Origin of the sequence: Neobacillus mesonae (assembly GCF_023715155.1) — a bacterium.
Lineage (GTDB): Bacteria > Bacillota > Bacilli > Bacillales > Cytobacillaceae > Neobacillus > Neobacillus mesonae_A.
The window spans coordinates 1-57,671 of record NZ_JAMBNQ010000006.1 but is presented as its reverse complement, the minus strand read 5'-3'; the positions used below and the strand labels follow the sequence as shown (position 1 = coordinate 57,671).

Genomic DNA, 57,671 nt, shown 5'->3' with positions numbered 1-57,671 from the left:
TTGTTTTACAATGGTCATTTTTTTAAAGAGGAAATATCCGAGGACGAAAGTACCTATGATGAAACCAACGGAAATCCCCACACTTTTGAATGCTGAACCAACTGTAAAGACGCTGCCTTGGCTGGCAATAGCTGTTGCAAATCCTAAAGCAACCCATAAAAGAATATCATGGACCCCGGCACAGGCAACAACAATTTTGGCGAACCTGGTATGCATGATTCCAAGGTCATTAAAAATTTTCGAAATAACAGGAATAGAAGTAATCGCAATGGAAACGGCAATCACTATTTTCATGGCCAAAGGATTATTGGCTGTTCCTAAATAAGGGGTGATATTGAATAAATCAGCTGCAAACCAGCCAACAATGAAAGCAGGGATGGTTGCCCCAATCACCAGCCCGGAAGTTAATTTAAGATCATCTTTATTAAAACGAGTTTGAAACTTCAGTCCAGATGTAAACATCAACATCAGTAACCCAAATTGATAAAGCAGACCAAATAATTTGTCCTCCATAGGAAAACCAAGAAACAACCAATTAAATGCATCCGGAAAGAAATGACCCAATAGGGTTGGTCCAAGTACTAAACCGGCTGCGACCTCTCCAATCACACGAGGTATGAAAATCTTTTCGGCCAGAAATCCTAATAAATGAGCTGTTGCGAGAAGGAAGCCCATTGCTAATAAAAAATGACTAATTTCGGCACCAGTTAAACTAAATACAGTGTTTTTCACTTCCTTTTTTATTTTTCCTTCTAATTAATTTGGCAGTACTGTTCAAATATGGATTTGCCCCTGTTTTGGATAATCTGGATCTTTCCGGTGGATTGATATTTATAATAATTGAAAACCTCTAATTGGTAATCTGCCCCAATTGGTATCTGGAAAGTGTGGTTAAATTCACTGTCAGAATAATTCCCATAAAAAATAACGCTGTCAAAATAGGTGATGGAAGTCCCAAACTTATTGGTTTTGACAATGGAATACTTAACTGGCCAAGAATGATTATGTGTGATCTGGTGTCCATTTATTGTAATGGAGGGCTGATCAACTGAAAATTTACTGCTTAAATAAAAGGGGTTTTCAATCCCCAGGCCCCAGGTTATATACTTATCACTCCTTTGACTCTCTTTGTTTTTTCCTCGCTTTGGAATCCAAGTTTTAAATTTTGCTAACTGTTGGAAAAATGGTTCTAGAAAACTGAAAAATCCCGCCGCGGTCATCATCCTCTCCCCTTAACCAAATTGTATTGATACTGTATTATTTGCGAGTGAGGACAAATTCGTAACGGTATATACCCAGCTTGTCAGTTTTTTTGGACAAATTAATCAATATTTTTTAGTAGTGAATGAATAAGACTGTTACACACAGCAAAATATAATAAAAAATAAAGGAGGGTGATTTTTGTGAGGAAAATTCTATTGTTTGCTGCTCTACTAATCCCATTTGCTTTTGCAGGTTTTCAGAATACATATGTTAAGGCCTCCCACTTACTAGAAGCCGAAAATAATCGCATTTCTGAAAAAGAAGCAAAAGAAATCGCATTGAAAAAGGTAAATGGGGAAGTCGTCAAGGTAACATTGGAAAAAGATGATGGCAGAGAATATTACGAGGTCATTGTTAAGAGCTCAGATATTCATTATGAAGTAGAAATTGATGCTAACACCGGCCAAGTGGTTGAGGTAGAAAAGGAAGGTTCGCGTAACGGGAATCATGAAGACGATCATGATGACGATGATGGTCATGAAGATGATGACGATGATCATTTAGACGATTAATACATTTCCTAAAGTTGCATGTCTTTGTTGATATGCAACTTTCCATATTATCCCGTTAACGGGCAGTAAGCCCCCGCTTCAAAGCTGGTTTTAGCGTAAGCAGAGGTTTAGCCTGAACCAATCGGGGTAGTACTAACTCTTTATCGGTGCGCCAGCATCGATATCAAGTCAGTAAAACGGGACTAACAATCAGTGAAGGATAAACCCCCGCTGATTAAGGTTTCACTTTATCTGAAGGAGAAAATGGATGAGAAAGAAATTTCTAGTGGTCGTCCTATTTTTCTTATCATATTCGCTGATGCCCTTTCAATCATTTGCAGAATCCAATAATAAAAAAATGAATGAGAAAGAAAAGATGGAATTAGACTATGAGAATTCCAATCCAAAACAACCCGAATATGAAATTGACATGGATTCAATTGATAAGCTGGGACCATTCAATCAAAATGATAAAATAATTGATTCCGATTTGAATTGTACAAAAGATATTCCCTATACATTAGCGCAAAAGCAGCGGCTGGATCAAATTTATCATCGTATTTATATGGATTATCTAGCCTTAATTGAAACCTATGCATGGGCAGGGGCATTAACTCAGGACCAAAAACTGCTGCGCTATAAAATGTTAAGGAATTATGTTTTAACCTTTCCAAAAAGAAATTATAAATGGTGCAGTGAATATGAAGAAGATGAATGGGAGGAAGAATGGTTTAACAGTGATAATGACTAATGATGAAATGAAACGCTGTGCTAGGGCGGCAGCGTTTTTTTCGTGTTGAACCAAAACAAATTTTTTGATTGAGTAAATAAATTGAAATCATTATAATGGGTAATGCTGTTATTTTATTGTAAAGGAAAAGGAGAAAAAATAGATGGTTGGTGAAACAAAAAAAAATTCGGTTATTGCTGCCCTTATGATTGCCACGTTTCTGACGGCAATTGAAGGTACAATTGTCAGTACAGCAATGCCAAAGATTGTGGAGGATTTAGGCGGCAGTCAGCTGTATACATGGGTTATTTCTGTTTATTTATTAACAACAGTAATCAGTACGCCGATTTTTGGAAAATTAGCAGATTTATACGGCAGAAAGATTATGTTTACGATTGGGGTCGTGATCTTTCTATTTGGATCAACTCTTTCCGGGCTTTCCCAAACAATGGGACAGCTTGTGGTATTCCGGCTGATTCAAGGAATAGGAGCAGGTGCATTAACGACGATTCCATTTACAATCATAGGAGACGCCTTTTCATTTGAACAGCGGGCGAAAGTTCAGGGGTTGATGAGCAGTGTTTGGGGGATTTCAGGTATTATTGGACCTCTTGCCGGAGGATTTATTGTTGATTCAATCTCCTGGCATTGGATTTTTTTCATGAACCTTCCGTTTGGTATTGCTTCTCTTATTCTGTTATGGGTTTCCCTGCATGAACAATTCGAAAAGAAAAAGCAAACCATCGATTACGCTGGTATTGTTACGTTTGCAATCAGCATGACGGCATTTTTGTATGCATTAACTGTGTTTAAAGAAGAAAAACATGTAACTGCCAGTATTTTATCCTTATTTATTATTGCTATAGTTGGAATAGGACTCTTTATTAGGATTGAGCTGAAGGGGAAAGAGCCAATGCTTCCACTCTCTTTATTCACCAATCGACTCCTTTTAATTTCTAATCTGGCTGGATTTTTATTGGGATTTATACTAGTAGCAGTAACGTTTTATATCCCATTATGGGTCCAAGGAGTCACCAATTTAAATGCAACTTATTCAGGTATTGCAATGCTGCCAATGTCTATCACTTGGCCTTTTGGAGCAGTTTTCTCAGGTAAATGGCTGGCGAAAACATCGATTGGAAAAGTGGTCTTTACAGGGATCTCCATTTTATTAATTGGATGTATAGGTTTAATTTTCTTCCATACTCATACAACGGTTCCATGGATGATGTTCGTTAACGCTGTGATTGGATTTGGTTTTGGAATCGCGATGACAACCTTTACAGTTGCTGTTCAATCTGCTGTTGATTGGACATTAAGAGGGGCAGCAATGGGTTCTAATAACCTAATGCGAAACCTTGGGCAAGCCATCGGAATCGCTGTGTCGGGTTTATGGTTAAGCGATGAATTAAGCGGACCCGCTTTAGAAACGAGTTTGCATACAGTATTTATTTTATTATCTGTCTTAGCCCTATGTTCTTGTGCGATAGCCGGATTTCTTTTTAGCAAAAATGGACGAGAACTTTCGCTGCAATAATGAAGATAAAGGCTGACCCAAATGGTTGTTCAAAACGACTTTTCGAGTTCGGCCCTTTTCTTTTTAAAAAAATATTGGATATTATTGGATAAAATTAGTTCTCCCTGTTTTTTTCTCCACTTTTTGTTGTTTTTCATTGGATGCTGCCCATTTTTTAAATTGTGGGCAACGCAAATAAGACCCCATTCCGCGGTTGTCCGGTAGTGGTATAATTCATATACATAAGAAAATCTTCCTTTCAGGTGTTATGGTGTGTGGTAATTTCATTATGCCAAATGGAATGATTTTTTTATTTTTTTTGCACAAACCTTACTATTTCCTCTTTGTTGATTGGAGTGGAAGGCGCGCAGACTCCTCGTAAATGCTAACGCATTTCCTTTGAGCGTGGGAGGATTCAAAGATGTCAATTCAGTGTCCTGCGGGAGTACGGGGCAGGGGAGACCCCACAGGAGCGTATGCGACGAGGAGGCTCGCCGGCACGCCCGCGGAAAGCGAAGCGTCTGGAACGGAAATCAACAGACTAGATTCAGAACAGTAAAAATAAAAGGAGGGCTGCCCCTAAAATTTTGACTTTTGGGACAACCTCTATGATTTTACCCCAATCAAAATACAGCTTACCCCTAGAAAAATCCAAAGTATTTTGCCGATGGATATATTACCGACCATTCCAAGTACACCAATCGTTGTGGTTAAGATTAAAATAACCGGCCCGACGAGCGCAAGCGAACTATTTACCATCAACGCTTTTTCCACTGAATTAAATTTTATCATTAAGATTGCAGCAAGAATTTCGATGCTTCCAGACAAAACCTTCAATAACGCCATACCCAAAACCGCTATTTCAACAAAGATAAACATAGGTTCCTCCTATACATCTGCAGTTCATAAACAGTATATGCTGCAGCATTTAGGAGAAGGACAAGTTTTTAAAAAAAGAAATAATAAAAGCTCCAATCCGGTGCTGCACCTATTGGAGCCTTTATATACTACTGCTGCGAATCTTCCTCTTCTTCATTTAATTTTATCTTTTTGCAGCCGACATACAAACAGGAATAAATATCAAGGCCTGGTTTCGCTTTTGCCACTCCTTTTATGTAGGGGGTAACTAAATCACGGAAATCAGCTCCAACTTCTTCTTCCTCTAATATTCCATATACATATAATTTCTTTTCAGCAAACAAAAAGGCTATATTCCCGACGCCTTTGTTTTTAGCATCAATGATGTTTAAAACTTGATATTCCGGAGTTATTATCTCGGGTGAAAAGAATATTGGCAAATGGATCAACTCCTTTTTCATTATTGGGCAGCTGTTTCTCTCATAACCGCATTCCTAAGTAAATTGCAGTTTTTCAAATAAACTATCGTTATCTTTTTCGGGTTTCTTTTTCGCCACTTTAATTAATACCAGGCAAAGAAGCCCGCAAAACAATGTCAGGCCTGCTGTTATTAAAAACATACCTGGACGGGACCAATCCATTAATTTACTGAATATCGGGGGACCGATGGCAACCCCTAGAAAGCGGACTGACCCATATAAGGATGTTACAAAACCCCTTCTGTCCGTTGGAACAGATCCTGTAATGAAACTGTTGATGCATGGAAGAACAAGTCCAGTCCCTATGCTGCTGATCACAAGAACAGAAAAAAATGGAATTAACTTTGTAAAGAAAATTAAACTGGCAAAGGAAGCGGTCATTAATAGAAGACCTAAGACAATTAATGCTTTCATAAGCCCCATTTTTTTCCCGATTTTACTTCCAGTTATATAAGAAGTAGTGGTCATAAACAATAAGGGGACAGCTAGGATAGCTCCCTTCAATAAACCATCAATTTGATGGTCTCTTTCAAGAATATCCGAGATATAAAATAAAATGCCGAATAATGTAAAAAGGCATACAGCACCCGTTAAATAGGCTGCAAACAACCATCGTCCCTCTGTTTTAAATACTGATACAAGACCTTTCACATATTCTCCGACTGGCGGCGGTTCCTTTTCCGACTTCTTTTCTTTTATGAAAAAAATCGTTAATAAAATAGATATGGCGCAAAAAATGGGAAAGGCAAAGAAGGTTGCATACCAAAATAGAAGGGCTAGAAGTGAACCAATAATCGGACTGATTACTTTCCCGAAACCGTTGGATGCTTCCACTAATCCCAATACCTTACTTTGTTCCCCTCCCTTGAATAAATCCCCCGTCAAGGCCATAGCGATTGGTGCTGTTCCTGCAGCACCAATTCCCTGCATGATTCTTCCGGCCATGATCCACATATAAGAATTGCCAAACCAGGCCGCCACAGCACCTGCTAGAAAACCGCCGCAGCCATATAGAATAAGTGCAGGGATAATGACGGCCTTCCGTGAAAAACGGTCAGATAAATAACCTAATACGGGAATTGAAATGGCTGCCGCAATTGAAAAAACAGAAATAACCAAGCTGACTTTAAATTGTGAAATGTCAAGTTCTGCTTTCATTTCTGGAAGAACTGGGATTAACATTGAATTGCCCAGGACCAAAATAAGCGGGATGGAACTAATGGCAAGGATAGCTAAGCCTTTATTTTTTTGTTTCGGCAATGTATGTACACCCCTCTAACTGTAAGAATAAGCGCTATTAGTTTTTGGATTACCTTTGCAGTTTATTCAAGGCAAAATACCAATTTTAAGGAAAATGCCTAGTACTTACACACTTACCCACATTTTGAATATCCTATCCTAGAAAAAAAGGAGGAGGCGGAGGGTCTTAATGAATTTTTTAACCTTACCAAAAAGGACAACAGGAAAAAGAACTTATGGATTAACTTCAATAATTGATCTAGGAACTCCAATGGGCGAATTAATAAATAATCTATCTGATTATAGTCATATTATTGATTTTGCAAAAATTGGTATCGGCTCCGCATATGTCACGCCAAATATTAAGAAGAAAGTAGAGCTTTACCAAAAATTTGATATAAAACCCTATTGTGGCGGCACTTTATTTGAAAAATGTTATTATCAAAATAAATTACCGGAGTATAAGGAATATTTACAGGAACTGGGGATTGAATGGATTGAAGTTTCAAACGGAACAATAGATATTCCCTTAAAGGAACGCCTTCATCTCATTTCTTTCTTTAAAGAACATTTTAACGTAATCGCTGAGGTTGGTTCAAAAGATGCCGATAAGATTATGCCTGTTTCAAGCTGGAAAGAGGAAATTAATCTCTTATTAGAAGCAGGATGTGAATATGTCATTACGGAAGGAAGAGATTCAGGGACTTCAGGCATTTATGAAAAAGGCGGCAGTGTGAAGTCTGATTTAATTCATGAACTATTAAAGGATATAGATCCAAATAAAATTATTTTTGAAGCGCCTTCTCCAAAACATCAAATGTATTTTATTAAAGAAGTTGGCCCTAATGTAAATTTAGGGAATGTGAAGCTTCAAGATGTGCTGATCCTCGAGGCTCAGCGCTGTGGACTTCGAAGTGAAACATTTTATTTGGAGGAACTTGAATGCAGATTACCTTGATTAGACATCTTCCCACTGAATGGAATAAAAAACAAAAACTTCAGGGGAGAAGGGATATCCTGATTTCAGATGTCTCTTCCAGTTCGAGGAGTCAAATTGAAGAAAACTTACATGTTTTAAAGGCACTTTCACCATTTGATGTGATTCTAGCCAGTACTTTAAAACGGACCCAGCAAACAGCTCATCAATATCAGTTTGAACCTAAAATTGAAAGTCTGCTGGATGAATTGGATTTTGGACCATTTGAGGGTCATTCGAAAGAATTGCTTTTTAAAATGTATGGTGATACATGGCTGGAAAACCCTTCGTCTTTAGTATTAGGTGAAAGTATCCAGCATTTAGAAGATAGGATTATTTCGTTTATTCAAAAGTATCAAGGATGTTCCAATGTATTAGTGTTTGGCCATGGCTCGTGGATCAGGGGTCTGATTTCGATTTCCCGCTATGGTCATATAAACAATATGAATAAAGTTAGTGTTGCAAATAATGAATGTGTGACCTTAACGGTGAAAAATGCATTGGAGTGTTAAAAGTTTGCTTCATAAGAGTCTAGGCATGCAGCTAAAAGGAAGATCCATCAAATGGGTCTTCCTATTTCAGCGTCTTCGCCAATTAGCAGATAAGAATAGCAGCTGTCGGAATTTTAATTGATAGATTATGTCGATAATATTAGTTGAGAAGAATTGACAAATTACGGCGTAAATAACAATTTTATAATTAATAACTAATGCCGTAAATGAAAAAATGAACAAGTTGATTGCCATCATCACTTTTCCAGGGCTCCATTTTTTATATGTAGCGATCATTAGTGCCGGAATAACCATCCCGCCGCTCGATGCACCAGCGCGAATCAATAAACCCACTCCAATCCCATAGAACAGAGCTCCTGCTGCCAGATCAATTAAAATATGAACATGAAAATGCGGCACGTGGTCTGTTATAAATGAGACGATTGTTGAGGTAACAGCAACCGAAAGAATTGTGCGAAAAGTCCAAGTATAGCCAAAATATTTTAAAGCGAATAGCAAAAAGACAATATTAGAAAGCCAAAGTGAAAATCCAAGCGACAAGCCGAACCAATGATTTACCAAAATGGCGAGACCTGCCGCCCCTCCGGAGGGAATGGAGTGTGGAAATAAAAACAAGGACATACCGAGTCCTTGAAGTGAAGCTCCAAATAGTAAACAACAATAGGTAACGAAAAGTCTAATCATAAGGACGATAAAATCGAATCATAAGTATTAGATAATTGATTTTCACACATAATTCCTCCTAAAGGACCTGCCTTCTTGTCCATTTTATGAATCGACTGAATAAAATATGAAGGAAAGGTTAAGGACGGGACAACGCAAATTTTTTTAAAAGGTTTATTTTAATAAAAATCGTTAAAAATATGGGAAATTAAAGTAAATATATGATTGAAATAAAAATTATTTACGATTAAAATTATATTAGGATAAAAGAAATAAAGCTTTTATCTAAAAAGGAATGAATAATATGGAAACGAATGTGAAACAGCAGGAAGTAAGCAGTTATATTGGTAAACTTCTCCGGGATAATTTCGGAAAGGGGCCGGAATCTGTTTATGTTTCAATCAATAATTCCATTATTACCATGTATTTAAGAAATTTTATTACCCCGATGGAAAATGTTTTGATGGCTAGGGATGAGGAAAAAACGGTTATGCAGACGAGAGATATGTTGATGCAGAGCCTGATTCCTGAAATTAAAGCATATGTTAAGATTGTTACAGGTTTAGATATTAAAGAATTTTATTATGACTGGAATTTGCATAATAAGTCAGGGATTTTTACAGGGATTTGTTCTGAATTATTTAAAGATGAGGATTTGCATGATTTTACTTATCCTGGAAAAGAACGAATACATAAAGAAATTTCAGATGTCAGTCTTCATGCGCAAAAAGTGCCTGATGAAATTGTATCGATTTTATTAAATCCAAGGACATTAATCGTGATTAGAAATGGGATTCTTGTGAGTATTGAAAAGGAACTGATCCGTTTAGGATATCGTGAAACATTAAAAATAGCCAAAAGGAATTTGGAAAAAACATTACTCCATAATAATCATAATTTTGAATCCATTCTTAATACAAAAGTCTTAGATATTTTTATCGACTGGGATTTACAATTAGATAGGAGTTCCATTGTTTTTATATTAAAACCAATTGGATAAATGGTGGGAATGAACTAGACAAATATTGAGCTAGACATGAGCCAAATTAGGGATAGATTTATTTGTCTATTTCTAATTTGGCTTTTTTAATAATATGAAAGGAACTTATATAGAGAGATGAGTAGTTCTATATCAAATATTAAAAGAGAAAAACGGCAAATGCTCGAAAACTATATTAGGGATAATTTATCAAAATATAAGCCTATTTTGACTTGTGATTCTGATGCCATCTTTGTAATGGACTTAGACGGCTTTTTTATCCCATTAAACCCATCATGTGAGAGTATATTTGGTTATGAAAGAGACCAATTCTTAAAAATGACTTATATGAAGGTTGTATCGCTGGATTATTTAGAGCGGACATTATCCTTTTTTTATAAAGCATTAGAGGGGCAGCTGCAAAACTTTGACTGCCAAATCATTCATAAAAATGGTGAAATCCTTGATGTGAACATAACAAACTATCCCATTATTATCGATGACGAAATTGCTGGTGTTTATGGAGTAGCGAAAAATATTACAGCAATTAAAAAGAAAAGAAGACGATTAATGGAAGAAATTCGCCAGCGGGAAGAGACCTACAGGGAAATTGTTGAGCATTCACCTGATGCTGTCATTATTGCAGGAAAGAAGAGCATTCTCTTTGCAAATGATACAGCTGTATATTTGTTCGGTGCAAGGGAAAAAGATGATATTATTGGGAAAAATGCGCTGGATTTTCTTCATCCGGCTTATTTAGAAATCGTTCAGAAACGGATTCAAATCGTTCAAAATGGTCAGCCGGTTGATTTTATAGAACAAAAGCTGATCCGCCTAGACGGCCAAATGGTTGATGTGGAAGTAAAATCGATTCCAACCATCTATCAAAATATTCCAGCCAGGCACATCATCATCAGGGACATCACCGAGAAAAAAAGAACCCAGAAACTGCTGTTAGAATCCGAAAAGTTAACGGTGGCAGGTCAGCTTGCAGCAGGAATTGCTCATGAAATCAGGAATCCATTAACAGCAATCAAAGGTTTTCTTCAGTTAATGGAGGTAAATAATGCTAGTGATCATTCCTACATTGATATCATTAACTCCGAAATGAATCGAATTGAGCTCATATTAAGTGAATTATTGATTCTTGCAAAGCCTCAGGAATTTAAATTTGAGAAAAACTGTTTAAAGACCATTCTAGAGCATGTAAAAGCCTTAATTGATACACAAGCTAATTTAAATAATACGAAGGTTATCATCCATTACTCCACTGAGATTCAAGAAATACGCTGTGATGAGAACCAATTAAAGCAGGTCTTTATTAATTTTTTGAAAAACTCAATCGAGGCCATGCCGAATGGCGGAGAAATTAAGATTGTGGTGAAACAACATAATGACGACCATATTCAAATTTCGTTCATCGACCAAGGATGCGGCATACCTTCTGAAAATTTAGAACGGATTGGCCAGCCATTTTTCTCAACAAAAGAGAGCGGAACCGGCTTAGGCTTAATGATCAGCAAACAGATTATCGAGAATCATAAAGGAAAATTCGAAATTTCCAGTGATACGACTGGAACAACCATAAACGTGACTTTACCTCTATAATCAGCGGGCAGGGTTTACTGCCCGTTTTTTTTTGGCAGTGCTAACGATAAATGGATTTTATGTAAGTATTTTGATTGAAACGGATGGCACGAAGACTCTTCGTAAACGCTATTCCATTTCCTTCGTTCGCAGCAGGATTCCTGAATGTGATTCCCTGTTCTGCTGGAGTTATGAGGCAGGGGGTGACCCCTCATGAGCCAAAACGCCATGGAAGCTCAAGCTCCCCCGAATCCTTATGCCTGAGTGAGTGCGAATAAACTCCTGGTTTTAACACAGCATTTACAAAAATTTGAGAAATATAAATCTATCAAATATGATAAAATACTCTTCAGAACAGAACAATATATGGAGAGAGGGGATAACCAAATGGAAAAACTAACTCATATTTCAAATGATTTGAAGGAATGGATCGTCAATACCCTCAAAACAGGCGCTAATCCTGAGATGATCGCCAATGCCATGATTAAAAAAGGCTTTGATCCGATATTTGCATACAAAGTCTTACTGAAACTTGTCAATAATCAACCCGTTCAAACCTCAGGCGGCAATATGCCCCTATACAAATACGAAACCCCGGAGATTGGGAAAAAAGGGACGATTCTATCTACTTCAGACCGGGATATTAAAGTTTTAATGAGAATTGAAAAGCCTTTCACACTGTACTTAGAAAATGTACTCAGTGAACAGGAATGTGATGAATTAATTGAGCTTTCCAAAAATCGTCTAAAGCCATCTCGAGTAGTAGATAATGTTACAGGAGAAATAAAAGCTGCACCTGGACGAACGAGTTCGGGCATGTATTTTCGTCTGGAAGAGACCCCTCTGATTGGCCGGATTGAACGAAGAATCGAAGAATTGACAAATATTCCAATTGAAAACGGGGAGGGGCTTCAAGTCCTTCATTACAAAGAGGGCGAGGAATATAAACCCCATTTTGATTATTTTCCTGAGAGTAAAATTCAAGAGAGCACCGGCGGACAAAGGATTGCGACTGTCTTAATTTATTTGAATGACGTGCCTGCTGGCGGTGAAACTATTTTTCCAAAGGCAGGAGTATCAGTCACTCCCAAAAAAGGATCAGCTGTTTACTTTCATTATGGCAACAGTGAGGGACAGGTGGATCGTTTATCGCTCCACAGCAGTATTCCGGTTGCGGAGGGGGAAAAGTGGGTATCAACAAAATGGCTGCGTCAAAGTGAAATCTTGGATCGTACTTAAGTGATAGATTGACAAAAGTAGGATTTTGTGATAATACAATAATTGTTAGCACTCTTATTTGGAGAGTGCTAATTGTTTGCTTTGAACCCTTTCTAACGATTATAATGACTATGTCAAAAATGGAAGGAGAGATCATGATGGAAACAAAGCAGTTTAAAGCGGAATCCAAACGTCTGTTAGACATGATGATTAATTCTATTTATACTCATCATGAAATATTTTTAAGAGAGCTGCTATCAAATGCCAGCGATGCGATTGATAAAATCTACTATAAAGCATTGACAGATGATTCCTTAACATTTGATAAAGACAGTTACTACATAAAAGTGGCAGCAGATAAAGAAAACAGAACGTTAAAGATTACGGATACCGGGATTGGAATGACCAAAGAGGAACTTGAAAATAATCTTGGTACCATTGCTAAAAGCGGCTCTTTAGCATTTAAAAGCGAAAATGAGATAAAAGACGGCTATGATATTATCGGTCAATTTGGTGTGGGCTTTTATTCCGCCTTTATGGTGGCTGATACCGTAACCGTAATCAGTAAAGCATTAGGCAGTGAGGAAGCCTTCAAGTGGGAATCGAAAGGTGCCGAAGGATACACGATTACCCCTTGTGAAAAGGATTCTGTCGGGACGGAAATCATTTTAAAAATCAAAGAGAATACCGAAGAGGAAAACTATGACGAATATCTTGAGGAGTACCGCCTAAAATCAATCATTAAAAAGTACTCTGATTTCATCCGCTACCCAATTAAAATGGATGTAACCTCCAGAAAATTAAAAGAGGGAAGCGAGGATGAATATGAAGATGTTGTGGAAGAACAAGTAATCAACAGTATGGTGCCGATTTGGCGGAAAAATAAGAAAGAGTTGACGCAGGAAGATTACGATAATTTTTATGCCGAAAAGCGTTATGGCTTTGATAAGCCGCTTAAATCCATTCATATTAGTGTGGATGGGGCGGTTAGATATAATGCCATCCTTTATATTCCGGAAAAAATCCCATTCGACTATTATTCACCTGAATACGAGAAAGGGTTAGAGCTTTATTCCAGCGGTGTTCTAATCATGAATAAATGTGCTGACCTGCTTCCTGACTATTTCAGTTTTGTAAAAGGTATGGTAGATTCTGAAGATCTATCGCTGAATATTTCAAGGGAAATGCTGCAGCATGACCGTCAATTAAAATTAATAGCCAAAAATATTACTAAAAAGATTAAAAGTGAACTGCAAAGCTTGTTGAAAAATGAACGAGAAAAATATGTGGAATTCTTTAATTCTTTTGGCAGACAATTAAAATTTGGGGTATACAGTGATTATGGCACACATAAAGAAGAGCTGCAGGACCTATTAATGTTCTATTCTTCTAAAGAAAAGAAACTTGTAACACTTGATGAATATGTATCAAGAATGCCTGAAGATCAAAAGTATATTTATTATGCTGTAGGTGAATCAAATGAAAGAATTGAAAAGCTTCCGCAAACAGAACTGGTATCGGATAAAGGCTATGAAATTCTATACTTCACCGACGACATTGATGAATTTGCCATTAAAATGATTATGAACTATAAAGAGAAGGAATTTAAATCCGTCTCCAGCGGTGATTTAGGCATTGAAGGAGAAGAGGCGGAAAAGGAAACCGCCGCAGAGGAAGAAGAAAATAAAGAGTTGTTTGAAGCAATGAAAACGGCCCTTGGCGATAAGGTGAAGGCTGTTCGAGTTTCCAAACGATTAAAATCCCACCCTGTATGTTTAACGACAGATGGTGATGTTTCCATTGAAATGGAGAAAGTTCTAAGTGCCATGCCTAATAACCAAAACATTAAAGCCGATAAAGTACTTGAAATAAATGTAAATCATGAAGTATTCCAATCACTCAAGGATGCTTTCACAAATAACAAGGAAAAACTAAATTTATATACAAGCCTGCTTTACAATCAAGCATTGTTGATTGAAGGTCTTCCAATCGAAGATCCTGTAGAATTTACGAACGATATTTGTAAAGTAATGGTTTAATTATTTTTATAATGGAAAATCAGCCGAAAATATTCAAGTTAATCAATGTAAACTTGAATATTTTCGGCTTTTTTTAATTTGAGCCTTTTCGGAAATGAATCACCTTGGAGGGAAATTTCGTATTGCATATTTGAATAAGCAATTAAATGAAAAGATTTTTCTATCGGGTTTAAATGTTCAAGAAAATGGAGATTTATATTGAAGTTGGATAAATATAACAAAAGCATTAGAAGGAGGCATAGTGATGTTATTAGTACCCCGTGAGATAGACAAGCTTATGATTGTGGTAGCGGCTGATCTTGCAAAAAGAAGAAAAGAAAGAGGACTGAAATTAAATTATCCAGAGGCAGTTGCCCTGATCACGTATGAGGTGCTTGAAGGTGCACGGGATGGAAAAACCGTGGCGGAATTAATGGAATATGGTGCTTCCATCTTAACTCGTGACGATGTAATGGAAGGAATCGCTGATATCATCGATGATGTTCAAGTGGAAGCCACCTTCCCAGATGGTACAAAACTAGTTACTGTGCATGATCCAATTCGTTAAATGATTCAGGAGGGATAACAATGGAATGGGAACCAGGCCAATTGTTTTTAAAAGAAGAACCCATTATTTGTAATGAGGGAAGAGATGTATTGAAAGTGAAGGTAACGAACACGGGAGACCGTCCAGTTCAGGTTGGATCCCACTATCATTTCTACGAAGTAAATGAATCTTTGCAGCTTAATCGAGAAGAGGCCTTTGGAAAAAGGTTAAATATTCCGGCAGGTGCTGCTGTACGATTTGAGCCAGGAGATGAAAAAGAAGTTGAATTGGTTCCATATGCTGGAGAACGCAAGGTTTATGGCTTTAATAATAAAACGGACGGCTCGATCGAAGGAGGACATGGCAAATGAGTTTTGAAATGCCGAGAAAGCAGTATGCCCAAATGTACGGCCCAACTACGGGAGATTCCATCCGGCTGGCAGATACAGACTTGATTATTCAAATCGAAAAAGACTATACCACTTATGGTGAGGAAGTAGTGTTTGGCGGCGGTAAAGTTATTCGGGATGGAATGGGGCAAAATCCGCTCGTCACTCGCGGTGAGGGAATCCCTGATGTGGTAATTACCAATGCTGTTATTTTAGACTATAAAGGCATTTATAAAGCAGATATTGCCATTCGTGACGGAAAAATTTCCGGAATTGGTAAAGCGGGAAATCCATTATTAATGAATGGAGTAGATATCATTATCGGTGCTTCCACTGAAATTATTGCTGGTGAGGGGATGATTGTCACAGCCGGCGGACTCGACACACATGTGCATTTTATCAATCCAGCACAAGTCGAAGTGGCCTTAACGGCAGGTCTTACTACGTTAATTGGCGGCGGTACAGGACCGACTGCGGGTTCAAGAGCAACAACCGTTACTCCGGGTGAATGGAATATTCACCGAATGCTTGAAGCAATAGAAGGGCTGCCAATCAATATTGGATTAACCGGAAAAGGACAGGCAGCAGAAAAAGAACCGTTAGCTGAACAAGTTAGAGCCGGTGCTATCGGCCTTAAAGTTCATGAAGACTGGGGAGCTACACCTTCAGCTATCGATCATGCATTAAGTGTAGCGGATGAATATGATGTGCAGGTGGCCCTTCATGCCGATACCTTAAATGAAGCGGGTTTCGTTGAAAATACGATGGCGGCAATTAAAGACAGGGTTATTCATATGTACCATACAGAAGGTGCCGGCGGCGGTCATGCACCTGACTTAATAAAATCGGCAAGCTATATGAATGTACTGCCATCTTCAACCAATCCAACGCTGCCTTATACCATTAATACAGTTGATGAACATTTAGATATGCTGATGGTTTGCCACCATTTGAATCCATCTGTACCGGAGGATATTGCTTTTGCCGATTCACGGATTAGAAAGGAAACCATTGCAGCAGAAGATGTCCTTCAGGATATGGGAATCTTTAGTATGACAAGTTCTGATGCACAGGCGATGGGCCGGATTGGTGAGGTAATCTTACGGACTTGGCAGGTAGCCGACAAGATGAAAAAAGAAAGAGGCTCGCTTAAAGGAGACAGCAAGCTATCCGATAATAATCGTGCAAAGCGATACATTGCAAAATATACGATTAATCCTGCGATCACTCATGGAATATCCGATTATGTTGGTTCCATTGAGGTTGGGAAAATTGCTGACCTTGTCATCTGGAATCCAGCATTTTTCGGGGTGAAACCAGAGTTAGTTCTAAAGAGCGGTTTTATTGTCTATGGAATGATGGGGGATGCAAATGCTTCTATTCCCACACCTCAGCCGGTTGTGAACCGTCCGATGTATGCAGCAGTTGGTAAAGCGCTGCAAAAAAACTCCATCACCTTCATTTCTCAGGCTGCATATGAAGGAAAAGTTCATGAAAAACTTGGATTAGAAAAAATCATTCTTCCGGTAAAAGGAATCAGGAAATTAACCAAGAAAGACATGAAACTGAACTCAGAAACTCCAGAACTGACGGTTGATCCGCAAACATATGAAGTGAGGGTCAACGGTGAATTGATCACGAGTTCCCCTGCAAAAGAATTGCCGATGGCGCAGAGATATTTTCTATTTTGAGGTGAATAAGGCTTGTTAATCGAAAGAATTGAAACGAATATTGAGGATTTGGAAAAAGAGGAAATTATAAGGCGTCATATTGAAAAAGTCTATCTTGAAAGTGATCATCTGGTAAAAAGGATTCAGCGCGTTACCACCGACCATGGACGGGAAATCGGTATTCGTTTAAAAGATCCACGTGATCTTGCTGCCGGTGATGTACTTTTTATGGATGAAAAAAATATGATTGTGATTGATGTGATTGCTGATGATTTATTGGTCATCACCCCAAAAAGTATCAATGAAATGGGAACGATTGCTCATCAGTTAGGAAACAGGCACCTTCCAGCACAATTTGAAGATGATGTGATGATGGTTCAATATGATTACCTCGTGGAGGAACTGCTTCAAGAACTGAATATTCCGTACAAACGAGAAAACCGTAAAGTAAAGCAGGCATTCCGCCATATCGGTCACAGCCATGGATGAGAAAATTTTAGCATTATTTCAGTTATGTGATTCAAATTTTCCAACAGGTGCCTTCAGCCATTCATATGGACTTGAAAGTTATATACAGGAGAACAAAGTACATAACACTGAAACCTTTACCCAATGGCTTAAGGTATATATTCATGAACAGCTGATCTATTCAGATGGCCTGGCTGTTCTTCTTACATACCAAGCATTAGAAAGAGAAGATTTTCAAAAAGTATGGAAGCTTGACCGGCTTCTGACGGTACAAAACCTGCCTCGTGAAACGAGAGAAGGATGCATGAGAATGGGAGAACGGATGCTGGAGCTTGTTCAGGCTTTATATGATATCCCCATTCTTACCGCCTATAGGAAAAGGATTGAAAACAAACAATCATTCGGTCACCCGGCCATTGTTTTTACGATGGTCGCCCATGATCTGAACGTCTCAAATTCAGACGCTATTTTATTTTACTTGTACTCTGTTGTTTCCAGTATGGTCCAAAATGCGGTGCGCGGCATTCCATTGGGACAAACGGCAGGACAAAAAGTAATTCGTGCCATTCAGCCCGTATTGGTTAAGGCTGCTGAATTGATTCAACAGTTAAATGAAGAGGATTTTGGTATTGTCTCTCCCGGCATTGAGCTTTCACAAATGAGACATGAACGTGTTAATATAAGAATTTTTATGTCGTAGTCTTTGTAAAAAATATTGCTGATTTCCGTTAGGTTGACTAAAACGGAAATCAGCACGCAAGTTGAATAAAAACTATATTTAAAAAGAAGGGACGTGTTTTTCTTATGGAACCAATTAGAATTGGAGTAGGCGGGCCTGTAGGAGCAGGAAAAACAATGTTAGTTGAAAAACTGACACGACGTTTGAATAACGAAGTCAGCATGGCGGTTGTGACAAACGATATTTATACAAAAGAAGATGCGAAATTTTTAATGCAAAATGGTGTCCTTCCTGCTGATCGAATTGTTGGGGTAGAAACGGGAGGCTGTCCGCATACGGCTATCCGTGAAGATGCTTCGATGAACTTTGCAGCCATCAATGAATTAAGGGAAAAGCACCCAGATGTCGAGCTGATTTTTGTAGAAAGCGGCGGTGACAACTTAGCGGCAACCTTCAGCCCTGAGCTGGTTGACTTTTCTATCTATATTATTGATGTGGCACAAGGGGAAAAAATCCCGCGAAAAGGCGGTCAGGGAATGATTAAATCAGATTTGTTTATTATTAATAAAACTGATTTAGCGCCGCATGTTGGGGCAAGCCTTGATGTGATGGAGTCTGACACTAAAGTGTTCCGTGGAGATAAGCCGTTCACTTTTACCAATTTAAAAGATGAAAAAGGTTTAGATAATGTGATTGATTGGCTGAAACAGAATGCATTATTAAAGGGATTGGCCTAATATGGGAGATTGGACGGGCGTTTTGCATTTAAATGCAGAAGACAGAAAAGGAAAAACAGTAGCAAAGAATGTTTATTTTCAGGGTGCATTTAAGGTTATGCGCCCTATTTACCATGATGATTCTGGACGTGCTTGTTATTATTTATTAAATCCCGGCGGCGGCTATTTAGATGGGGATCGCTATCAAATGAAGATTTCCCTTGCGGAGAATGCCAAGATGACTTTAACCACACAGGGAGCGACAAAGGTATATAAAACGCCTACTCATTTTGTTTATCAGGAATCTGAAATTTCCCTGCAAGCCGGCAGTTATCTTGAATATTTTCCAGATCAGTTGATTGCCTATCAAAATGCTCATTATAAACAAAAAAATGTCTTCCGTATGGATCCAACAGCGACATTGCTTTACACAGATATCATTACTCCCGGATGGTCACCAAAGGGGGAACGTTTTAGCTATAAAACCGTTCAATTATTAAATGAAATTTACATGGATGATGAACTGGTTGTCTATGATCATTTGAAATTAAATCCAGCTGTTCAAAATCTTCCTGGCTTAGGTTTTATGGAGGGATTTACTCATTTAGGTTCCATGATTGTGGTAGACCAAAAAATAAATAATCCCTTTCTTGACCAGTTATATTCCCTTATCGATGAGAATACATTTGATTATAAAGTCGGACTATCTTCACTGCAGGTACCAGGATTTACGATTCGAATATTTGCAAATTCCACCCAGAATATAGAAAAAATCTTTTTATCCATTCACCGTCTGATAAGTGATGAATGGTTCCAAGCGAAACAATATTCTCTTCGAAAATATTAATCATTACCCCGGCAGTTTAGGTAGTCTGCCGGGGATTCATATACATAAATAACTTTTTAGGGGAGGATGAATAATGGATGTCACATTGTTTTCCGTCTTAGCTTTAGGGTTTATATTGGGGATTAGGCATGCAATGGAACCGGATCATATGATTGCGGTTTCGACGATTGCAAGTCAAAGTAAAAAATTATGGCAGGCATCACTTGCCGGTGTTTTTTGGGGAATAGGACATACAGTAACACTTTTTGTTATTGGTATTGTCTTCATTGTTATGAAAAATGATATTCCAGAAAAATGGTCGCTTTCTTTAGAATTTTTAGTAGGAATTATGCTGGTTTATCTGGGGATTGCTGCTATGTTATCCATTCGGAAAAAACATGAACATTCTCATCATCCAGATCATTTGCCAAGGGTGAAAAAGGTTACATACTATAAATCCCTGTTCATTGGGTTTGTTCATGGGATTGCCGGAAGCGGGGCTATGGTTCTTCTTACCATGAGCACAGTTCATTCCGTGTGGCAGGGAGCTTTGTATATTATCATATTTGGAACAGGAACGGTCATTGGCATGTTAATTTTTACAACCATTATTGGAATTCCATTTATTTTAAGTGTAAAACGCATCGTTACCGGTAAGGCATTGATCTTAACAACGGGTGCCATTAGTACGGTTTTCGGAATTTATTACATGTATAATCTTGGTGTAAACGATGGTTTATTCAGTCTTTGGATTTAACTTTTGAATACACTTCTGTGATAATGGAGAAACTCCTTTTGTAACACAAAAGGAGGGTGAACTATGTTGGAAGATTTTGAAGTCAATCATTTGTTTGAGGGTTCTGCAAAAGAACATCCTCATTTTTCCCTAAGTGTAGATGGCAGCCGGTACAAAGGGATGATTCATGGAGATAAAGTGCATTGGTACCATCCCCATCCCAAACAAACACTTGAAGAAGAACATGTGGATGCAATTGAAGATGAAGTTTTTAATAAGATGACTGATTACTTAGATCAATGAAAAAGCGGCTGTCTCGATTTTGTTCGGGACAGCCATTTTTTAAATACGGGGCAATACCTTTCTTGCTCCGAGGAAGATCCAGGTGCAAAGAACAAATGGCATGGTGAGTGCCGGCATTCCATATGGCAGGAGCCATGTATCTATGCTTGCTGTAATAGGAACGGTTAAACAAGCAGCAACAATGCCGGATAAAAGGACATTCCGATTGTCCTCTTTGAACACAGCCGATACCGCGAGTATGGTTAAGATGGCATTGTAACCATAAAGTCCATGGAAGATTAGGGAATGTTCGCCGCCAAGACCATAGGATGTCAACAAAGCAGCAGCATTTCCGATTATGGCATAAAGCCCCAATCTCCATCCTGCCCAAAAGACTGCAATAAAAAGCAAAACACCGGAAAGATTATGATCAAGGAAGTAAATTTGTCCCATTCCATCCACGGCTCCGTCCAGCCAATGTGGTTCTCCTTTAATATCCAGGTCCCAATTTGATAAAGTCTGCGGTTTAAGGTCAGGACTAATTTTAAAGGTGGCCAGCCTGTATGAAGCTAGTAAAAGAAACCAGGTTGTAACAATATAAGGGAAAGTGAGGATAGGAATCCCGCTTTGCCGCATAAAATACATTATTGCAGCTGTGACAATGGCGGCAATAGCTGCCCCAGCCAAGGCAATCATCCATCGATCAGATCCGCTTAAAAACAAGAATAGAGCCATTCCGGCCAGCACCGAGTTGTATCCCAATAAACCTTGGTTCATACTTTCTTTTTCAGCACCTCCTGCTATGCCGATCAATGTACCAATTATGCTTGATAATAGAGTTACTATTCCTAAAGAATATGAGGCAATTGTTATTCCTGCTAAAATTATAAAGCCAGAGACAGCATTATCAATAAAAATAACTTGAGCGATTCCTTTCAAAGATGTAACAATAAGCCATATAAAATTATTTTTTAAAATGGATAACAACCCCTTTTAAAGCCTAAAAATGAATAATAGAAAATGAGTAATGTTTCCAAACTCTATTTTCTTTATTTGAATTTTTGGAAATGTATATAGCTGTCAGAAGCCAAGTGGAATTTCACTTGGCTCCTGACAGCTTTTTAATGTTTTTGGCCATCCGTATACTTTCCATAATCAGGGATGGCAATCTTGTCAAATTCATTGGCCAGCTTTTGGAGCCCTTCTGTTAATACCTCTCCTGACATTGGTTTGCCGTGCCCGGTAACAGCATAAGCAGGTTTTATATCATAGAGCGTTTTTACTGAGGCCCATGCTGCCTGCCAATCAGTTGTCAGATATCTTGGAGGACCATTCACTTCTTCTTCTTGGGTTATGACCTTATATAATGAATCCTGCCGTACTGTTACAAATGCATCTCCTGCAATTAACATTCTATCTTCTTTCCTAAAGAATGAAACATGTCCTGGAGAGTGTCCTGGTGTATGAATCCAGCGGAATCCTTGCAAGTATGGTACATTCCCATCTGCCGGCAATGGTTTAACCCATGAACCCAGGTTAATGGGTTCATTTGGAAACAGCGGGGACATTTTTGCTACTAACCCGCCTTCAACAGATGGATCGGGTTTAGGATATTTTGTTTTCCCAGTTAAAAAGGGGAGCTCCAATTCATGAGCATAAACAGGAACTTGCCAATGTTTTATTAGTTCGATAATGGCTCCGACATGGTCGAAATGCCCATGGGTCAATAAAATTGCTTTTGGGCGGCTCCCGGCTCCAAACCGCTCTTCCGTTACGGAGACTATATCATCAGCAGATCCTGGCATTCCTGCATCTACCAACACGAAATCATCCGATCCCGGGGTACCTGCTAAACAGAAATTTACAATTTGTATGGTATGGCAATACACATCCGGCACAACTGTGATTCCAACCCCGCTGCCTATCGAAGTCGCAGGGATGAATTTATAATCGCTGCCATATGATAGTTCTTGATCCATTTGCAAACTCCTTGTGATCGTAATAGTAACAGAAAATAGTTTATACATATCTGCTTGTGTTTATCCAATTCTTTATAAGTTTCGACTTTGGGCATTCCTCCAGCTCCATAAGGAAAGCTTCGTGAATATTAGCATCCCATAAAGGAAAAGCATGAGCATATTCTAAGAGCGCCCAGCCATTTTTTTCTCCCGTCGTATAAGCTACTAGAGTATCTCCCGTAAAGTGATAGCTTATAAGCAGCTCGAAGTCAAATAACTTTCGGCCTTAAAAGTCCAAAAAGAGTATTCCAGAACCGAAGAACATTGTAGGCCTTTAGGCTGACCACTAAGGAAAACGGTTAAGAATCATCATCGCAGGAACAAGCTGTGCTTGATTTGAAGACACTTACACTTCTATCATCCACAGGTTGTCCTAATGGCTGGATATTCAAAACTGATGTACTATAAATATAGAAAGGGGACGCTTTTATGCCAAAAAGTTTAACTGATACTACTACATTACATAACGGTGTTAAAATGCCTTGGTTCGGACTTGGGGTTTTTAAAGTACAAGAAGGATCTGAAGTAATTGAAGCGGTAAGAGCGGCACTTAAAAACGGATATCGGAGCATCGATACCGCTTCTTACTATCAAAATGAAGAAGGTGTTGGATTAGCGATAAAAGAATCGGGTATTCCAAGAGAGGATTTGTTTATTACCTCTAAAGTTTGGAATTCAGATCATGGTTATGATTCTGCGCTGCAGGCTTATGAAACAAGTTTAAAGAAACTTGGATTGGATTATCTCGATTTATACTTAATTCATTGGCCGGGCAAAAATAAGTTTAAAGAAACGTGGAAAGCACTAGAAAAACTTTATAAAGATGGACGGGTTCGTGCAATCGGTGTCAGCAATTTTAAAGTTCACCATTTACAAGAACTGATGCAGGATTGCGAGATTAAGCCAATGGTCAACCAAGTGGAATATCACCCGCATTTGACACAAAAAGAATTACTCGCCTTTTGTCAAAAAGAAGGGATTCAACTAGAGGCTTGGTCACCGCTAAAACGAGGCCAACTATTAAACGAGCCTGTTATTACTGAAATTGCTGGAAAACACGGGAAAACTCCAGCTCAGATTATCCTGCGCTGGGACTTGCAATCCCAAGTTATCACTATTCCGAAGTCCATAAAAGAGATGCGAATTATTGAAAATGCAGATGTTTTTGACTTTGAATTAACAGCAGAAGAAATGAAGAATATTGATGGATTAAATAAGGATGAACGCATTGGCTCTGACCCGGATGAAATGATGCGTGGGTTTACGGAGTAAAAATGGGGAATGGAAAAACAGCGAATGGTATATACTATTCGCTGTTTTCGTGATAATAAATTAATTTTAAAACTTGAACTATGGTTCATGTTAATAGAAAAAATGGTATAATTACATAGTTGGAAGAATTTTATACTCGATATCTACATACTATATTCAACTGCAAAGGGTGATCGAATGACAGAACAAACAGAACAGTTAATGGCAATTCAGCATCGTAAACTGCCCCTATCAAGGGTGATTCTTCGAATGGTAGGGATCACTTTAGGAGCCATATTAATGGCAACAGGGTTAGAAATATTCCTGGTACCTAACAATGTCATTGATGGCGGGATAACTGGTATTTCCATCATGATTTCATATCTTACTGGCTGGAAACTGGGGATCTTTCTCTTCCTGTTAAATATTCCTTTTGTTTTTTTAGGATATAAGCAGATGGGGAAGACCTTCGCACTTTCTACGATCTATGGCATTGTTGTTTTATCGACTTTTACGGCTGTATTTCAGCCCGTCCCGGCTTTTACCGATGATATTCTGCTTGCTACCGTGTTTGGCGGAATGATTGTAGGTATTGGTGTTGGACTTGTGATACGTAATGGCGGAGCATTGGATGGAACAGAGATATTGGCAATTGTTATTAATAATAAAGTTCCATTTTCTGTTGGACAAATTATCATGATTATGAATATTTTCATTTTAGGATCTGCTGGTTTTGTCTTTAGCTGGGACAGGGCCATGTATTCGTTGCTGGCCTATGTCATTGCTTCAAAAGCTATTGATGGAGTGGTTGCTGGATTAGAAGGTTCAAAATCAGTATGGATTATCAGTGATATGGCCGAAGAAATCGGAGATGCCGTTAATGCCCGTTTAGGACGGGGGGTAACCTATTTAAAAGGGGAAGGCGCATATACAGGAGATAATAAGAAAGTGATTTTTAGCATTATAACAAGGTTGGAAGAATCGAAACTGACAACCATTGTAGAGGAAATTGATCCAACTGCATTCCTTGCTATAGCTGAAATTTCTGAAGTGCGCGGGGGTCGTTTTAAAAAGAAAGGGATTCATTAATACAAGTGAAAAGGGGACTGTACTCTCTCAGTCCCCTTTTCGTTGGTATTAATGACTTGATTTGACATCATCAACATGTTTTACATGATGGTTATTTAGCCAAATGAAAACAACTGATAATAGGACAAAACCTGCACCTGTTAGGAATGGCACAGAAGGATTATAGATTTCTGCCAATTTACCGGCAAAAAACGGTGCTATTGCTCCGCCGATGAAACGAAGGAAGCTGTATGCGGCAGATGCAGTTGATCTTTCAACTGGCGCCGAATTCATTACTGCGGTCGTAATTAAGGTATTATTATTGCCAAGCAATGCCCCTGCAGCAATAACTGCTGCAATGATGACCCATTGTGTGGATGTCCATATTCCCATTGCCAGCAGAACCAAGGCAAAAAGAATCAGCATCGTACACATCGACTTAATGGTTCCAAACCGTTCTTGCAATTTAGGCGCCATAAAGACAGAAGTAATGGCTAATAAAATCCCCCAGCCGAGGAACACGAAACCTAAACCGTGCTCATCCAATCCCATGACAAATGGAGCGTAGGCAAGCAATGTAAAAAAGCCAAAGTTATACAGTGCTGCCGCTATCCCAAAAACTAATAATGATCTATGTTTAAGTGCTCGGAATGGATCTAATAATGAAGTTTTCGTTTGTTCCTTGTTTTCTTTGTCTGCCTTTGGCATCAGAAAAATAAGTCCAAAAAAGGCAATAACCATTAATGAAGCAACACCAAGAAACGGACCTCTCCATGACATTGCACCCAGCCAGCCTCCAAGCAGCGGTCCAACTGAAATACCAAGGCCAATTGCTGCTTCATATAAAATAATCGCTTTTGCTGCTCCGCTGTTTGAAAGGGACACAATCGCAGCTAAAGCAGTCGCCACAAATAAAGCATTGCCTAATCCCCAGCCGCCACGAAGACCGACTAATGTCCAAATGCCATTGGAAAAACCTCCTAATGCTGAAAAGACAGCAATAATCACAATTCCGCACATAAGCGTCCACTTAATCCCCAGTCTTGAGGAAATCATCCCGGTAATCAGCATGGCCACGGCCATTACCGCATTATAGCTTGTAAAAAGCAGAGTGACTTCACTGTGAGAGGCATGTAATTGTTCTGCAATTGCCGGTAAGATCGGGTCCACAAGCCCAAGGCCCATAAAGGCAATAATACATGCGAAAAAAACGGCCCATACTGATCTGGGCTGATTTAAAATACTAGAATGCTCAATTGTTAATTCAGTTGCTGCCTGTGATGATGATACAGACGGTGGTGTTGCTGCCATTTTCATTTCCCCTTCGCAAAAAAATTCTCCTCTATTTATAGGTTAAAGGAAGTTTTTAAAAGTATTTCTGATAACATCACCTCGGCTTATTATGCCGGCTAATACACCATTGCGTTCAACTGGTACTTTTTTTATTTGTCTTTTTCCCAAAAGTGCTGCAATGTTTTCAATAGATTCATCCCAGGAAACTTTGAATACCTTTCTTTTCGCAATCTCCAAAACGTTTAATTGGAGCAGCCGTTGTTCTCTTTCTTCAAAGCCTTCCTGATCCCCCTTAATAACAAAAGAATAGTAGAAATTATCTACTACACGATCTTCATGTTTCCCTATATACCGCATGATATCTCCATCACTGATAAAACCAACTATCTCATTTCTGTCATTTACCACTGGGAGTCCGCTTATTCTATACTCAATAAATTTTTCAATTACGGCTCTTACGGTATCACTTTCTTTCACTTTATGGACCCGGCTGATCATAATCTCGTGAGCTTGCATGCTAATCTCCTTTTAAAAGGTTTGGTTATAAATGGGATTAGTTGTATCATGAAACTACATATTTGTATTATACAACTAAATTTCTTGCCGTCAATAGTATTTACAATTTTTCCAAAATTATGCGAAAATGCGAAAGCAAAAAGGGATATGTTATGATATATTTTAGGAAATAATTAGGTGAGGAAGTTATATCTATGGATCAATCTTTAGAGGTCATCGAACTTGAATTGGCCGTTCTGATTCGCCGGATAACATCTTATTCCACTCATAAGAAAATCGGTAAATTAGACAGATCTGCCTATCTAATATTGCATCAAATAGCTGTAGGCGGTGCTGCAGGGGTTAAAACCTTGGCAGGGGAGTTCCAATTAGACATTTCCACTGTCAGCAGACAGGCAGCTGCTTTGGAACATAAAGGATACTTATACAAGATTCCCGACCCAACCGATGGAAGAGCGTACACATTTCAAATTACTGAATTGGGAATAAAGGAATTAAATGAGGATAAACAAGCCCGAATGAAAAGGGCGAAGGAAGTGACAAAGAATTGGACAGATGAAGAAAGAGAAACCTTTGGAACGCTTTTAAAAAAGTTTAATCAGGCTGCGATTGATGTTTAAAACGAAAAGGGAATTCTTAATGAAGAACTTCAAGCTGTCGAAAACCTTTGGATAGCGGTATTATGTTCAGATAAAATAAAAATTGCCGAGAAAACTACATTTTCTCGACATTCTAAAAGGGCGTTCTTTAGTGAAGTCCTTTTTGTTTTTATATACAGTTATTTTTTTTCCTTCTCTTTTTCTTTTGGCTGGTCGCGCAGTGTGCGATAAATCTGTGTATACAAACTGTTCTCCACAACATTTTCGAGAAAGAACGGGCCTATCAGCTCTAAATATTCTTCATCATCAAACATTTTTTTATTTTGGAGTTCCATTTCTGCTAATCCTTCATACGTAGAAATAAGGGCATATGTATGATCTTTCCCGGAAATGGGTGTTAGGATCTCAACCTTGTGGCTGTAATTCTCCATTCTAAACTTTTTAATTTCCCTTAAATTTTCAATTCCTTCTTTAAATTTATCCTGTTTGATCACAAAAGTTTGATAAACGATAACGGACACTTCGGCACCTCCAAATATTATACCAAACGCAATGATTTCAAGATAAATCCCATTATTGATATTATCTTAGAACCAATAATGGGATTTCATTTTTCTGCAATAGAATTATCTCATCTCTTCCCAATCGGTATAGAGGCCGCTTCCTTGACAGCTTGGACAATCGAAAGAATTAAAATAAGCAAATTCATTATAAGGATACACCGTATAGCCGCGGCCTTGGCAATCAGGACACTTTCCTTGGTCTTTCATATTGGACAGATGGTTTTGGTACCTTGTTTCTCTCCACTGATTAAATGAGTTGAGCAGTCCCATTTTTTCACCTCATTACACCATTTTACTTATTAGTATGGAAGAAATATGGAAGAAATATGCTTGGTATTAAAAGAAAATACTATTATGTAATAATATTTTTATGTGTGAAAAAGGCGATTGGTGAGTATTTTCATGATTCTGTTGCAATATAAAAAGGAATAACTTAAGAATGAAGGTGATCTTTTTTGGGAAAATGGAATGAACAAGCTGCACCTAATAACAACCTGCCGCCAAAAACACTCAAAACAGGAAAGTTTATTGATGGTCTGACGAATCCTGAATTTTCTGAAGAACTGTCCGACGGCGGCGAGCGCGATCAATACATTGAACGGCAAAAGAAGGACCTAAAAATGAAATAATTATGAAAAACTAGTGGCGGATGAAACGTTGTCACTAGTTTTTATTTTTGGCTGTTTTCGTAAACTATGTGGTTATGCCAAGAAAAGCGGTGGTTTATTCAATTTAGGAATAAGCGGACTCTGCGAAAAAGCTGGATTACAGGATAGCCCCCATGGAAGTAAAAATAAGCGGAAGTTTTCCCGTTATTTGCAAAATTAAGCTTAAATAGTAAAAAATAAGCGGAGTTTTTTCCGTTATTCAATGAAAAGCACCCAATTTTAGCAGTTTAAAATCAAATAAGGGAAATTCCTCCGTCTATTTCAGCTAATTAACATCCAATTTCCTAAATAAGGGGAATTTCTACCTCTATTTTTTGAACGAATCTTAAAAAGGGAGCAAAAAGTAACAATCTTTTAGAAAAGAGCCTTATTTTTACTAAAGCCTCTTTACAATAAGGAAATTCCAATGTAGAATTTCTATGTACCTAATAAATCTAGGTAGGTGAAAAAATGTTTAATCGCGAATTGGTGAAAGGGAGCACCTCATTAATTTTGCTTCAATTATTAAATGAGCGTGATATGTATGGCTACGAGCTGGTAAAAGAGCTTGAACATCGGAGTGACAATGACCTGAGTGTTAAGGAGGGAACCCTGTACCCTGCGCTTCATAAGCTTGAGAAACAGGAGTATATTGAATGTTATTGGCAGGAACAGGAAAAAGGACCGGCACGGAAATATTATAAAATTACGGATGCCGGAAAAGAATTACTTGGTGAGAAAACACGTGAATGGCAGGACTTTGTAAAGGTAATGAACAAGGTGATTGGGAGATCGAAACGTGGAACAGCAGAAGAATAGATTTTTAAACGAACTGGCTGCAGGTCTTGGCAAACATCCAGATAAAGAAAATATTCTTCGTGAATATGAAACACATATTGAAGAAATTCTGCTTGAATCCTTTGAATGTACCAGTGATGAAGATATTTGGAATTTAATGATTTCCCGCCTTGGGAATCCGAGTGAGATTGCAGGTTTGTGGCGGGAAGAACTATCGGTTACTCCAAGTAATATGAAGTGGCTTTTCATCTTGTTAAATTTGGTCCTTTTCTTAGGCGGCGGCAGCTTAACTTTGGTACATAATCTTTATCATTGGAACTGGCTGACAGTGCTTTGGAGCCGTCTTACTGCCATTCCTACGCTAATTGCTTTTGTCTATATGTTTTTTTGGGCACTGCTGGGTTATGAAATCGGCAAGGGATTTGGTCATGGCGGACGAAAATTGTTGAGAAAAACATTTTTACTATCGCTTGTTCCCAATTTGATCTTAATGATCTTGACGGTTTTTCAAATGATTCCACATTCATGGTTTGAACCATTATTAACGAAAGAATTTATCATTGCTTGTATCATTTTTACTATGTTTCTTTATCCAATCAGTCTTCTTGGCTATCGGTGGGGAAGGAAAGCTTCGATATAAGCACTTTTTTTTGCTTGTATACCTAGAAAAACTATATATATAGAAATTCTATCTAAAGGAGAGAATAAATAATGGATATTAAGTTGGGCAAAAGGGATTGGTTGTTTTTACTTGCATGTCTTTTATTAGGGATAATGTCGGAGGAATCCTTTTTTCGCGGTGAAATCGGTATTTCCTATATCCTATTTTTGATGTTTTTTTATGGCGTATTTTTTTTCCGATTTCGGAACTTTGGTTTTACCCATCAAAGAATGGGCTATCTTATCCTATGCGTTATTTGGCTGTTATCAGCCAGTTATTTTCTTAATGATAATATCCTTTTTCATGTGTTAAATATTTTGCTGATTCCTAGTTTAGTCATTTTTCATTTGGTGTTAGTGACAAGCCCCAAAAAAATGTTATGGACACAGCCGCCCTTCGTTACCTATTTAGTTTCAAGGATTATCGAGATGTTTAAATATTTGGCAGCATTTACGCGGAATGTATGCATAGGTCTAAATCGTGATGCGGACAAGGAAAAATTAGCAGTATGGAAAAAGATAGCGATTGGAATAGTGGTTGCTCTTCCAGTTTTGTTTATCGTCCTCACATTGCTTATGTCAGCAGATACCCAATTTGAACGAATTATTGGTGGTATACCAGGATGGTTTCGTGTCATTGATGCTGAAACGTTTACCCGTTTCATTATAGTTCTTCTTTATACACTTGCATTTTTCGGCTTCATGCAAGTACTCTTTCTTAGAAAAATGAAGGTAATAAAACAAGAATGGACCGGCATTTCGGTACACCTTGACGCTGTCATCGCCATTACAGTTTTGATACTGATTAATGCCGTATATGTTCTATTTACTATAGTACAATTTAAATATTTCTTAGGCGGCCAGCTTCAAGGAGATTATACATTTGCTGAATATGCAAGGAAGGGATTTTTTGAGCTTCTGTTTGTCACCGTGATTAATTTATCCATTTTAGTCACAGCATTAACATTTGTTCAATTTACTTCCAAAATGGTAAAATATTTGACTCAAGGATTGCTAACGTTATTGGTCATCGTCAGTTCGGTCATGTTATATTCTTCTTCATTAAGATTAAGTATGTATGAGGAAGCATATGGCTTTACGTTTACAAGGGTGCTTGCCCATGCTTTTATGATCTTTCTTACAGTCATTTTTACTTATACCTTGGTAAAGGTTTGGATAGAGAAACTGCGATTATTTCATTTTTACTTTATTGCTTTATTGCTTTTTTATAGTGTCATGACACTTATTGATGTGAATCAACTCGTGGTGGAAAAAAACATCTACCGCTATGAACAAACAGGGAAAATTGATGTGCATTATCTTAATAGCTTATCTTATTCAGGTGTACTGGGCTTGATTGAACTTTACGAAGGCAATAAAAATATTGTGGATTTACAAAAAGTTTTGCAAGACCGAAAAAATGAAGCCCTCGAATCTGACTATTCATGGCAGTCGTATAATGTAAAGCGGGAACAGGCGTTTAAAGCACTGCAAAAGCTGGATTTCAGCTTTGATACAGATCGATTGACAAATAAAAATGGTTGAAAAGGACAGGGCCAAATCGGCTCTGTCCTATCTAAAAAAACAAATTATAACTTTTGAAAGTCGTCGTTTACGTTTTGTTCATTAATCACCATTAAACATATCGAATAGTCCGCGGGCAATGCTGCCTTCATCTTTAGAACCGCCTCTAGAAGGGGCAGCGGCAAATACTCTGCTGGCCAGCCTGCTGAATGGAAGAGATTGAATCCAAACGGAGCCCGGCCCTCTAAGTGTTGCAAAGAATAATCCTTCACCGCCAAACAAAGCAGTTTTTACTCCTTTAACAAATTCAATATCGTATTGTACTGCTTTTGTCATCGCTACTAAACATCCAGTATCTACACGTAAGGATTGACCTGGGAGAAGATCCTTTTTCGTAATGGTGCCGCCTGCATGAACAAAAGCCATTCCATCGCCTTCAAGCTTTTGCATTATGAAGCCTTCGCCGCCAAAGAAACCGGTACCCAATTTTCGCTGAAAGTCGATTCCAACTTGAACACCTTTTGCAGCCGCAAGGAAGGCATCTTTTTGACAAACGATTTTTCCTTCCAGCTCGCTAAGATTTAGCGGAATAATCTTACCCGGGTATGGTGATGCAAATGAAACATGTCTTTTCCCGCTGCCGGTATTAGTGAAAGTGGTCATAAATAAACTTTCTCCAGTGAGGACCCGTTTTCCTGCACTAAAAAGCTTACCCATTAAGCCCCCGCCTCCGCTTGAACCATCTCCAAAAATGGTTTCCATATGGATATCATTGTCCATCATCATAAAGCTGCCAGCTTCGGCAATAACCGTTTCCTGTGGATCCAGTTCCACTTCCACAAACTGCATATCATCCCCATAAATCTTATAATCAATTTCGTGATTGTACATCACCATTTCCTCCACTCATAATTAAAATAAGCTTACAAACTTTATTTTAAAATAGGTAGGAAAAAAGTTCCATTAAAATCAGAAAAGCGCAAGCGCCTTCGAAATAAGTGCAGCCTGTTCCGAAGGTGAAGATCCTCTAAAATAGGGCAGCCTCGACTTCCAGCTGCGTATAGCTGTCGCTTTTCGCAAGTACTGATGAAAACTGGCTTGGAGCTGGACAATCCTCATAATGAATAAAAAAAAAGACGCCTGTTTGTACAGACGTCTTTTGCGTATTGTGGCGAAAAACCACACTCCACATAGTGTGTTCCATAAGGAATGTTTTTCGACTTACACAACTCAGCTCATCGCTTTGCTATTATAACATCATTAAAATAGAAAAGTAAAGTGAATAATTTTTGACAATATCCCTTGTATTTACTAATCTATTATTATATATTCAAATAATCAGATATACAAAAATAAGAAGATGAGAAGGGTGATTATGTTTACTGATCAAAGGTTCCATCGTTATTCTTTAAGCAGCGTACCAAAAGATCTAGTTTCGGGGCTAATTGTTGGAGTGATTGCAATTCCCCTGGGTATGGCATTTGCAATTGCTTCCGGAGTGAAGCCAGAGTATGGAATCTATACGACCATTGTTGCCGGGATTCTTATCTCCTTATTAGGCGGGTCAAAGTACCAGATTGGCGGTCCCACTGGTGCCTTTATTCCCATTTTGTTCGGGATTGTGATGACGTACGGGTATGAAAAGCTGCTGATTGCCGGTTTTATGGCGGGTGTTATTTTAGTTTTAATGGGGTTCTTAAAACTTGGATCACTAATAAAGTATATTCCTAGACCTGTTACAATCGGGTTTACTGCGGGGATTGCTTTAACTATTTTCGCTGGACAGATTGCGAGTTTTCTAGGTTTAGAGGGAATAAAAAGACACGAGGAATTTGTTAAGAACATCCAAGAAATCATCCTGCATTTAAATACAACTAATATTTATAGCGTTTTAACTGCTTTGATTTGTTTAGGGACCATCTTAATCACTCCTAAAATTACACCAAAAGTTCCTGGCCCCTTAATTGGACTCATCGTTTCAAGTCTTGCGGCAACATTGCTTTTTCCACATCAAACTGCAACGATTGGGACGGCTTATGGTGAGATTCCAAGCACTTTGCCGAAACTGCATATTCCTGATATTAGTATGGGAGTAATAGTAGAGTTGATTAAACCAGCCTTTATTATTGCCATGCTTGGCGGGATAGAGTCTTTGCTTTCTGCAGTTGTAGCTGATGGGATGACGAACAGCCGCCACAATAGTAATAAGGAACTGTTTGGCCAGGGAATAGCCAACATGGTTACTCCATTATTTGGCGGCATCCCTGCAACAGGTGCACTTGCTCGGACTGCCACGAATATCAAAAATGGCGCTGTTTCACCATTGTCAGGTATGATCCATGGTGTAGTGGTATTGCTTGTATTGGTATTTTTTGCCCAATATGCATCCTATATTCCTCTCGCTAGTATGGCACCCATATTGATGGTGGTTGCCTGGAATATGAGTGAGCAAAAGGTTTTTACCCATATTTTAAAGACAAAATCAACGGATACCCTTGTATTAGTTGTCACATTTTTATTGACTATTTTTGTAAACTTGACAACTGCTGTAGAGGTTGGGCTGGTTATGTCAGCCGTCCTGTTTGTCAAACGAATGAGCGATATCATGATTACGGCCAAAGCATTGCCAAATTACAATGCAAAAGGGAAAAAAGTAGAGACAGGCATGGTTTCAGATACCCATGATTGTCCGCAAATTAGTATTTTTAATGTGGAAGGCCCATTATTCTTTGGCGCCGCTCTAACGTTTGAGGAAACCATTATGAATACCATTCACTATAAGCCTAAAATTCTTTTGCTTCGCATGGGCCGGGTTCCATTTATAGACACAACAGGGGAGGCAAATTTATCAAGGATTGTTCACCATTTTTCGAAAAATGGTATAGTAATACTATCGGGTTTAAATCCTCAGCCGGAAACAGTTCTTAAGAAAACGGGTTTATATGATGTTATTGGTAAGGAACATATCTTTGGTCATACAGGTGAAGCTATACAATTTGCACTAGGGGAGATCAACAAAAATAAATGCCTTGGCTGCAAGCATTTCGCTTTTAAGGAATGCCATGCTTTATCTGGTATTGAAGAAGAAGGCAGCAAGAAAAAGCATAGGGCTCTTGTAACTGATGCAAAGGAGTTGGTACATTGAACTTGGAAATGCAGCAATTTAAAGCGGATTTTTTCAAAGCACTCGCACATCCGTTAAGAATCCGCATCTTAGAGGTCCTTGCTGAAGGGGATCAAAGTGTAAATGAAATTCAGACCCTGATTGGCAGTGAAGGATCCGCAGTTTCTCAGCAGCTGCAAGTACTGAGGGCAAAAAATATCGTTTCCGGTACAAAAGATGGGAACAAAGTGATTTATACCCTAAAAGATCCGATGATTATTGAACTTTTAGCGGTGGCAAAACAAATTTTTAATAATCATCTTGTTGATACTCTTACCATACTAGATAAATTTAAAGAAGATGAAGATGTTCCAGTATCGCCGAAGAATTAATTTTCTTCGGTTTTTTAGTATTTGAAGCTGGTTAGGAATACGCTGATAAAATGGTGAAATTGGCTAATAAACGGCCATGGTTCGCTAATAGAAAGTCTTTTTTCGCTAACAAAGCGGTTTACTTTTTGAGGATTCGCGGAAATAACGGAGGATCTGGGCGGAAATGCCATGGAAAGCCGCGGAATATTGGAAAAAACTCGCGGAATTACGCCTGAAAACCGCGGAATCACTTCCAAAAGTCGCGGAATCAGCATCCCTTTTAAGGTGAAAAAGCTAGCCAAATCCGAGGTAACCTCAATTCGAATTTCATTTAAAGAGAAAAAAGCCAAAAAACTTTTCGATGGTTTTCGACAACAGTCTTTTGTACCTAAGATTCAAAAAACAATAAAGCGCTTTCGTATCAAGCGTGATTTAATGGTCATCTCTTGATGGACCTGGGTTTATACGGCTGTTTTGGCAGAATGATGTCAGTTTGTGTCGCCTGCTCTACCTTGACATTACGGCATAAAAATGTTAAATTTTAATCAGCCGTTACACGTTATTAGATTTATGTTCAAAGTACTAACCCATGTTTGGATAAAGTAATGAAAAGTAAAACTAGGTACGTTGTAATTTGGTGAATTTTACACATGGCTATAGATAGCCAATAGGAGGATTTTTTTTCATGAAAAACGGTAAGGTTAAATGGTTTAACTCAGAAAAAGGTTTCGGATTCATCGAAGGAGAAGACGGTAACGACGTATTCGTTCATTACTCAGCAATCCAAACTGAAGGTTTCAAAACTTTAGAAGAAGGTCAAGAAGTTTCTTTCGAAGTTGTTGAAGGAGCTCGTGGACCACAAGCAGCTAACGTAACTAAGAAGTAATTTCCTATACAGATAACAACAGTCCGGTATATTTGCCGGGCTGTTTTTTGTTGTTCAAAAAAATCCTCATCAATTACCAACGCTTTTACAAATTATTATTTGTTATAATAGATATATTCGTATTTTATCAAAAAACAGGGTGATATGATGAAATTTATCCATACAGCCGATTGGCATTTAGGAAAGCTGGTTCATGGTGTTTACATGACCGAAAATCAGCGGGAAGTGTTGAATCAATTTGTTGAAGTCGTTCGCGAGGAAGAGCCGGATGCTGTAATCATTGCAGGTGACCTTTATGACCGATCCGTGCCGCCGACGGATGCGGTTGAACTGCTTGATGAGATGTTATTTAAAATCAATGTTGAATTAAAAATACCAATTGTGGCAATTGCCGGAAACCATGATAGTGCTGAACGTCTATCATTTGGCAGTTCATGGTATAAGCACAGTCAATTCTATTTAGCTGGTAAACTATCAAATCATTTCGAGCCTGTCCGCATCAATGGCGTAAACTTTTACCTGCTTCCATATGCAGAGCCTGGCGTTGTTCGTCAGCTTTTAGAGGATGACTCGATTCATTCCCATCAGGATGCGATGAAAGCGATGATTGGAAAAATAGAAGAAACGATTCACCCCAATGAACCCAATGTTCTTGTTGGACATGCCTTCGTATTAGGGGGACAGACTTCTGATTCAGAACGTATATTATCTGTCGGCGGGTCAGGCTGTGTGGGTGTTGAATTGTTTGAACCTTTTTCTTATACCGCGCTCGGTCATCTTCACAGTCCTGATGCAATCCATCATGATAAAGTGAAATATTCAGGTTCACTATTAAAATATTCATTTTCAGAGTCGAAGCAGAAGAAATCCATTTCTATCATTGAGATGGATGAAAAAGGTAATTTTACCCACCGCTATCGTTCTCTTCATCCGGCACATGACATGCGGGAGATAGAAGGGTATATGGAACAGCTGCTGGATCCGCAATTTTATGAAAAGGAAAAAACGGATGATTATCTGAAAATTACATTGCTGGATGAAGGAGCTTTAATCGATCCTATTAATAAATTACGGCAAGTATACCCGAATGTACTTCATCTTGAGCGCAAAATAGATCTGACGGATATGAAAAAGAAACAAACGATTAGTGGTGCCCGCAGTGAGAAAAAATCAGAGATAGAGTTGTTCGAACAATTTTATACGGAAATGACCACCTCTGAATTTACAGATGACAAAAAAGCAGTTATGACTGAAATCTTTGAAAAGGTCCTCAGAGGGGAGGCTTTAGTCAAATGAAACCGTTGAAACTAACCATGCAGGCCTTTGGCCCGTACGCTGAAACCGAATGTATTGATTTCACAAAGCTGGGTAATCGGACAATGTTTGTCATTTCGGGCAAAACGGGTTCCGGAAAGACGACCATTTTTGATGCGATTAGCTATGCGATTTACGGAAAAGCGAGCGGTGAAGATCGGAATGGCCCTGAACTTCGCAGCCAATTTGCCAGTGATGATTTAATAACCGAGGTTTCGCTTGATTTCTCCTTAAGAAATAAAGTCTACTCCATCACTAGGTCCCCCCAGCAGCAAAAAAGGAAAGAAAAAGGTGATGGATATACAACCGTTGGGGCAAAAGCGCAAATTTACAGCTGGAGTCCAGATGGAGAAAGAAAGCTATTAGCATCAAAAATCACGGATGTTGAGGAAAAGATAAAAGAAATTATGTTAATTGATGCTAATCAGTTCCGCCAAATTTTAATGATTCCGCAAGGCGAATTCCGCAAATTATTAACATCTGACAGTAAAGACAAAGAGGTAATTTTACAAAGATTATTCCATACACAGCTTTATAAAATGGTAGAAGATAAATTGAAAGAAGAATCCACAGAGCTTAAAAAATCTGTAGAGGCCCAAATACAGGCGAGAGGCGAAGCATTGCGCAGGATAAAGGCCGAGTCATGCGATGAGCTACGTGAATATGTTGAAGCCGGAAGCGAAAATGACACGATAATCATGCCTCTTCTTTTAGAGGAGATTAAGGGACTTGCAGAACTGCTGGGAAAATTAGATCTTCAATTGAACGAACAGATTAAATCTCAGGATAAGCTGAAAAACCAGATTTTTGAAGCGGAAACCATCCTTAAACAGTTAAAAACACGAGATGGATTAAAAGAACAAAAGGCACAGTTGGAATCCCAAAAAGAACTGTTTGCTGAGAAAGAGCAGCAGATTCAGCGGGCGCAAAAAGCGGAACTTTTAGCAAAACAAGAAGAACTCTGCCATCGGTTGAAACGGGAGACAGACAATGCGGGGCAAAATATTCAAACAATCAAAGCCGGGATTGAAAAATTAAATGGACTTGCCATGGAGTATGACAAGCTGCTGCAAAAAGAGCAGGAACGTGAAGGAGAACGGCAAAAAACCGTTGAAGAAATAAATCGTTTAGACAGTATGAAGGCTGATGTTTATTCCTTTGCCTCGCTGATGAAGGAAACGGCTGTGATAGAAACTACCTTGCAAACAGCTAAAAATAGACATTCTTTATCTGAACAAAATCTTGAGAAAATGGAGCAAAAGCTTGTTTTTCTTAAAGAGCAAAGGACGAAGATTGAAAAAGGCCAGCTTATTTTTGTTGAGAATGAAAGAAAGATTGAAAAGCTTCAAGCAGAACAAGATCGTTTAGAAAAATTAGAACAAGTCCAGGCGCGCTATCAGAATGCAAAGCAAAATCTAGTAAAAAGCTCCCAGCGCTTCGAAAATACTTTAGCAGGACTAACAGATGCAAAAGCTCTTGTAGAAGAACTAGAACAAAAATGGCTTCATGGCCAGGCGGCACTTTTAGCAGCAAAGCTGCATGATGGAGAGGCTTGTCCAGTCTGCGGTTCGGAACACCACCCATCACCAGCCGGGCATCTGGGTGAACATATTCCAAATGAAGAAGATTTGAAGGCGGCCAAGGCGCAGGGAGCAAAATGGGAAAAAGAAAAATCGGCGGATGAGGCAAATCTATATCAGTGCCAATCTATTGAAAAAACACAAAGGGAATCATTAGAAGAAATATTGACAGAAATTCGGACAAATCGTGCTGATTTTTCAGAAGCAGATATGAATGTGGTTAAAATGGAAGTTTCATCGGCTAAAAATGATCTCATTCAGGCTCAAAGGAAATTAAAAGAACAAATAGAAAAGCTTGACATGCTTTCAAATGAAATTGAAAAAGGCGAAACTGAAAAACTAAGTTTGCAAAAGCTCATTCAGCAATTGGCAGGAAATGTGACAGATCTAACCGTTCAATATACCGAGAAAAAAACGCACCTTACCCGAATGATGGACTTAATACCAGAAAATCTGCGTTCCGAATCCGTTTATGAACAAACACTTACCGGATTAAAGGATCACCATTCACAGATGGTAAGACAACTGGAGGATGCCGAGAAACGTGTCCAAGCCGTGAAAGAAAAACTTGCGGCTGAATCGGCAAGACTAACTGACGCGGAAAACTTTTTCACTGCTAAACAGCGGGAATTGCAAGCTGAGCGGGAGCTGTTTAAGCAAAAATTATCTGAACAAGGTTTTGAAAACTATACCATTTATCACAACTCGAAGTTAGCTGAAGCGGATCTTAAGAAACTTGAGTTGGAAATCCGAAACTACCGTGAAGAATTACGCTCGGTTTCCGACCGCCATGCCGAACTGACTGAAATGTTAAAAGACGTGAAAGCACCCGATATGGAGAGTTTAAATACAGAACTTACGAAACTCAGCACTGAAATTGATCAATTAAATACTCGAAAAACTGATCTATTTGTTAAAAAGCGTGATAATGAAGAAATTTACCAGCGGATTACCAAATTGAATGAAACCATGAAAGAGCTGGAGGAACGCTATAAATTAATCGGTCATTTATATGATATTACAAAAGGGCAGAATAGCCTCCGGATCACATTTGAACGTTATGTACTTGCTGCCTTTTTGGATGATATTTTACGAGAAGCGAATGTACGGCTTCGAAAAATGACATCCGGACGCTTCCAGCTGCTGCGTAAAACGGACAGGGCTAAAGGGAATGCTCAAAGCGGTTTGGAGCTTCTGGTGTTTGACCAATATACAGGACAGGAGCGGCATGTGAAGACATTATCCGGCGGTGAAAGCTTTAAGGCATCTCTATCCTTAGCACTCGGTCTGGCGGATGTGGTGCAAAGCTATGCAGGCGGTGTTTCATTGGAAACCATGTTCATTGATGAAGGCTTTGGAACACTGGACCCCGAGTCACTGGATCAGGCGATTGAAGCGTTGATGGACATTCAAAACAGCGGACGGCTGGTAGGCATCATCTCCCACGTACCAGAGTTAAAGGAACGAATTGATGCAAGGCTCGAAGTTATTGCCGGACAAACCGGAAGCCGTACGGAATTTGTGTTTACGAATTAAGAGGAGAGCGGGGACTTTATTATGGTCTCCGCTTTTTTTTGGGCGAGATTTCCGGTGTAGTTGAGGGTTCTTAAAATAGGTGGACTGCTTGGAAGTTAACGGATTGAGGGGTTTTGACTGATGCGCCCGAGGGGTTCAAAAAGGGGAAGGTAATGGTGAAAATAAAGGGTTGATTCTGCCCGTGAAGGTAAAAAGAAAGAAGGGGGTGACGGTAAAAAAAAGAGTTGATTTTGCCCGTGAAGGTAGAAAGAAGAGGGCGACGGTAAAAAAAAAGGGTTGATTCTGCCCGTGAAGGTAGAAAGAAGAGGGGGACGGTAAAAAAAAGGGTTGATTTTGCCCGTGAAGGTAAAAAGAAGAGGGTGACGGTAAAAAAGACGGGTTGATTTTGCCCGTGAAGGTAGAAAGGAGAGAATGACGGTAAAATAGACGGGTTGATTCTGCCCGGGGGGGTAGAAAGAAGAGGGTGACGGTAAAAAAAAAGGGTTGATTCTGCCCGTGAAGGTAGAAAGAAGAGGGTGACGGTAAAAAAAAAGAGTTGATTCTGCCCGTGAAGGTAGAAAGAAGAGGGTGACGGTAAAAAAAAAGGGTTGATATTGCCTGGGAGGATAGGAAGAGGAGATAGACGGTAAAAAAGAAGGTCTGATTTTGCCCGTGAAGGTAGAAAGGAGAGGATGACGGTAAAAAAAAAGGGTTGATTCTGCCCGAAGAGGTTAGGAAAAGGAGATAGACGGTAAAAAAGAAGGTCTGAATTTTGCTAAAGGAGCAGGGTCCGGAAAACTGTTACATAGAAAAGGAATAAATGATATAATCCCCATTTACCAACTTTTAAGTCTTTAAAAATGGTATAATTTGGTCTAAATACAAAGATAATGAAGGGGGAACCAGATGAAAAGCTTTTTTCGGAATGCTTTCAAAGTATCGATGACTTCTTTATTTGTGACCATTGGGATGACAATTTTATTGTTTGGACTGCTGCAATTATCGGGTGTTGAAAATCGTCTTCTTTATAACATGATCAAAGTTTATATTGCGATTGCTTTGCCCGTGTTAACCCTTTGTCCGATAGTGGGGTTTATTTATTCATTTTATATTAAAGGTAAACGAAAAATTCTCCTCATACTATTGCATTTAGCTGCCGCATGTACAATCTCCGTATTTGCTTTTGCTGCCTTTATGTTTCGATATTTTGTTTCTTTTGCCCCTTAGATTAAACAAAGGAGAATTTTGATGACGGAAAAAGAAAAAATGTTAAATGGTGAACTATATGATCCTGCAGATCAGGAATTAGTTAAAACCCGTGAAAATGCAAGAAGGTTAACTAGATTTTACAATCAAACTCTAGAAACTGAATACGAAGAAAGAACGAAAATTTTAAAGGAACTATTCGGTTCTACCGGAGAAAAAATCTTCATCGAGCCTAATTTTCGATGCGACTATGGGAGCAATATTCATGTAGGCGAGAGTTTTTACGCCAATTTTGATTGTGTTTTACTAGATGTATGCAAAATTCAAATAGGAGACAATTGTCTTCTTGCTCCCGGTGTTCATATTTATACAGCTGCCCATTCTCTAGACCCAATTGAACGAAATTCCGGGGTTGAATTTGGAAAGCCGGTTACGATTGGAGATAACGTCTGGATCGGGGGAAGGGCTGTTATTAACCCCGGTGTGAAAATTGGAAATAATGTTGTCATCGCCTCCGGAGCAGTTGTCACAAAAGATGTACCTGATGGTGCTGTAATAGCCGGAACTCCCGCGGAAATCATAAAATATGTTGAGTTTTCTTAAGACATACTGAATACCTGCCTTTAACTTGAAGAAACTATTCTTAAACGTGGTTAAAGGTGGAAAAACTTTGCGAAAAATACTCATTTTCATTTTCCTATTTCATTTTATGGCTTTGCCTCTTACGGTGCATGCTGAACTGCCAAGATTATCTGCTGAGTGCCTTAAAAAAATGAATATCCGCAATGAGCAATACGAACAATCGGTGATTAAAGACATCATGAAGACATTAAATTTAGATATGAATAACAATCGTTTCTTGGAAATAAAAGAAAAAAGTTTGGAAGCTGCACACCTCATTTATGGCGGAAAAGAAAAAGATCCATATTATCATTCACTTCACAAACAATTTATGGTTGCCTCGAGAGGGAGGCCAAGGCTGTTTATTAAACATGGGGAAGCTTATGTTTTATACCGCAAACCTGATGATACAAATGTAGCCGTATATTTAAAACTTGCTGATTCCAAGTGGGAAGTAAAAAATACGAAAATCAAAAAAGGGAATCATGTTAGATATAAAATCCTGAAATGTGAAAGCGAATATCTGAAAAAAAAGAATGAATATCAAAATGTTAAATGATGTATGGAGGAATAAGATGTCTGATTTTTGCCCTGTCCTTTGGCCGGAAGAACCGGCTCCAGCGGGACTGTTACATTGCAGTGAATGTGGTTTAGATAAGCAAGGGTCAAGAATGATTTGGGGAGAAGGGAACCCAAAAGCTCCCATCATGATTATTCTTGATAATCCTGGTGCCCGTGAAGACCGCGGAGGCAGCCCAATGGTTTGCGGGACTAGGCAGACACTGCAGAAGGCAGCCCATCATGCGGGGCTGACAATGGAAGATTTATATGTAACTTTTATTTTAAAAAGAAAACCTGTCAGGGCATATGATAAGGAGCGCGTCAGGCATATTTGTATGGGACACCTGAAACAGCAGCTGAAAGAAAAGCAGCCAAAACTGATTTTTTGCTTAGGAAATGTATCTGTCCAATCCTTTTTTGAAAATCCTGAAGCAGAGGTAAAGTCGCTTCGCGGAAACGTTTACGAAGTACAGGGCTTTCCAACCATTGTGGGATATCATCCTTTGGCTGTCAGAAGACGCCCAAATCTTTGGCCTATTTTTACCGAGGATTGGACACTGCTTGCCGACAATTACAAAAAATTAAATCAATAATAGTGGACTTTGCTCGTTTTTTTGTTGTTATGGGATGGAGATTTTTTGTACAATGGAAAAAATATATACGGAAAGGATCTTACTGGATGACAACCATTTGTATCGTACGGCATGGGGAAACGGATTGGAACTTGGCAGGAAAGTTACAGGGGAGCACAGATATACCGTTAAATGAAAAGGGAATCCAGCAGGCAAAAGAAAGCGGCCAATATCTTAAAAATTCTAATTGGGAAGTTATCATTACAAGTCCATTAAAAAGAGCTAAACGTACTGCTGAAATTATCAATGAAAGTTTAAATATCCCGCTTGTCGTAATGGAGGAATTTAAAGAGAAATATTTTGGGGATGCAGAGGGGATGACATTCGAGGAAAGACGCAGGGCCTTCCCGGATTATCAATACCCAAATGAGGAAGATCAATCTCACTTTATGAACAGGCTGATGGCAGGACTCGAAAAAATTAATCAAAATTATAAAGATAAGAGAGTGCTGCTGGTCGCACATGGTGCAGTGATAGGTTCGCTTCTCGCACAATTATCGAATGGTGAATTAGGACGAGGCAAGATCAAAATCCAAAATGCCTGTATGAACGAAATTCAATTTTGTGAAGACTGCTGGGAAATAAAATCGTATAACCAGATATCCCATCTTACTTAAGCAACACAAGGTGAGAGACTGTGATCATTAAAAAACTAGAATTACAAAATAACAGTTTAGTAAGGGAATTATTTGAACTGCAAAAAGCTTCTTATCTTGTGGAAGCAAACCTGATCCATTTTTTCGAAATTCCACCTCTAGTTGAAACCATTGATGATTTAAGAAATTGTGAAGAAACTTTCTTTGGATATTTTGAAGACGATATTTTAGCAGGTGCTATCTCTTTTACTATTGAAGGAGAAGAAATGAAGATTTGCCGTTTGGTCGTGCATCCCAAGCATTTTAAAAAAGGAATTGCCCAGAAGCTTTTAGCTATAATCGAAGAAAATGATCCTAAAATAACAGTATATAAAGTATCCACTGGGAAAGATAATCTGCCAGCAAAGAATTTGTATCTAAAAAATGGTTACCGGTTAATCAATGAAGTTGAAGCAGCACCAGGATTATTTCTAAGTAATTTTAAAAAAAGCCGAAGTCCAGCTCTTTAAAAAGGCTGAACCTCGGCTTTTCTTATCCCATCAATGTTTGAATGACAAGCCATACATTTAATCCTAAAATAATGACGGCAAACAGGGTGGAACATATGGTGGTTATCCGTTTGTTGGTCAGTACGCCCATTAGCTCTTTCTTTTGTGTAAAGTAAATCAAGGCAATAATAGGGAACGGAAGCACTATGCTTAGGACCACCTGACTGACCACGAGTGTCATCGTTGGGTCTAAACCAATGGCGACAATAATGACACTTGGCAGCATGGTAATAACACGCCGGGCCCAGACAGGGATGGTAAAGCCGACAAAGCCTTGCATAATGACCTGGCCTGCCATTGTCCCGACAACAGAACTGGATAGTCCTGAGGCCAGCAGGGAAATCAAGAATACACTTGCTGCTGCAGAACCAAGCAGTGGTGTAAGTGTATGATAGGCTGTTGTTAAATCCGCAATATCACTTTGTCCAGATGAATGAAATACAGATGCTGCCATAAACATCATCGCCATATTTACAAAACCTGCAAGTGTCATGGCAATCAAAATTTCAATCGTGCTGTACCTTTGTATTTTTATTTTTTCCAAATCGTTACGCGGGATAATTCGTTTTTGTGTCAAACTTGAATGTAAATAGATGGCATGAGGCATAACCGTTGCCCCGATGACACCCACGGCCAGCATAATGCTTTCTTTGCCGCCAAGCCATGGCACCACACTGTGATAGGCAATCTGTCCGAAATCTGGTTTTGAAAATATGGTTTCAACCAAATAACATAAACCAATCAGCATTGCAAAACTTGCAATAAACTTTTCCAAGGGACGGAAACCGAATTTTTCCAGCATTAAAATAAAGTATGTTACAATACCGACAATAAAAACGGCATAAAGCATAGGGATTCCAGCTAATAAATTTAATGCAAGCGTCGCTCCTATAAATTCAGCGAGATCAGTTGCCATCGCCGCTAATTCGGATACGACCCACATGATGATGACCAGCCATTTTGGCATATATTCCCGGCAAATCTCCGGCAGATTTTTTCCTGTTGCAATTCCTAGTTTTCCTGACATGTTTTGTAGGAGCAGTGCCATTAAATTGGCTAAAACGATTACCCATAACATTTTATAACCAAAGCTGGCTCCGCTTTGTATGTTAGTTGCGAAATTTCCTGGATCTACATAGGCAATGGAGGCAATAAACGCTGGTCCGATAAACGGAAGCAATGCACGGATGCCTTTTACTTTTCCATCAATGGCATCCCGAGCGGCTGAAACGGTTCGTTGCTCTGCAGCCTGAGCCTTTTCAACAGCCAGTGAATTTATGTTGCTCATAAGATACCATCCTTTCGTTCTTTCGTGTACACAAAGTTTGTTCGTGTATCAACAAAAGTTTCCTTAGTGCAAATTTATATATATAGTATAATCCATTTGTGAAAAATTGTGAACGATTTTGTTTTGAATTGGAAGCCTAAAAACGGTTCTCTTGAACTATCCATTTATAAAAGATACAGTTAAAGAAGAAGACCATATAGTTTAAACTTCATCAGCAGGTGAGATCGATTCACCGCTGATTGTTAGTTGAACCAATCGGGCAAATGCGGCAGTTACGTTACCCCGCTTATACTTCCTGCTAACGCTAAAAGTTAAGCGGGGTCTGACTGCCCGTTAATGCGGGATAAAGAGGTGGCAGGATTGGAAAAACGATTTTTTACCATAGGCATGGCGGGGCATATTGACCATGGGAAGACTTCCCTTACAAAAGCATTGACAAATGTTGATACAGACCGACTAAAAGAAGAAAAAGAACGACAAATCTCAATCGAGCTGGGATTTGCTCCATTATATGAAGACCAAGAAATTCAAATCTCTGTCATTGATGTTCCAGGGCATGAGCGTTTTATCCGGCAGATGATTGCCGGTGTTGCCGGCATTGACCTGGTTGTTCTCGTTGTAGCAGCTGATGAAGGCGTAATGCCGCAAACAAGAGAACATTTGGAGATTTTAAAATTCTTAGGGATAAAAAATGGCATTGTGGCCATTACAAAAATTGACCGTGTAGATGAAGAATTCATTGAACTGGTCAAAGACGATATTTTAGCGGAATTATCAGGAAGTGTCTTTGAAGGTGCACCATTTATTCTTGTTGACAGCCTGTCCAGAAAAGGAATTGAACAATTAAAAGAACTTATCATAAAGACGCTGAAAGAACAAGAAATGCGGGATACGAAGGGTCCGTTTAGGATGCCGATTGATCAGGTTTTTACAGTGAAAGGCCAAGGGACCGTTGTCCGGGGAACCGTCTATGAAGGGACGATAGAGGAAGGTCAGATACTAAAAATTATGCCAGAGGGTCTAGATGCCAGAGTCCGGCAGATTCAAGTTCATCATAAATCTGCAGGTAAAGCCTATGCAGGACAGCGTGCTGCCTTAAACCTTTCTGGTGTTTCCAAAGAGGATCTGGAGCGCGGGGATGTAGTCGTTTCCTCAGAACATTTCATTGTGACGAAAACGATTGATGTGGCAATCAGAGTGGTGGAGGAACTCGAACATTTAATCAAGCAAAGAATGCCGATAAAACTGCATATCGGAACAACAGAGGTCATGGGGAGAATTGTATTCTTTGACCGGAATGAAATAAAAAAAGAAAATGGGGAAATTTTATGCCAGCTGAGACTGGAGGAAGAAATTGTTACAAAAAGGGGAGACCGCTTTATTTTACGAAGGCCAAGTCCGCAGGAAACTATTGGGGGAGGCTGGGTGATTGATCCAAGAGGGCAAAAATACCGTTTTGGCAATCACACGATTGAAGAGCTGGAAAAGAAGAAGGAAGGCTCGCCCAAGGAAAGAATTACGGCTGCTTTAATGGAAGCGAAAAGCCTGCCGTTTAGTGAGTTAATGAAACAGACAGCCCTGGAAGAACAGGTATTGTCAGAGCAGCTGAAAGAAAAGGAATTTGTTTTATTCAATGGAAAAGAGTATACACTTTCCGTTCTCATTGATTCAATTGAAGAGGATATCATTGATTACCTCCAGGAGTTTCACCATGAAACCCCTATGAAGCTTGGGGTAAACAAAGCGGAGCTCATGCAGACCATGCAAAAAAAGGTTCCTAAAAACCTTTTGGATTTTGTCATTGAGATTGGGATTACGAATCAAGTACTGAAACGAAAGGAACAATTTGTATTTCTTGCTGATTTTAATCCGCATGTCCCGAAAAACTGGGCAAAGCGGACGGAAAATATGCTGGACGAGTTAAAAAAGGATGAATTAAAAGTTCGCTATTTAAAAGATTATTTTTCTGCAGCAGGCATACCGGCTTCTATAGAAATAGATGTAAAACGATTTCTTGAACATCAGGGTCTTATTGTGATGCTGGATGAACAATTTGCCTATTATGGTGCTGTTTTTAATGAAGCAGTGGACAAATTGAAGCGTAACACGGGTCTTGAGTTTGAGGTGGGGGAAGCAAAAGAGATACTGGGTCTCTCCCGTAAATATATGATTCCATTTTTGGAAAAATTGGATGCTTCAGGTTTAACCAAAAGGATTGAAAACAAACGGGTGTGGAAATAAAAGGAAAAGCCTCCTAACTTGGAGGCTTTTCCTTTTTAGGATAAAAACTCAGCCGGGTTTAGTCCCAATTCATGACAGATATCAATCACCGTTTGTTTTTCATTTTGATCAAATGTCCCGTCAGCATAGCCGATTGCAATGCAATAACGGGCAACAAGGCGGGGGATTTCAGGCTTGGTTCTAATTTTTCCTAGTGCACGGAAGGCCTCTGCACGTCCGATTACTCGATCATTTTCTATCCGTGACACATACAGGTTGAATCGTTGAATCACCTTATTGGTGTCAAACACACGTAATTCTTCACTTTGGTGGACAAACTCCATCATTTTTTGCCGTTCTGAAGCATCTAAATATCCGTCTGCCATGGCCACTAAGGCACAGGAAGCCACCACTGCATCAAGGACATCCTGACTCTTATACCGGTGAAATAAATCCTGGGCTTTCCTTTTTTGATTATTGGCCCATTCGGCATAGTCTGTTTGAGAAGGGGACCAAGTGCTGCCACAGTTATTACAAGTAAACTTTAACTGATTTTGCCCGATGAAGCCGCCAAGCAGTCCAACAGGTCCGAGAATTAACCCGCCAATTGCGGCCTTTCCCAGTCCAAATCCCTTTTTCCCTGTACGTACATTTGCCGAATGACAGCTTGGGCAGGTAATTTCATCCTCGCCATATGTACGATTCGTATTCGAACCAGAAGGGATAGTTTGAGCCGGATAACCAAAGAAAGGCTGCTGATTTGAAGGCTGGTTATGCTGGCTTTGCTGGTAAGGATCATAAGCTCTTTGAGTTTGCTGGTAAGCATTATTGGTAATCGGCTGCTGCGGGTTGGAATAATTCATCCCAGTATTCTGTTGATAATTGGATGGTTGATTTTGCTGATAAGACGGCGGTGGTGTTGGTGTGCTTGCCGGTGGATCGTCGACTGTCACCCCGAAATTATAGCACAAGGCTGCCAGCCCCCCTTGAAATCCGCTGCCAATCGCATTAAATTTCCATTCTCCATTATGCCGGTAGATTTCAGCCGCAACGATTGCAGTTTCAACCGTAAAGTCCATTCCAAGATTGTAGCGTAAAAGTTCCTCATTTGTTTGCTCATTAAAGATTCGTACATAGGAATCAGATACTTGTCCAAAATTTTGCCGCTTGGCTTGAGCATCGTGAATCGTAATGGTAAAGGCAATCCGGTGAATGTGGGATGGAACATTGCCAAGGTTAATCCGGATCTGTTCCGCATCCTGAATTCCCGAACCAATGCGGTTATCGCCGCTATAAACAATCGAACCGCTGCCTCCTGAAGGATTATTATAAAAAACAAAATCCTGATCGCTTTGAACTTTACCGTTTGGGCCTAATAAAAATGCAGAAGCATCTAAATCGTAATTGGCCCCTAGATTACTGTTCCAGCCAAGACCGACAGCAACATGTTGTAGCCCTGGATGTGCCTTTGTCAGGTCTACCTTTTGCCCTTTACTAAGAGTAACACCCATTATTTTTCTCTCCTTTCAGTTATTCCTATTATAAGGTAAAATTCCGATTTTTCCCTATACTCCATTGATGGTTTGTCTCGTTGTACTAACTATATTACCGTTGCTTTCGCACTTGTTAAAGAGCTAGAACAAAACCGGTTGGAGTGGCTTAACAAATCTTTGGTTTCGCATCGGTCAGTTTCACCATTTTTCAAAAATCGGACCTTTATGGGCAGCTGACCGCCCGCCCAGCTTCTTTGTTAACTTATCATCTTGAGGCGGAAGTCTTACCAGCCGTTAAGACGGAATAATTACGTTGATGGTACAAGGTGAAATTTTAAATGGCTCTTTAAATATGTACGGCAGGATGGCAAAAAAGTTTCATTTATTTTCATTACATTATTCTGATTGAAATATCCAGAGTCTTCATAATATAGAGTAATAGTGGAGGGAGGCACCGTGATGAAAGCGATAAAACCTAATCGTCTGAAGAAAGGTGATACAGTGGGGGTGATTGCCCCGGCAGGTCCGCCAAACATGGAAAATCTTGAACGTGGGATTCAGTTTTTAAAAAGCCTTGGGCTAAACATTAAAATGGGGAAACATGTCAGGAAGGTGAATGGGTATTTAGCAGGGACTGACCAAGAGCGGCTGGAGGATTTACATCAGATGTTTCTAGATTATGAAGTGAACGCCATTATTTGTGCCTGCGGGGGATACGGAACCGGGAGAATTGCCAGCTCTATTGATTATCACATGATTAAAAATAATCCAAAGATCTTCTGGGGCTACAGTGATATTACGTTTTTACATACTGCTATCAGGCAGGAAACAGGGCTTGCTACTTTCCATGGTCCCATGTTAGGGTCCGACATCGGGAAGGAGGATACCCATCCATTATCAAAAGAAGGCTTTTCACAGCTATTTCAGCCCTTACAATTAGTCTATACAGAGGAAACCTCATCAATGAATGTGTTAAGGGAGGGAGAAGCCAGCGGACTGGTGGTTGGAGGGAATTTATCTCTTATTATAAGCACGCTTGGAACAAGGTTTGAAATAGATACGGAAGAAAAGATATTGTTCATTGAAGACGTAAATGAAGAACCACGTGTGGTTGATAGGATGTTAAATCAGTTATGGATGGCTGGAAAGCTTGAAAAGGTGCGCGGTATTCTAATTGGTGATTTTTGTGAGTGTACGTCAAAAAATAATTTATCGTTCACGTTGGATGAGGTAATTGAACATTATATAAAAATGGCAGATAAACCGGCGGTGAAGGGATTGAAGATTGGACATTGTAATCCCCATTTTGCCATTCCGTTTGGGGTCCGCGCTGAACTGAATACGGTCGAGAAAAAACTGATTGTCGATGCCGGCGTTATGTAAAGCATTTTAATAGATTGGGTAAATAAGAGAAAGCACGCTGAAAAATGGGATTTTAGCGTGCTTTTATTTTAATTCGTTTGATCTATATGATTACTGCTGTCCTTTCTAAATGGCCACCAGTTCGCTTCACCAAATGTTCTGACCATAACTGGTATAAATAGCGGCAGCACGACAAGTGCATATAAAGCTAGACCAATCAATAGAATGGCAGCAATTTCGAGCAATGAAAGGACGCCTGAAGGCATCATGGCTGCAAATGTACCGCCTAAAATAACTGCAGCGGATATAATAACCGAACCCATCTTTTTCATGGATTCCAGAATGGCCTGACCGACAGGCAAATGACGGTACTCGTTAAAACGGTCCATCAGGAATATACTATAGTCAATTCCAAGAGCTATTAAAATAACAAATGCAAAGAATGGAACGGCCCAGCTGATTCCTGTATATCCTAACCAGTTAATGAAAATCACTTCTGCAATCGACATGGACGTGTAGTAGGTTAGTACCAATGAGCCGATTAAATAAATCGGCATAATGAATGAACGAAGCAGGATAATCAAAATAATGAAAATACCTGTAAGCATTAATACGACTGTTCTTGAGTAATCTCCTTTGGAAATGGTATCAAGGTCATTTTGCATACTGGAGACACCGCCGACAGCGACTTTAGCATTTTCTAGTTTTGTATCCTTGACAGCACGTTCGACTGTATCTTTTATTTCCGATATTTTGCCAATAGCTTCACTGGAGTAAGGATTTTTATTAAAGACAACATCCATTGTCATCACTTTTCTGTCTTGTGATAGATAGGTATCCAATGCCTGGGCAAAATCTTTGCTGTCAAGTACATCTTGTGGAATGTAGAAACCATTCTGTTTTTGCTTAGATACATCTGTTAGGTAATCTTGGGCAGAGTTTAAACCTTTTGAAACCTTATGGAGACCATCTGCACTTTGATTTAAACCATCTGACAGCTCAGAAATTTGTCCGCTCATTGTCTGGAAACCGGTAAGCACCTGCTGCTGTCCATTTTTTATGCCATCTAAACCATTAGAAAATTGCGGCAGCTGGGAAATAATTTGTCCCTGGCCGTTTTCCATTTTATTTAGTCCATTTTCTAATTGTTTCATACCGGCGATCAATTTTTCCATCCCAGCAATCAACTGAGTTTGACCATCGATTGCTTTAGAGAATTGGCCATTGGCAAGAGATATCCCGTCTTGGACCTCTTTTAGGTTTTTATTTAAGACATTCAAAGCCGTTACTACTGATACTTCAGGGTCTTTGAAGGCAGGATCAGTTGCCGCTTTTGCTCCTGCGATTGTCATTTTAAGAGCTTGATAGTTTGGATTTTGAGAAAAATCTCTGCCTTTACTATCCTTACTATTTTTATAATCCTCTTCTAGTCCTGCAAAATAGGAGTCGGTTCCAGCTAGGCTTTGATGGAGCTTTATAAGACCTGCGGAAATCTCATCGTAATGACCTTTGAGTGTTTCGAGGCCTGCACCTGCCTTTTTATACCCATTTAACAGCTGCTTGTAGCCGTCTAATAATTTTTCAGATTGTGAAGCAATTTCTTCAAGGCCTTTCCTTGCATCACTTGCACCAAGCGACCCATCTTTCAGACCTTTTTCAATTTGACTTAAGCCATTTTGAAGCGAGCCCATTCCAGTTTTTAAATCAGTTGTACCTTTAATTAACGTGTTAATGCCGTTTGCTGCTTCATCCATTTTGGGCTGATTGGCTTCAAGCTGGGTACCTGCTTCTGCAAGTCCGTCACTAATTTTTTTAATGCCGTCATTTCCTTTGCCCAGTCCATCGCCGATACTTGCTGCTTGCTTGGAAAGATAAAAATCATCAATAACCTCTCCGGTCGGACGAGTTAGCGAGCGTACTGTTTTGACATCATCTACTTTTTTAAGCTCTTGGCTGATTTTTTCAGTCAACGCAATATATTCGGATGTATTCATTTGATCATCATTCTTGATGACGATTTGGGTCGGCATTGAATCCCCCGGTCCAAATGAATCGGCAATAAGATTAAAGCCTTTAATCGATGGGTATTGATCACTGATTTCTTCTAGCGAGTTAAATGAAAGCTGATCTTTATAGGTAAATAAAAATGGTACAGATACAACCACGACAATAATAAAGGCTAATAATGGGCGGGAGAGAGCAAATTTTCCCATAACCCCCCAGATTTTGCTGTCACTGTGCTCCAATTTCCCTTTTGAAGGCCAAAACAGTTTCCTGCCAAGGACAGCCATGAAAAAGGGAACAATGGTTACCAAGCCTAGTAGCAGCAGGGCCACACCAACTGCTACAGCTGCAGCCGATTTATATAATTGGAAAGTAGAAAATCCAATGGAAGCAAATCCTATTAAAACAGCAATCCCGCTAAACAAAACTGTTTTTCCGGCAGTGCGGTAGGTAGCCGCGATGGCTTCTGTCACATCTTCATTTTTTGCTAATTCTTCTTTAAATCGGCTGAGGAGTAAAATACAATAGTCTGTTCCAATACCAAACAATACTGCAACTAAGAAAATTTGTGTAAAAGTTGATAATGGAAAATTAAATTGATCTACTAATATGGCAACAATCGATTGTGCTGTTAGGTAGCTGAAGCCGACCGTAATTAATGGAATTATAGGAGCGATGATGGATCTGAAAACCAGCAGCAATACACCTAGTATAAAGACAACTGTAATTCCTTCTGTTTTTTTCAGTCCTTCTTGTGAGTTGGTGACGAGATCTTCGCCAATTACCCAGCTCCCGGTATAGTAGTGATCGAGTTTTACGTTATCAATCTCGGCATAAAGATCTTTCGTGATCTCTTTGGCCTCACGCCCGTTTCTCGTTACCTCTAAGGAAACAAGTATAGTCTTTCCATCTTTTGATACAAGCTGGTCTTTTAGTTCTTCTTGATTGAAGTGGGTAACAAGATTGGTAATACCTAACTCTTGTTTATGCTGTTCAAGTGCTTTTACAGCTTTTTCTGCAGAATTAAAATCTTCCTTTGTGAGCTTTTTGTCACTATGAAAAACAAGAGCAGTTTGTAAATTTACACCTTTATTTTCACTTGATTGGACATCTTTTAGGATTTGTTCCGCCATTGTGGAGGAATAGCCCTCAGGTACAGTAATTTGTCCTTTTTCACGAACAAGATTCTCCATATTCGGCGATGCCATAAAAAGACCGGCAATCATAACAATCCAGGCAATTAAGATGAACCATTTTCCTTTGATGATGGCTCTCACTTTTTATTCCTCCCGTTCTTCTAATTTCTTATTATCTAAAACCTGTGCTAATTTTTCATAGGTGTTAATAAACGCTTTAATTTCGGGTTCCTCAAATTGGGTTATAATCGATTCAACCAAGTAGTGAATTCTTTCTTGTGCCTTTTGATAAAGGTCTTTCCCTTCATCTGTTAATGTCAAATAAACAACCCTGCGGTCATTTTCATCTCTTGTTCTTTCGATTAATCCTCTATCTGCCATACGACTAATAATAGCGGTTATCGCACTTTTATTTACCTCAAAGACTTCAGCCAATTCCGTCGAGGTGCAGCTGCCTGAATTGAACATATACCTTAATATGTAATGTTGATCATTTGTTAAATCATTTCCAAGCTGACACTTAATTAAGGATTCCGCCTTTTTGTGGACTTGGAAGGAAACAGTTACATAACGGTTAATTAATTCTTGAATCATCTCATCGTCCAAAATGAAAGTCACCTCTCTTTATTTTAAAATTAGTTCAACACTTTAACTATTCACGTGTTAAACTATATAACGATAGGGAAATAGTGTCAATAAAAAAAGCTGTCGAAAGGGGACAGACCCGCTAGTCGACAGCTTTTATCTTCTTTCGATTCCTTCTTTTTTTAAGGTTCTTGATAAGGTATATACCGGCAATCAGCGCCACTAAATTTAAGGAGTCTCCGAAGTTGAAAGTAAAACTAAATTGATTACTCACTTTCACATCATTTTTATTGTTATTCGTAGTTGATTGGTTCTGGATATCTTTTTCTTCGACCTTGGACAAGGAATGCACCTCCATTTAAATTGCTAGAATCCCTATCATCATTCTATTCTAGTTCGTAGAAGAACATGCTAAAAGGATTCGGTTTATCCTTAAGGCTGGGGGTCTTTTTAAGGACAAAATAGAGTGAGAAGCGAAAGAGTCTGTTTATAATAAAGTAGCTCAAAGACAGAATTTGTGTTTAGTAGAGACCTGTCTTTAAAGACAAAATCGGTTAGGTATAGAGGAAACCTGTCTTTAAGACGGAATCTCCAGGATAAAACTAAAACTATGATCCTGTTTTTAATAAAACGACTTAATGACAAATCATAGGATGAAACAGTAGAACTTGTCTTTTGCAGGAAATCTAAATACAAAACATTTCAAAAAAACGGTTTACTGGTTCGTAATTTCCATAATCTAATCTGTTTAAAAATACCCCGGCTCCTCATTTTGCAAAAGTATATATTAAACAACAAAGTCCTCCCATAATCATTTTCCCCATATTATTCAACAGTTTAATCTACCTTCGTAAGATTAAAAGGTAGATTGTAAAAAATAGATTTTGGGCTATAGTAATCTTAAAGGATGAAAAATATTCCTCAGCAGGAATTGACTTTTTTCATTGGGAAATATATAATTTCTTCAAATATATAGTCGAAACAATGACGGGGATTAGTAAAATGAGGCGGTCTTACGAAGAGAGGAAACCATTGGTGTGAGGTTTCTTAAGACAATCATTTGAACCTGCCTCACGAGTTCTGTATCGGATTGACCTGAAGATACAAGCGGATAAATTCCGTTATCATGGAAAGAGTATAAAGCATTATCGCTTTATAAATTTAGGGTGGTACCGCCAGGCCTTGGTCCCTTTTTAAGGATCAAGGCCTTTTTATATTTTAAAAAGGGAAGAAACCCTTAAGATGAACAAACAAAATAATGAGGTGTAAAAATGGCAAAGGAATTTGTAAAAGATGTAACGAGCATGGACGAAGATTTCGCCCAGTGGTATACAGATGTTGTAACCAAAGCAGATTTAATTGATTATTCAAGTGTGCGCGGTTCCATGATTATCCGTCCATATGGTTTTGCATTATGGGATAATATTAAAAATGAACTGGACCGCCGGATTAAAGAAACCGGGCATGAAAATGTGTATATGCCGCTCTTTATTCCTGAAAGCCTGCTGCAAAAGGAAAAGGATCATGTTGAAGGATTTGCTCCTGAAGTAGCCTGGGTAACACACGGCGGAAATGAAGAACTAACCGAACGATTAGTCGTTCGCCCAACTTCGGAAGTGCTTTTCTGTGAGCATTATAAAAATATTATCCATTCCTATCGAGATCTTCCAAAGCTTTATAACCAATGGGCCAATGTTGTCCGCTGGGAAAAAACAACCCGTCCTTTCTTACGCACTTTAGAATTCTTGTGGCAGGAAGGTCATACGGCACATGCAACAGATGAAGATGCGATGGAAGAAACCATCAAAATGCTGAATGTGTATGCTTCCGTTCTTGAAGATATATTGGCAATCCCTGTTGTAAAAGGACAAAAGACGGAAAAGGAAAAATTTGCAGGGGCCAAAGCTACCTTTACCGTGGAAAGCTTAATGCATGATGGAAAAGCGCTTCAGTCCGGTACGTCCCACCACTTTGGCACAGGATTTGCCGAGGCCTTTGGAATTCAATACACCGATAAAGAGGGAAAACTTCAATATGTTCACCAAACTTCATGGGGCTTTACAACAAGGGTAATTGGCGCGTTAATAATGGTTCACGGTGATGACCGAGGTCTTGTGATTCCGCCAAAAGCAGCACCAACTCAAGTTATGATTGTTCCAATCGCACAGCATAAAGAAGGCGTGCTCGACTTTGCTTACGGATTGAAAGAATCTCTTGGAAAAACTGCCCGAGTTGATATTGATGCCAGCGACAAAAAGCCAGGCTGGAAATTTAACGAATACGAAATGAAAGGTATTCCAGTCCGCCTTGAAGTTGGGCCAAAAGACATTGAAAATAAACAAGTGGTATTAGTAAGAAGGGATACATTGGAGAAAGTGGTAGTTCCAATGGACCAATTAGAAACAAAGCTTGTTGAATTATTAGATGAGATTCAATCAAACCTATACAATAAAGCATTAAAGCACCGCGAAGAAAGAACATCTACAGCTTTAACGCTTCCTGAATTAAAAGAAACGCTTGAAACAAAACCTGGTTTTATTAAAGCAATGTGGTGCGGCGAATTAGCTTGTGAGGAAAAAATCAAAGAAGAAACTGGTGCAACATCCCGCTGTATCCCATTTGAACAGGAACAGCTGTCAGATAAATGTGTCTGCTGCGGCAAAGAAGCAAAACATATGGTTTACTGGGCAAAAGCCTATTAATTTTAAATAAAAGGACTCTTCGTAATTTTGAAGAGTCCTTTATATTACGACTTTAGTCCGTTGAGCTCGCGATAGCGTGCGAAACAAAAAACCACCTGCTATGCGGGTGGGTGACAAGTGGTTAGACCAAACAAAAAACTCACTTTTTTCTATAATAGAGATTGTTCAA

The 57,671-nt window shown here is 39.0% G+C and carries 57 protein-coding genes and 1 other annotated feature (1 of these 58 running past the window's edge); of the genes, 40 read left to right on the top strand and 17 right to left on the bottom strand.

Annotation, left to right across the window (positions count from 1 at the left end; translation table 11 throughout):
- Window positions 1-732, bottom strand: the 5' portion of a protein-coding gene (locus tag M3183_RS08055) for a cation:proton antiporter (RefSeq protein WP_396953705.1). It extends 609 nt beyond the left edge of the window; only the first 732 of its 1,341 coding nucleotides appear in the window; the start codon lies at window positions 730-732; its stop codon lies off the left edge, out of view.
- A 671-nt stretch (window positions 733-1,403) separates the two neighbouring features.
- Between M3183_RS08055 and M3183_RS08050 the strand changes: the two genes are divergently transcribed.
- The 3 genes from M3183_RS08050 (at window position 1,404) to M3183_RS08040 (ending at window position 4,021) form a co-directional block, all read left to right on the top strand.
- On the top strand, window positions 1,404-1,775 hold the full coding sequence (locus M3183_RS08050) for a PepSY domain-containing protein (protein ID WP_251468328.1): 372 nt from the start codon (window positions 1,404-1,406) through the stop codon (window positions 1,773-1,775).
- 247 nt (window positions 1,776-2,022) lie between these two features.
- The gene (locus tag M3183_RS08045; protein ID WP_251468326.1) at window positions 2,023-2,505 is read left to right on the top strand and encodes a DUF2680 domain-containing protein; all 483 of its coding nucleotides are present in this window, start codon (window positions 2,023-2,025) and stop codon (window positions 2,503-2,505) included.
- Window positions 2,506-2,647: 142 nt separating this feature from the next.
- Window positions 2,648-4,021, top strand: a complete 1,374-nt coding sequence (locus M3183_RS08040) for an MDR family MFS transporter (protein ID WP_251468324.1) — start codon at window positions 2,648-2,650, stop codon at window positions 4,019-4,021.
- Window positions 4,022-4,606: 585 nt separating this feature from the next.
- Here the strand turns inward: M3183_RS08040 and M3183_RS08035 are convergent.
- From M3183_RS08035 to M3183_RS08025, 3 genes are all read right to left on the bottom strand, one after another.
- Window positions 4,607-4,879, bottom strand: coding sequence for a YqhV family protein (locus M3183_RS08035; RefSeq protein WP_251468322.1), 273 nt, complete (start codon window positions 4,877-4,879; stop codon window positions 4,607-4,609).
- A 128-nt stretch (window positions 4,880-5,007) separates the two neighbouring features.
- Window positions 5,008-5,298: a hypothetical protein gene (locus M3183_RS08030; protein WP_251468320.1), complete on the bottom strand. Its 291-nt coding sequence runs from the start codon at window positions 5,296-5,298 to the stop codon at window positions 5,008-5,010.
- Between the two features lie 54 nt (window positions 5,299-5,352).
- Window positions 5,353-6,597, bottom strand: coding sequence for an MFS transporter (locus tag M3183_RS08025; RefSeq protein ID WP_251468318.1), 1,245 nt, complete (start codon window positions 6,595-6,597; stop codon window positions 5,353-5,355).
- Window positions 6,598-6,766: 169 nt separating this feature from the next.
- Here M3183_RS08025 and M3183_RS08020 point away from each other — a divergent pair, with 169 nt between their 5' ends.
- Both M3183_RS08020 and M3183_RS08015 read left to right on the top strand, forming a co-directional pair.
- Window positions 6,767-7,534, top strand: coding sequence for a phosphosulfolactate synthase (locus M3183_RS08020; protein WP_251468316.1), 768 nt, complete (start codon window positions 6,767-6,769; stop codon window positions 7,532-7,534).
- On the top strand, window positions 7,519-8,064 hold the full coding sequence (locus tag M3183_RS08015) for a histidine phosphatase family protein (protein ID WP_251468314.1): 546 nt from the start codon (window positions 7,519-7,521) through the stop codon (window positions 8,062-8,064). Before M3183_RS08020 ends, M3183_RS08015 begins: the two co-directional genes overlap by 16 nt.
- 66 nt (window positions 8,065-8,130) lie before the next feature.
- On the opposite strand, the gene M3183_RS08010 is transcribed toward M3183_RS08015, so the two are convergent.
- The gene (locus tag M3183_RS08010; RefSeq protein WP_251468312.1) at window positions 8,131-8,748 is read right to left on the bottom strand and encodes a YitT family protein; all 618 of its coding nucleotides are present in this window, start codon (window positions 8,746-8,748) and stop codon (window positions 8,131-8,133) included.
- Between the two features lie 283 nt (window positions 8,749-9,031).
- On the opposite strand from M3183_RS08010, the gene M3183_RS08005 reads away from it, so the two are divergent.
- The 13 genes from M3183_RS08005 (at window position 9,032) to M3183_RS07945 (ending at window position 20,863) form a co-directional block, all read left to right on the top strand.
- Window positions 9,032-9,727, top strand: a complete 696-nt coding sequence (locus M3183_RS08005; RefSeq protein ID WP_251468310.1) for a Na-translocating system protein MpsC family protein — start codon at window positions 9,032-9,034, stop codon at window positions 9,725-9,727.
- 117 nt (window positions 9,728-9,844) lie between these two features.
- Window positions 9,845-11,314, top strand: coding sequence for a PAS domain-containing sensor histidine kinase (locus tag M3183_RS08000; RefSeq protein ID WP_251468308.1), 1,470 nt, complete (start codon window positions 9,845-9,847; stop codon window positions 11,312-11,314).
- Window positions 11,315-11,680: 366 nt separating this feature from the next.
- Complete coding sequence (locus M3183_RS07995) at window positions 11,681-12,532, top strand: 2OG-Fe(II) oxygenase (protein WP_251468305.1); 852 nt, start codon at window positions 11,681-11,683, stop codon at window positions 12,530-12,532.
- Between the two features lie 137 nt (window positions 12,533-12,669).
- Window positions 12,670-14,550 (top strand): molecular chaperone HtpG, encoded by a 1,881-nt coding sequence (gene htpG, locus M3183_RS07990; RefSeq protein WP_251468512.1) that lies wholly within the window; start codon window positions 12,670-12,672, stop codon window positions 14,548-14,550.
- A 244-nt stretch (window positions 14,551-14,794) separates the two neighbouring features.
- Window positions 14,795-15,097 carry an urease subunit gamma gene (locus M3183_RS07985; protein ID WP_251468303.1) on the top strand — a complete coding sequence of 101 codons (303 nt, stop codon included), beginning with the start codon at window positions 14,795-14,797 and terminating at the stop codon, window positions 15,095-15,097.
- A gap of 20 nt (window positions 15,098-15,117) precedes the next feature.
- Window positions 15,118-15,447 carry an urease subunit beta gene (locus M3183_RS07980; protein ID WP_251468301.1) on the top strand — a complete coding sequence of 110 codons (330 nt, stop codon included), beginning with the start codon at window positions 15,118-15,120 and terminating at the stop codon, window positions 15,445-15,447.
- Window positions 15,444-17,156: an urease subunit alpha gene (ureC, locus tag M3183_RS07975; RefSeq protein WP_251468299.1), complete on the top strand. Its 1,713-nt coding sequence runs from the start codon at window positions 15,444-15,446 to the stop codon at window positions 17,154-17,156. Before M3183_RS07980 ends, ureC begins: the two co-directional genes overlap by 4 nt.
- Before the next feature lie 12 nt (window positions 17,157-17,168).
- Window positions 17,169-17,624 carry an urease accessory protein UreE gene (ureE, locus tag M3183_RS07970; protein ID WP_251468297.1) on the top strand — a complete coding sequence of 152 codons (456 nt, stop codon included), beginning with the start codon at window positions 17,169-17,171 and terminating at the stop codon, window positions 17,622-17,624.
- A complete protein-coding gene (locus tag M3183_RS07965) occupies window positions 17,617-18,303 on the top strand; it encodes an urease accessory protein UreF (RefSeq protein ID WP_251468296.1) in 687 nt (228 codons plus the stop codon). Before ureE ends, M3183_RS07965 begins: the two co-directional genes overlap by 8 nt.
- Before the next feature lie 104 nt (window positions 18,304-18,407).
- Window positions 18,408-19,019, top strand: coding sequence for an urease accessory protein UreG (gene ureG / locus M3183_RS07960; RefSeq protein ID WP_251468293.1), 612 nt, complete (start codon window positions 18,408-18,410; stop codon window positions 19,017-19,019).
- 1 nt (window position 19,020) lies between these two features.
- A complete protein-coding gene (locus tag M3183_RS07955) occupies window positions 19,021-19,845 on the top strand; it encodes an urease accessory protein UreD (protein WP_251468291.1) in 825 nt (274 codons plus the stop codon).
- A 73-nt stretch (window positions 19,846-19,918) separates the two neighbouring features.
- Complete coding sequence (locus tag M3183_RS07950) at window positions 19,919-20,581, top strand: HoxN/HupN/NixA family nickel/cobalt transporter (protein ID WP_251468289.1); 663 nt, start codon at window positions 19,919-19,921, stop codon at window positions 20,579-20,581.
- Between the two features lie 63 nt (window positions 20,582-20,644).
- Window positions 20,645-20,863: a hypothetical protein gene (locus tag M3183_RS07945; protein ID WP_251468287.1), complete on the top strand. Its 219-nt coding sequence runs from the start codon at window positions 20,645-20,647 to the stop codon at window positions 20,861-20,863.
- Window positions 20,864-20,902: 39 nt separating this feature from the next.
- Here the strand turns inward: M3183_RS07945 and M3183_RS07940 are convergent, their stop codons facing one another.
- A complete protein-coding gene (locus tag M3183_RS07940) occupies window positions 20,903-21,829 on the bottom strand; it encodes an urea transporter (RefSeq protein WP_251468285.1) in 927 nt (308 codons plus the stop codon).
- A gap of 134 nt (window positions 21,830-21,963) precedes the next feature.
- Window positions 21,964-22,821 (bottom strand): MBL fold metallo-hydrolase, encoded by an 858-nt coding sequence (locus M3183_RS07935; RefSeq protein ID WP_251468283.1) that lies wholly within the window; start codon window positions 22,819-22,821, stop codon window positions 21,964-21,966.
- A gap of 468 nt (window positions 22,822-23,289) precedes the next feature.
- Between M3183_RS07935 and M3183_RS07930 the strand changes: the two genes are divergently transcribed.
- Together M3183_RS07930 and M3183_RS07925 are read left to right on the top strand one after the other, a co-directional pair.
- Window positions 23,290-24,132, top strand: coding sequence for an aldo/keto reductase (locus M3183_RS07930; protein WP_251468281.1), 843 nt, complete (start codon window positions 23,290-23,292; stop codon window positions 24,130-24,132).
- Between the two features lie 177 nt (window positions 24,133-24,309).
- The gene (locus tag M3183_RS07925) at window positions 24,310-25,200 is read left to right on the top strand and encodes a YitT family protein (RefSeq protein ID WP_251468280.1); all 891 of its coding nucleotides are present in this window, start codon (window positions 24,310-24,312) and stop codon (window positions 25,198-25,200) included.
- Window positions 25,201-25,248: 48 nt separating this feature from the next.
- On the opposite strand, the gene M3183_RS07920 is transcribed toward M3183_RS07925, so the two are convergent.
- Complete coding sequence (locus M3183_RS07920; protein WP_251468277.1) at window positions 25,249-26,490, bottom strand: MFS transporter; 1,242 nt, start codon at window positions 26,488-26,490, stop codon at window positions 25,249-25,251.
- 42 nt (window positions 26,491-26,532) lie between these two features.
- Window positions 26,533-26,988, bottom strand: coding sequence for a CBS domain-containing protein (locus tag M3183_RS07915; protein WP_251468275.1), 456 nt, complete (start codon window positions 26,986-26,988; stop codon window positions 26,533-26,535).
- A gap of 194 nt (window positions 26,989-27,182) precedes the next feature.
- Here M3183_RS07915 and M3183_RS07910 point away from each other — a divergent pair, with 194 nt between their 5' ends.
- On the top strand, window positions 27,183-27,608 hold the full coding sequence (locus M3183_RS07910) for a MarR family winged helix-turn-helix transcriptional regulator (protein WP_251468272.1): 426 nt from the start codon (window positions 27,183-27,185) through the stop codon (window positions 27,606-27,608).
- A 158-nt stretch (window positions 27,609-27,766) separates the two neighbouring features.
- Here the strand turns inward: M3183_RS07910 and M3183_RS07905 are convergent, their stop codons facing one another.
- A complete protein-coding gene (locus M3183_RS07905; RefSeq protein ID WP_251468270.1) occupies window positions 27,767-28,108 on the bottom strand; it encodes a hypothetical protein in 342 nt (113 codons plus the stop codon).
- 105 nt (window positions 28,109-28,213) lie between these two features.
- Window positions 28,214-28,420, bottom strand: coding sequence for a DnaJ-like cysteine-rich domain-containing protein (locus M3183_RS07900; protein ID WP_251468269.1), 207 nt, complete (start codon window positions 28,418-28,420; stop codon window positions 28,214-28,216).
- A gap of 185 nt (window positions 28,421-28,605) precedes the next feature.
- Between M3183_RS07900 and M3183_RS07895 the strand changes: the two genes are divergently transcribed.
- The 4 genes from M3183_RS07895 to M3183_RS07880 all read left to right on the top strand — a co-directional run bounded on the left by M3183_RS07895 (window position 28,606) and on the right by M3183_RS07880 (window position 31,800).
- Entirely contained in the window at window positions 28,606-28,779 is a 174-nt protein-coding gene (locus tag M3183_RS07895) for a hypothetical protein (protein ID WP_251468267.1), read from the top strand.
- 489 nt (window positions 28,780-29,268) lie between these two features.
- Entirely contained in the window at window positions 29,269-29,616 is a 348-nt protein-coding gene (locus M3183_RS07890) for a PadR family transcriptional regulator (protein ID WP_251468265.1), read from the top strand.
- Window positions 29,597-30,235: a DUF1700 domain-containing protein gene (locus M3183_RS07885; protein WP_251468263.1), complete on the top strand. Its 639-nt coding sequence runs from the start codon at window positions 29,597-29,599 to the stop codon at window positions 30,233-30,235. Before M3183_RS07890 ends, M3183_RS07885 begins: the two co-directional genes overlap by 20 nt.
- Before the next feature lie 71 nt (window positions 30,236-30,306).
- Window positions 30,307-31,800, top strand: coding sequence for a DUF4153 domain-containing protein (locus M3183_RS07880; protein ID WP_251468261.1), 1,494 nt, complete (start codon window positions 30,307-30,309; stop codon window positions 31,798-31,800).
- An 81-nt stretch (window positions 31,801-31,881) separates the two neighbouring features.
- Here the strand turns inward: M3183_RS07880 and M3183_RS07875 are convergent, their stop codons facing one another.
- Complete coding sequence (locus tag M3183_RS07875; protein WP_251468259.1) at window positions 31,882-32,670, bottom strand: TIGR00266 family protein; 789 nt, start codon at window positions 32,668-32,670, stop codon at window positions 31,882-31,884.
- A 484-nt stretch (window positions 32,671-33,154) separates the two neighbouring features.
- On the opposite strand from M3183_RS07875, the gene M3183_RS07870 reads away from it, so the two are divergent.
- From M3183_RS07870 to M3183_RS07815, 12 genes are all read left to right on the top strand, one after another.
- Window positions 33,155-34,924 carry a SulP family inorganic anion transporter gene (locus M3183_RS07870; RefSeq protein WP_251468257.1) on the top strand — a complete coding sequence of 590 codons (1,770 nt, stop codon included), beginning with the start codon at window positions 33,155-33,157 and terminating at the stop codon, window positions 34,922-34,924.
- Complete coding sequence (locus tag M3183_RS07865) at window positions 34,921-35,274, top strand: ArsR/SmtB family transcription factor (RefSeq protein ID WP_251468255.1); 354 nt, start codon at window positions 34,921-34,923, stop codon at window positions 35,272-35,274. The genes M3183_RS07870 and M3183_RS07865 overlap by 4 nt, the downstream gene beginning before the upstream one ends.
- 168 nt (window positions 35,275-35,442) lie before the next feature.
- Window positions 35,443-35,703: a hypothetical protein gene (locus M3183_RS07860; protein ID WP_251468253.1), complete on the top strand. Its 261-nt coding sequence runs from the start codon at window positions 35,443-35,445 to the stop codon at window positions 35,701-35,703.
- Between the two features lie 235 nt (window positions 35,704-35,938).
- Complete coding sequence (locus M3183_RS07855) at window positions 35,939-36,139, top strand: cold-shock protein (RefSeq protein WP_042463935.1); 201 nt, start codon at window positions 35,939-35,941, stop codon at window positions 36,137-36,139.
- A 147-nt stretch (window positions 36,140-36,286) separates the two neighbouring features.
- Window positions 36,287-37,435, top strand: coding sequence for an exonuclease SbcCD subunit D (locus tag M3183_RS07850; protein ID WP_251468510.1), 1,149 nt, complete (start codon window positions 36,287-36,289; stop codon window positions 37,433-37,435).
- On the top strand, window positions 37,432-40,569 hold the full coding sequence (locus M3183_RS07845; RefSeq protein WP_251468251.1) for an AAA family ATPase: 3,138 nt from the start codon (window positions 37,432-37,434) through the stop codon (window positions 40,567-40,569). The genes M3183_RS07850 and M3183_RS07845 overlap by 4 nt, the downstream gene beginning before the upstream one ends.
- An 885-nt stretch (window positions 40,570-41,454) precedes the next feature.
- On the top strand, window positions 41,455-41,775 hold the full coding sequence (locus tag M3183_RS07840) for a hypothetical protein (RefSeq protein WP_251468250.1): 321 nt from the start codon (window positions 41,455-41,457) through the stop codon (window positions 41,773-41,775).
- Window positions 41,776-41,793: 18 nt separating this feature from the next.
- Window positions 41,794-42,357 carry a sugar O-acetyltransferase gene (locus tag M3183_RS07835; RefSeq protein WP_251468248.1) on the top strand — a complete coding sequence of 188 codons (564 nt, stop codon included), beginning with the start codon at window positions 41,794-41,796 and terminating at the stop codon, window positions 42,355-42,357.
- Between the two features lie 67 nt (window positions 42,358-42,424).
- Window positions 42,425-42,934 carry a hypothetical protein gene (locus tag M3183_RS07830; protein ID WP_251468246.1) on the top strand — a complete coding sequence of 170 codons (510 nt, stop codon included), beginning with the start codon at window positions 42,425-42,427 and terminating at the stop codon, window positions 42,932-42,934.
- A 16-nt stretch (window positions 42,935-42,950) separates the two neighbouring features.
- Window positions 42,951-43,529 (top strand): uracil-DNA glycosylase, encoded by a 579-nt coding sequence (locus tag M3183_RS07825; protein ID WP_251468244.1) that lies wholly within the window; start codon window positions 42,951-42,953, stop codon window positions 43,527-43,529.
- An 86-nt stretch (window positions 43,530-43,615) separates the two neighbouring features.
- A complete protein-coding gene (locus M3183_RS07820; RefSeq protein WP_251468242.1) occupies window positions 43,616-44,185 on the top strand; it encodes a histidine phosphatase family protein in 570 nt (189 codons plus the stop codon).
- A gap of 20 nt (window positions 44,186-44,205) precedes the next feature.
- Window positions 44,206-44,673: a GNAT family N-acetyltransferase gene (locus M3183_RS07815; protein ID WP_251468239.1), complete on the top strand. Its 468-nt coding sequence runs from the start codon at window positions 44,206-44,208 to the stop codon at window positions 44,671-44,673.
- 22 nt (window positions 44,674-44,695) lie between these two features.
- Here M3183_RS07815 and M3183_RS07810 read toward each other — a convergent pair whose 3' ends face one another.
- Entirely contained in the window at window positions 44,696-46,000 is a 1,305-nt protein-coding gene (locus M3183_RS07810; RefSeq protein ID WP_251468237.1) for an Nramp family divalent metal transporter, read from the bottom strand.
- Between the two features lie 336 nt (window positions 46,001-46,336).
- Here M3183_RS07810 and selB point away from each other — a divergent pair, with 336 nt between their 5' ends.
- A complete protein-coding gene (gene selB / locus M3183_RS07805; RefSeq protein ID WP_285879033.1) occupies window positions 46,337-48,241 on the top strand; it encodes a selenocysteine-specific translation elongation factor in 1,905 nt (634 codons plus the stop codon).
- A 35-nt stretch (window positions 48,242-48,276) separates the two neighbouring features.
- On the opposite strand, the gene M3183_RS07800 is transcribed toward selB, so the two are convergent.
- On the bottom strand, window positions 48,277-49,731 hold the full coding sequence (locus M3183_RS07800; RefSeq protein WP_251468235.1) for a TerD family protein: 1,455 nt from the start codon (window positions 49,729-49,731) through the stop codon (window positions 48,277-48,279).
- Window positions 49,732-50,172: 441 nt separating this feature from the next.
- Here M3183_RS07800 and M3183_RS07795 point away from each other — a divergent pair, with 441 nt between their 5' ends.
- Window positions 50,173-51,096: a S66 peptidase family protein gene (locus tag M3183_RS07795; RefSeq protein WP_251468233.1), complete on the top strand. Its 924-nt coding sequence runs from the start codon at window positions 50,173-50,175 to the stop codon at window positions 51,094-51,096.
- Window positions 51,097-51,164: 68 nt separating this feature from the next.
- Here M3183_RS07795 and M3183_RS07790 read toward each other — a convergent pair whose 3' ends face one another.
- The 3 genes from M3183_RS07790 to M3183_RS07780 form a co-directional block, all read right to left on the bottom strand.
- A complete protein-coding gene (locus M3183_RS07790; protein ID WP_251468231.1) occupies window positions 51,165-54,356 on the bottom strand; it encodes an MMPL family transporter in 3,192 nt (1,063 codons plus the stop codon).
- A 3-nt stretch (window positions 54,357-54,359) separates the two neighbouring features.
- A complete protein-coding gene (locus M3183_RS07785; RefSeq protein WP_251468229.1) occupies window positions 54,360-54,821 on the bottom strand; it encodes a MarR family winged helix-turn-helix transcriptional regulator in 462 nt (153 codons plus the stop codon).
- 121 nt (window positions 54,822-54,942) lie between these two features.
- Entirely contained in the window at window positions 54,943-55,143 is a 201-nt protein-coding gene (locus M3183_RS07780; protein ID WP_251468227.1) for a hypothetical protein, read from the bottom strand.
- 632 nt (window positions 55,144-55,775) lie between these two features.
- Window positions 55,776-55,994 (top strand) — a binding site (T-box leader).
- 77 nt (window positions 55,995-56,071) lie between these two features.
- Here M3183_RS07780 and proS point away from each other — a divergent pair.
- Window positions 56,072-57,502, top strand: coding sequence for a proline--tRNA ligase (gene proS / locus M3183_RS07775; RefSeq protein WP_251468225.1), 1,431 nt, complete (start codon window positions 56,072-56,074; stop codon window positions 57,500-57,502).
- Window positions 57,503-57,671 lie beyond the last annotated feature (169 nt).

What these genes read in the sequence shown, in the direction of transcription:
- proS (WP_251468225.1), top strand. Translation starts at nt 56,072, where the DNA reads ATGGCAAAGGAATTTGTAAAAGATGTAACGAGCATGGACGAAGATTTC.
- M3183_RS07935 (WP_251468283.1), bottom strand. Translation starts at nt 22,821, where the DNA reads ATGGATCAAGAACTATCATATGGCAGCGATTATAAATTCATCCCTGCG.
- M3183_RS07845 (WP_251468251.1), top strand. Translation starts at nt 37,432, where the DNA reads ATGAAACCGTTGAAACTAACCATGCAGGCCTTTGGCCCGTACGCTGAA.
- M3183_RS07875 (WP_251468259.1), bottom strand. Translation starts at nt 32,670, where the DNA reads ATGTACAATCACGAAATTGATTATAAGATTTATGGGGATGATATGCAG.
- M3183_RS07925 (WP_251468280.1), top strand. Translation starts at nt 24,310, where the DNA reads ATGACAGAACAAACAGAACAGTTAATGGCAATTCAGCATCGTAAACTG.
- M3183_RS08010 (WP_251468312.1), bottom strand. Translation starts at nt 8,748, where the DNA reads ATGATTAGACTTTTCGTTACCTATTGTTGTTTACTATTTGGAGCTTCA.
- M3183_RS07980 (WP_251468301.1), top strand. Translation starts at nt 15,118, where the DNA reads ATGGAATGGGAACCAGGCCAATTGTTTTTAAAAGAAGAACCCATTATT.
- ureC (WP_251468299.1), top strand. Translation starts at nt 15,444, where the DNA reads ATGAGTTTTGAAATGCCGAGAAAGCAGTATGCCCAAATGTACGGCCCA.
- ureG (WP_251468293.1), top strand. Translation starts at nt 18,408, where the DNA reads ATGGAACCAATTAGAATTGGAGTAGGCGGGCCTGTAGGAGCAGGAAAA.
- M3183_RS07945 (WP_251468287.1), top strand. Translation starts at nt 20,645, where the DNA reads ATGTTGGAAGATTTTGAAGTCAATCATTTGTTTGAGGGTTCTGCAAAA.
- M3183_RS07795 (WP_251468233.1), top strand. Translation starts at nt 50,173, where the DNA reads ATGAAAGCGATAAAACCTAATCGTCTGAAGAAAGGTGATACAGTGGGG.
- M3183_RS07965 (WP_251468296.1), top strand. Translation starts at nt 17,617, where the DNA reads ATGGATGAGAAAATTTTAGCATTATTTCAGTTATGTGATTCAAATTTT.
- htpG (WP_251468512.1), top strand. Translation starts at nt 12,670, where the DNA reads ATGGAAACAAAGCAGTTTAAAGCGGAATCCAAACGTCTGTTAGACATG.
- M3183_RS07920 (WP_251468277.1), bottom strand. Translation starts at nt 26,490, where the DNA reads ATGGCAGCAACACCACCGTCTGTATCATCATCACAGGCAGCAACTGAA.
- M3183_RS07855 (WP_042463935.1), top strand. Translation starts at nt 35,939, where the DNA reads ATGAAAAACGGTAAGGTTAAATGGTTTAACTCAGAAAAAGGTTTCGGA.
- M3183_RS08040 (WP_251468324.1), top strand. Translation starts at nt 2,648, where the DNA reads ATGGTTGGTGAAACAAAAAAAAATTCGGTTATTGCTGCCCTTATGATT.
- M3183_RS08035 (WP_251468322.1), bottom strand. Translation starts at nt 4,879, where the DNA reads ATGTTTATCTTTGTTGAAATAGCGGTTTTGGGTATGGCGTTATTGAAG.
- M3183_RS07840 (WP_251468250.1), top strand. Translation starts at nt 41,455, where the DNA reads ATGAAAAGCTTTTTTCGGAATGCTTTCAAAGTATCGATGACTTCTTTA.
- M3183_RS07915 (WP_251468275.1), bottom strand. Translation starts at nt 26,988, where the DNA reads ATGCAAGCTCACGAGATTATGATCAGCCGGGTCCATAAAGTGAAAGAA.
- M3183_RS07890 (WP_251468265.1), top strand. Translation starts at nt 29,269, where the DNA reads ATGTTTAATCGCGAATTGGTGAAAGGGAGCACCTCATTAATTTTGCTT.
- M3183_RS07900 (WP_251468269.1), bottom strand. Translation starts at nt 28,420, where the DNA reads ATGGGACTGCTCAACTCATTTAATCAGTGGAGAGAAACAAGGTACCAA.
- M3183_RS08000 (WP_251468308.1), top strand. Translation starts at nt 9,845, where the DNA reads ATGAGTAGTTCTATATCAAATATTAAAAGAGAAAAACGGCAAATGCTC.
- M3183_RS07930 (WP_251468281.1), top strand. Translation starts at nt 23,290, where the DNA reads ATGCCAAAAAGTTTAACTGATACTACTACATTACATAACGGTGTTAAA.
- M3183_RS07995 (WP_251468305.1), top strand. Translation starts at nt 11,681, where the DNA reads ATGGAAAAACTAACTCATATTTCAAATGATTTGAAGGAATGGATCGTC.
- M3183_RS07910 (WP_251468272.1), top strand. Translation starts at nt 27,183, where the DNA reads ATGGATCAATCTTTAGAGGTCATCGAACTTGAATTGGCCGTTCTGATT.
- M3183_RS07880 (WP_251468261.1), top strand. Translation starts at nt 30,307, where the DNA reads ATGGATATTAAGTTGGGCAAAAGGGATTGGTTGTTTTTACTTGCATGT.
- M3183_RS07800 (WP_251468235.1), bottom strand. Translation starts at nt 49,731, where the DNA reads ATGGGTGTTACTCTTAGTAAAGGGCAAAAGGTAGACCTGACAAAGGCA.
- M3183_RS08020 (WP_251468316.1), top strand. Translation starts at nt 6,767, where the DNA reads ATGAATTTTTTAACCTTACCAAAAAGGACAACAGGAAAAAGAACTTAT.
- M3183_RS07950 (WP_251468289.1), top strand. Translation starts at nt 19,919, where the DNA reads ATGGATGTCACATTGTTTTCCGTCTTAGCTTTAGGGTTTATATTGGGG.
- M3183_RS07820 (WP_251468242.1), top strand. Translation starts at nt 43,616, where the DNA reads ATGACAACCATTTGTATCGTACGGCATGGGGAAACGGATTGGAACTTG.
- M3183_RS07860 (WP_251468253.1), top strand. Translation starts at nt 35,443, where the DNA reads ATGGAAAGCCGCGGAATATTGGAAAAAACTCGCGGAATTACGCCTGAA.
- M3183_RS07850 (WP_251468510.1), top strand. Translation starts at nt 36,287, where the DNA reads ATGAAATTTATCCATACAGCCGATTGGCATTTAGGAAAGCTGGTTCAT.
- M3183_RS07955 (WP_251468291.1), top strand. Translation starts at nt 19,021, where the DNA reads ATGGGAGATTGGACGGGCGTTTTGCATTTAAATGCAGAAGACAGAAAA.
- M3183_RS07825 (WP_251468244.1), top strand. Translation starts at nt 42,951, where the DNA reads ATGTCTGATTTTTGCCCTGTCCTTTGGCCGGAAGAACCGGCTCCAGCG.
- M3183_RS08045 (WP_251468326.1), top strand. Translation starts at nt 2,023, where the DNA reads ATGAGAAAGAAATTTCTAGTGGTCGTCCTATTTTTCTTATCATATTCG.
- M3183_RS07985 (WP_251468303.1), top strand. Translation starts at nt 14,795, where the DNA reads ATGTTATTAGTACCCCGTGAGATAGACAAGCTTATGATTGTGGTAGCG.
- M3183_RS08015 (WP_251468314.1), top strand. Translation starts at nt 7,519, where the DNA reads ATGCAGATTACCTTGATTAGACATCTTCCCACTGAATGGAATAAAAAA.
- M3183_RS07870 (WP_251468257.1), top strand. Translation starts at nt 33,155, where the DNA reads ATGTTTACTGATCAAAGGTTCCATCGTTATTCTTTAAGCAGCGTACCA.
- M3183_RS07810 (WP_251468237.1), bottom strand. Translation starts at nt 46,000, where the DNA reads ATGAGCAACATAAATTCACTGGCTGTTGAAAAGGCTCAGGCTGCAGAG.
- M3183_RS08005 (WP_251468310.1), top strand. Translation starts at nt 9,032, where the DNA reads ATGGAAACGAATGTGAAACAGCAGGAAGTAAGCAGTTATATTGGTAAA.
- selB (WP_285879033.1), top strand. Translation starts at nt 46,337, where the DNA reads ATGCGGGATAAAGAGGTGGCAGGATTGGAAAAACGATTTTTTACCATA.